This window comes from Streptomyces sp. ISL-96 (genome assembly GCF_018614035.1).
Taxonomy (GTDB): domain Bacteria; phylum Actinomycetota; class Actinomycetes; order Streptomycetales; family Streptomycetaceae; genus Streptomyces.
The window spans coordinates 1-47,934 of record NZ_JAGGPA010000030.1 but is presented as its reverse complement, the minus strand read 5'-3'; the positions used below and the strand labels follow the sequence as shown (position 1 = coordinate 47,934).

38 protein-coding genes are annotated in these 47,934 nt (G+C 67.7%); 13 read left to right on the top strand and 25 right to left on the bottom strand.

What is annotated here, in order from left to right; translation table 11 throughout:
- Positions 1 to 261: 261 nt before the first annotated feature.
- The 3 genes from J7E96_RS20875 to thyX all read right to left on the bottom strand — a co-directional run bounded on the left by J7E96_RS20875 (position 262) and on the right by thyX (position 3,924).
- Positions 262 to 1,947 carry a ribonuclease J gene (locus tag J7E96_RS20875; protein WP_214974694.1) on the bottom strand — a complete coding sequence of 562 codons (1,686 nt, stop codon included), beginning with the start codon at positions 1,945 to 1,947 and terminating at the stop codon, positions 262 to 264.
- Positions 1,948 to 2,064: 117 nt separating this feature from the next.
- Complete coding sequence (gene dapA, locus J7E96_RS20870) at positions 2,065 to 2,964, bottom strand: 4-hydroxy-tetrahydrodipicolinate synthase (protein WP_215133180.1); 900 nt, start codon at positions 2,962 to 2,964, stop codon at positions 2,065 to 2,067.
- 207 nt (positions 2,965 to 3,171) lie between these two features.
- Positions 3,172 to 3,924, bottom strand: a complete 753-nt coding sequence (gene thyX / locus J7E96_RS20865) for an FAD-dependent thymidylate synthase (RefSeq protein ID WP_215133179.1) — start codon at positions 3,922 to 3,924, stop codon at positions 3,172 to 3,174.
- A 192-nt stretch (positions 3,925 to 4,116) separates the two neighbouring features.
- Here thyX and J7E96_RS37560 point away from each other — a divergent pair, with 192 nt between their 5' ends.
- Both J7E96_RS37560 and J7E96_RS20860 read left to right on the top strand, forming a co-directional pair.
- Positions 4,117 to 4,356, top strand: a complete 240-nt coding sequence (locus J7E96_RS37560) for a hypothetical protein (RefSeq protein WP_251070205.1) — start codon at positions 4,117 to 4,119, stop codon at positions 4,354 to 4,356.
- 95 nt (positions 4,357 to 4,451) lie between these two features.
- Entirely contained in the window at positions 4,452 to 5,009 is a 558-nt protein-coding gene (locus tag J7E96_RS20860) for a hypothetical protein (protein WP_215133178.1), read from the top strand.
- A 57-nt stretch (positions 5,010 to 5,066) separates the two neighbouring features.
- Here the strand turns inward: J7E96_RS20860 and J7E96_RS20855 are convergent, their stop codons facing one another.
- The 9 genes from J7E96_RS20855 to eccD all read right to left on the bottom strand — a co-directional run bounded on the left by J7E96_RS20855 (position 5,067) and on the right by eccD (position 17,499).
- Complete coding sequence (locus J7E96_RS20855; RefSeq protein WP_214974703.1) at positions 5,067 to 5,507, bottom strand: hypothetical protein; 441 nt, start codon at positions 5,505 to 5,507, stop codon at positions 5,067 to 5,069.
- A 16-nt stretch (positions 5,508 to 5,523) separates the two neighbouring features.
- Positions 5,524 to 6,276 carry a 4-hydroxy-tetrahydrodipicolinate reductase gene (gene dapB / locus J7E96_RS20850; RefSeq protein WP_215133177.1) on the bottom strand — a complete coding sequence of 251 codons (753 nt, stop codon included), beginning with the start codon at positions 6,274 to 6,276 and terminating at the stop codon, positions 5,524 to 5,526.
- 26 nt (positions 6,277 to 6,302) lie between these two features.
- Positions 6,303 to 7,682, bottom strand: coding sequence for a pitrilysin family protein (locus J7E96_RS20845; RefSeq protein WP_215133176.1), 1,380 nt, complete (start codon positions 7,680 to 7,682; stop codon positions 6,303 to 6,305).
- A complete protein-coding gene (locus J7E96_RS20840) occupies positions 7,679 to 9,901 on the bottom strand; it encodes a polyribonucleotide nucleotidyltransferase (RefSeq protein WP_215133175.1) in 2,223 nt (740 codons plus the stop codon). The genes J7E96_RS20845 and J7E96_RS20840 overlap by 4 nt, the downstream gene beginning before the upstream one ends.
- Positions 9,902 to 10,186: 285 nt before the next feature.
- On the bottom strand, positions 10,187 to 10,477 hold the full coding sequence (rpsO, locus tag J7E96_RS20835) for a 30S ribosomal protein S15 (RefSeq protein WP_215133174.1): 291 nt from the start codon (positions 10,475 to 10,477) through the stop codon (positions 10,187 to 10,189).
- Between the two features lie 187 nt (positions 10,478 to 10,664).
- On the bottom strand, positions 10,665 to 12,761 hold the full coding sequence (locus J7E96_RS20830) for a PQQ-binding-like beta-propeller repeat protein (RefSeq protein ID WP_215133173.1): 2,097 nt from the start codon (positions 12,759 to 12,761) through the stop codon (positions 10,665 to 10,667).
- A gap of 24 nt (positions 12,762 to 12,785) precedes the next feature.
- Entirely contained in the window at positions 12,786 to 15,008 is a 2,223-nt protein-coding gene (locus J7E96_RS20825; protein WP_215133172.1) for a PQQ-binding-like beta-propeller repeat protein, read from the bottom strand.
- 6 nt (positions 15,009 to 15,014) lie between these two features.
- Entirely contained in the window at positions 15,015 to 15,935 is a 921-nt protein-coding gene (locus J7E96_RS20820; RefSeq protein ID WP_215133171.1) for a serine/threonine protein kinase, read from the bottom strand.
- A 106-nt stretch (positions 15,936 to 16,041) separates the two neighbouring features.
- The gene (eccD, locus tag J7E96_RS20815; protein WP_215133170.1) at positions 16,042 to 17,499 is read right to left on the bottom strand and encodes a type VII secretion integral membrane protein EccD; all 1,458 of its coding nucleotides are present in this window, start codon (positions 17,497 to 17,499) and stop codon (positions 16,042 to 16,044) included.
- 256 nt (positions 17,500 to 17,755) lie between these two features.
- On the opposite strand from eccD, the gene eccCa reads away from it, so the two are divergent.
- From eccCa to J7E96_RS38485, 9 genes are all read left to right on the top strand, one after another.
- Positions 17,756 to 21,700, top strand: coding sequence for a type VII secretion protein EccCa (eccCa, locus tag J7E96_RS20810; RefSeq protein ID WP_215133169.1), 3,945 nt, complete (start codon positions 17,756 to 17,758; stop codon positions 21,698 to 21,700).
- Between the two features lie 152 nt (positions 21,701 to 21,852).
- Positions 21,853 to 22,224 carry a hypothetical protein gene (locus tag J7E96_RS20805; protein WP_215133168.1) on the top strand — a complete coding sequence of 124 codons (372 nt, stop codon included), beginning with the start codon at positions 21,853 to 21,855 and terminating at the stop codon, positions 22,222 to 22,224.
- 171 nt (positions 22,225 to 22,395) lie between these two features.
- Positions 22,396 to 27,468, top strand: coding sequence for a toxin glutamine deamidase domain-containing protein (locus tag J7E96_RS20800; protein WP_251070208.1), 5,073 nt, complete (start codon positions 22,396 to 22,398; stop codon positions 27,466 to 27,468).
- The gene (locus J7E96_RS20795; RefSeq protein ID WP_214974714.1) at positions 27,449 to 28,300 is read left to right on the top strand and encodes an immunity 49 family protein; all 852 of its coding nucleotides are present in this window, start codon (positions 27,449 to 27,451) and stop codon (positions 28,298 to 28,300) included. The genes J7E96_RS20800 and J7E96_RS20795 overlap by 20 nt, the downstream gene beginning before the upstream one ends.
- A gap of 219 nt (positions 28,301 to 28,519) precedes the next feature.
- Positions 28,520 to 28,990: an immunity 49 family protein gene (locus J7E96_RS20790; protein ID WP_308296058.1), complete on the top strand. Its 471-nt coding sequence runs from the start codon at positions 28,520 to 28,522 to the stop codon at positions 28,988 to 28,990.
- Positions 28,991 to 29,037: 47 nt separating this feature from the next.
- Positions 29,038 to 29,343 carry a hypothetical protein gene (locus J7E96_RS20785; protein ID WP_215133166.1) on the top strand — a complete coding sequence of 102 codons (306 nt, stop codon included), beginning with the start codon at positions 29,038 to 29,040 and terminating at the stop codon, positions 29,341 to 29,343.
- A gap of 85 nt (positions 29,344 to 29,428) precedes the next feature.
- Positions 29,429 to 31,342 carry an ATP-binding protein gene (locus J7E96_RS20780; RefSeq protein WP_215133165.1) on the top strand — a complete coding sequence of 638 codons (1,914 nt, stop codon included), beginning with the start codon at positions 29,429 to 29,431 and terminating at the stop codon, positions 31,340 to 31,342.
- A 1,298-nt stretch (positions 31,343 to 32,640) separates the two neighbouring features.
- Entirely contained in the window at positions 32,641 to 33,750 is a 1,110-nt protein-coding gene (locus J7E96_RS38490) for a hypothetical protein (protein WP_308296060.1), read from the top strand.
- Positions 33,735 to 34,196, top strand: coding sequence for an SUKH-4 family immunity protein (locus tag J7E96_RS38485; protein WP_308296059.1), 462 nt, complete (start codon positions 33,735 to 33,737; stop codon positions 34,194 to 34,196). Before J7E96_RS38490 ends, J7E96_RS38485 begins: the two co-directional genes overlap by 16 nt.
- Positions 34,197 to 34,285: 89 nt before the next feature.
- Here the strand turns inward: J7E96_RS38485 and J7E96_RS20770 are convergent, their stop codons facing one another.
- Positions 34,286 to 34,519, bottom strand: a complete 234-nt coding sequence (locus tag J7E96_RS20770; RefSeq protein ID WP_214974724.1) for a hypothetical protein — start codon at positions 34,517 to 34,519, stop codon at positions 34,286 to 34,288.
- A gap of 162 nt (positions 34,520 to 34,681) precedes the next feature.
- Between J7E96_RS20770 and J7E96_RS20765 the strand changes: the two genes are divergently transcribed.
- Positions 34,682 to 35,995 (top strand): SUKH-4 family immunity protein, encoded by a 1,314-nt coding sequence (locus tag J7E96_RS20765; protein ID WP_215133163.1) that lies wholly within the window; start codon positions 34,682 to 34,684, stop codon positions 35,993 to 35,995.
- Positions 35,996 to 36,231: 236 nt separating this feature from the next.
- Here the strand turns inward: J7E96_RS20765 and J7E96_RS20760 are convergent, their stop codons facing one another.
- The 10 genes from J7E96_RS20760 to J7E96_RS37550 form a co-directional block, all read right to left on the bottom strand.
- Entirely contained in the window at positions 36,232 to 36,654 is a 423-nt protein-coding gene (locus J7E96_RS20760; protein WP_215133162.1) for a hypothetical protein, read from the bottom strand.
- A 304-nt stretch (positions 36,655 to 36,958) separates the two neighbouring features.
- Complete coding sequence (locus J7E96_RS20755) at positions 36,959 to 37,783, bottom strand: PE-PGRS family protein (protein WP_215133161.1); 825 nt, start codon at positions 37,781 to 37,783, stop codon at positions 36,959 to 36,961.
- Between the two features lie 55 nt (positions 37,784 to 37,838).
- Positions 37,839 to 38,153, bottom strand: coding sequence for a hypothetical protein (locus J7E96_RS20750; RefSeq protein ID WP_214974731.1), 315 nt, complete (start codon positions 38,151 to 38,153; stop codon positions 37,839 to 37,841).
- A gap of 624 nt (positions 38,154 to 38,777) precedes the next feature.
- Complete coding sequence (locus tag J7E96_RS20745) at positions 38,778 to 39,323, bottom strand: hypothetical protein (protein ID WP_214974733.1); 546 nt, start codon at positions 39,321 to 39,323, stop codon at positions 38,778 to 38,780.
- 273 nt (positions 39,324 to 39,596) lie between these two features.
- A complete protein-coding gene (locus J7E96_RS20740; RefSeq protein WP_214974735.1) occupies positions 39,597 to 40,217 on the bottom strand; it encodes a hypothetical protein in 621 nt (206 codons plus the stop codon).
- Positions 40,218 to 40,271: 54 nt separating this feature from the next.
- The gene (locus tag J7E96_RS20735; protein WP_215133160.1) at positions 40,272 to 40,853 is read right to left on the bottom strand and encodes a hypothetical protein; all 582 of its coding nucleotides are present in this window, start codon (positions 40,851 to 40,853) and stop codon (positions 40,272 to 40,274) included.
- 69 nt (positions 40,854 to 40,922) lie between these two features.
- Complete coding sequence (locus J7E96_RS20730) at positions 40,923 to 41,300, bottom strand: hypothetical protein (RefSeq protein ID WP_215133159.1); 378 nt, start codon at positions 41,298 to 41,300, stop codon at positions 40,923 to 40,925.
- 1,139 nt (positions 41,301 to 42,439) lie between these two features.
- Complete coding sequence (locus J7E96_RS20725; RefSeq protein ID WP_215133158.1) at positions 42,440 to 43,069, bottom strand: hypothetical protein; 630 nt, start codon at positions 43,067 to 43,069, stop codon at positions 42,440 to 42,442.
- Positions 43,066 to 43,278 (bottom strand): hypothetical protein, encoded by a 213-nt coding sequence (locus J7E96_RS37555; protein ID WP_251070202.1) that lies wholly within the window; start codon positions 43,276 to 43,278, stop codon positions 43,066 to 43,068. Before J7E96_RS37555 ends, J7E96_RS20725 begins: the two co-directional genes overlap by 4 nt.
- Before the next feature lie 40 nt (positions 43,279 to 43,318).
- Positions 43,319 to 43,774 (bottom strand): hypothetical protein, encoded by a 456-nt coding sequence (locus J7E96_RS37550; protein WP_251070201.1) that lies wholly within the window; start codon positions 43,772 to 43,774, stop codon positions 43,319 to 43,321.
- A gap of 396 nt (positions 43,775 to 44,170) precedes the next feature.
- Here J7E96_RS37550 and J7E96_RS20715 point away from each other — a divergent pair, with 396 nt between their 5' ends.
- A complete protein-coding gene (locus J7E96_RS20715; RefSeq protein ID WP_215133157.1) occupies positions 44,171 to 44,467 on the top strand; it encodes a hypothetical protein in 297 nt (98 codons plus the stop codon).
- 1,047 nt (positions 44,468 to 45,514) lie between these two features.
- Here the strand turns inward: J7E96_RS20715 and J7E96_RS20710 are convergent.
- Together J7E96_RS20710 and J7E96_RS20705 are read right to left on the bottom strand one after the other, a co-directional pair.
- Positions 45,515 to 47,038, bottom strand: coding sequence for a PQQ-binding-like beta-propeller repeat protein (locus J7E96_RS20710; RefSeq protein ID WP_215133156.1), 1,524 nt, complete (start codon positions 47,036 to 47,038; stop codon positions 45,515 to 45,517).
- Positions 47,039 to 47,052: 14 nt separating this feature from the next.
- On the bottom strand, positions 47,053 to 47,907 hold the full coding sequence (locus J7E96_RS20705; protein WP_215133155.1) for a hypothetical protein: 855 nt from the start codon (positions 47,905 to 47,907) through the stop codon (positions 47,053 to 47,055).
- Positions 47,908 to 47,934: the final 27 nt, after the last annotated feature.

Sequence of the window (47,934 nt, the reverse complement as noted above, 5' to 3'; positions counted from 1 at the left end):
TTTCGTTCGGTATTTCGTGTTTCCGACTCTATCAGACTCTTTCGTGTCCGACTTCCTCGGCGCTTTCCAGTTCTTCGCTTTCGCGTTTCCCTTTCCGGCGATTCCGACTTTATCAGAGGTTCCGAGTCGGAATTCCCGCCCCGTTCGGAGTGGTCCAGGCACACGAGGGTGCCGGGCGCTTCCCGTTGAGGAGGAGTCGTAAACGTACTGGAGCGGGGTGCCTCGATGCAAATCGAGGCACCCCGCTCGCAGTTGGGCCCGTCAGACCTCGACGACGACCGGCAGGATCATCGGACGACGGCGGTAGGTGTCGGAGACCCACTTGCCGACCGTACGGCGGATGAGCTGCTGGATCTGGTGTGTCTCCAGGACGCCGTCGGAAGCCGATTTGGCAATGGCTTCCTCCATGCGCGGGACGACAGCAGAGAAGGCCGAGTCCTCGATGCCGGAGCCTCGTGCGTGGATGTTCGGGCCGCCCACGATCTTGCCGGTGGCGGTGTCGACCACGACGAAGACCGAGATGAAGCCCTCTTCGCCGAGGATCCGGCGGTCCTTGAGGTGGGTTTCGGTGACATCGCCGACGGAGAGGCCGTCGACGTACACATAGCCCGCCTGGACCTTGCCGACGATCTTCGCGCGGCCGTCGATAAGGTCGACCACCACGCCGTCCTCGGCGATGACGATGTGGTCCTTGGGAACACCCGTCAGGGCGCCGAGCTCGGCGTTGGCGCGCAGGTGGCGCCATTCGCCGTGGACCGGCATCAGGTTCTTCGGCTTGCAGATGTTGTAGAAGTACAGCAGCTCGCCGGCCGAGGCGTGGCCCGAGACGTGGACCTTGGCGTTGCCCTTGTGGATGACGTTGGCGCCCCAGCGGGTCAGACCGTTGATGACCCGGTAGACCGCGTTCTCATTGCCCGGGATCAGCGACGACGCCAGGATCACCGTGTCGCCCTGGACGATGCGGATCTGGTGGTCGCGGTTGGCCATGCGGGAGAGCGCGGCCATCGGCTCGCCCTGGGAGCCGGTGCAGACGAGGACGACTTCGTGGTCGGGGAGGTCGTCGAGGGTCTTTACGTCGACGACCAGGCCGGCCGGGACTCTGAGGTAGCCCAGGTCGCGGGCAATGCCCATGTTCCTGACCATCGAGCGGCCTACGAAGGCGACGCGGCGCCCGTACTCGTGGGCCGCGTCGAGGATCTGCTGGATGCGGTGCACGTGGCTGGCGAAGCTGGCCACGATGATGCGCTTCTGGGCGTTCGCGAAGACCGTACGCAGGACGTTCGAGATATCGCGCTCGGGCGGGACGAAGCCCGGGACCTCGGCGTTCGTCGAGTCGGAGAGGAGGAGGTCGATGCCCTCTTCGCCGAGCTTGGCGAACTTCGGGAGGTCGGTGAGACGGCGGTCCAGCGGCAGCTGGTCCATCTTGAAGTCGCCGGTGTGGACGACCATGCCCGCCGGGGTGCGGATGGCGACGGCCAGCGCGTCCGGGATGGAGTGGTTGACCGCCACGAACTCGCAGTCGAAGGGACCGACGCGCTCGCGGTGGCCTTCCGTGACTTCGAGGGTGTACGGGCGGATGCGGTGCTCCTGGAGCTTCGCCTCGATCAGTGCGAGGGTCAGCTTGGAGCCGATCAGCGGGATGTCCTGCTTCAGGCGGAGCAGGAAGGGGACGCCACCGATGTGGTCCTCGTGGCCGTGCGTGAGCACGATGCCTTCGATGTCGTCGAGGCGGTCCTTGATGGACGTGAAGTCCGGCAGGATCAGGTCGATGCCGGGCTGCTCCTCCTCGGGGAAGAGCACGCCGCAGTCGACGATGAGCAGGCGACCGCCGTACTCGAAGACCGTCATGTTGCGGCCGATCTCGCCGAGACCGCCGAGCGGAGTTACGCGCAGGCCGCCCTTCGGGAGCTTCGGCGGCGTACCGAGTTCAGGATGCGGATGACTCAAAAGACTCTCCTCACCACACACGCCACGTACCGCTGAGGCACGTGGCGCGCATGACATTCGTGCACTTGCTGTTGTCTGTGGGATTCCTGCTTATTCAGTTGTGAAGTCTGTGGCCGGCTAGAGCTGGACTCCGCCGGCTGCCAGGTCCCGCTTCAGCTGTGCCTCTTCGTCGGGCGTGAGCTCGATCATGGGGAGGCGCAGCGGGCCCGCGGGCAGGCCCTGGAGGGTGAGGGCGGCCTTGGTGGTGATGACGCCCTGGGTGCGGAACATGCCGGTGTAGACCGGGAGGAGCCGCTGGTGGATCTCGGTCGCCTTGCGCACGTCGCCGGCGAGGTGGGCCTCCAGGAGAGCGCGCAGCTCGGGGGTGACCACGTGGCCGACGACCGAGACGAAGCCGACCGCGCCGACGGACAGAAGGGGAAGATTCAGCATGTCGTCGCCGGAGTACCAGGCGAGGCCGCTCTGGGCGATGGCCCAGCTGGCGCGGCCCAGGTCGCCCTTGGCGTCCTTGTTGGCGACGATCCGCGGGTGCTCGGCGAGCCGGACGAGCGTTTCGGTGTTGATCGGCACACCGCTGCGGCCCGGGATGTCGTAGAGCATCACGGGGAGCTCGGTGGCGTCGGCGATGGCCGTGAAGTGCCTGAGCAGGCCCTCTTGCGGGGGCTTGTTGTAGTACGGCGTCACGGCGAGGAGGCCGTGGGCGCCGGTCTGCTCGGCGGTGCGGGCCAGCTCAAGGCTGTGGCGGGTGTCGTTGGTGCCGACGCCCGCGACGACGTGGGCCCGGTCTCCGACGGCTTCGAGGACCGCCCTTACGAGGTCGTTTTTCTCCGCGTCGCTGGTGGTCGGGGACTCGCCGGTGGTCCCGTTGACGATCAGGCCGTCGTTGCCCGCGTCCACCAGGTGGGCGGCGAGACGCTGGGCGCCGTCGAGGTCGAGTGCGCCGTCCGCCGTGAACGGCGTGACCATGGCGGTGAGGACCCGCCCGAAGGGGGTCTGCGGAGTGGAGATCGGAGCCATGGGTAACACGCTACTCGCTGCTCAACGCGTGGTGTCCCCTCGGGGGAGGTCAGACGTACAGGAAGAGTAGAACCCGACACTGCCTGCTCGGGGGTTCAAGCAGTGCCGGGTCCGTTTGATCAGCCTAGATGAAATTCTCGAACTGCGGCAATACGGACACTTCGGACGGTGGGCCCGTACATCTGTACTCAAGCCGGTATTCAGGCCTTACGGCGCGACTCGGCCGTTGTTGTTGAAGGCCGCGTAGGTGAGGGGCATGAGCTTGGCCCAGTGGGCTTCCATCTGCTCCCCGACCATCTCGATCTCGCGCTGCGGGAAGGACGGCACCTTCGCGAGCTCGTGCTGCGTACGCAGGCCGAGGAAGTGCATGAGGGAGCGGGCATTGCACGTCGCGTACATCGAGGAGTACAGGCCGACGGGGAGCACCGCGCGGGCGACCTCGCGGGCCACTCCGGCGGCGAGCATCTCCTGGTAGGCGTCATACGCCTGGCGGTAGGAGTCCTCCATCGCGCGGGTCGTGAGCTCCTGCTGCTCCGGGGTGCCCTGGACGAACTCGTACTTGCCGGGGCGGCCCTGCTGGACGAGCTTGCGGGACTCACCGGGGACGTAGAAGACCGGCTCCAGCTCCCTGTAGCGGCCCGATTCCTCGTTGTACGACCATCCGACGCGGTGGCGCATGAACTCGCGGAAGACGAAGATCGGGGCGCTGATGAAGAACGTCATCGAGTTGTGCTCGAAGGGGCTGCCGTGGCGGTCCCGCATCAGGTAGTTGATGAGGCCCTTGGAGCGCTCCGGGTCCTTGCTCAGCTCCTCCAGGGACTGCTCGCCGGCGGTCGAGACACGGGCGGCCCACAGGACGTCGGAGTCGCTGGCGGTGTGCTTCACCAGTTCGACGGTCACTTCGCTGCGGAAGCTGGGCTTCGGGGTCTCTGTGGGGGTGCCATCAGGGGTAACAGTCACCGGCGGGGTCCTTCCATGTACATCGCTCGGGCGCCCCACACTCTACGGGCCGGGGTGACAGTGACGGCCCGCGGCGGTCGGGGGACATTGTTCGGCCGATTCGGGGAAATCGGGCACCAAGCGGCAGTTTTGTACGTCTGTCACTGTAGAAGCCCTAGTACCAGGTCAAAAAAAACAAAGGAGTGCCGCCCCATGTTGCGCCGGCGAGAGTCCGTCCCCTTCGCATTCGTTGCCGAGGCCGACCGATTCCGCAGTAACGTCACCCCTCCGCCCCCCGAACGTCCGAGTGCGTCCCAGATCGCGGGTCGTATGCTCATCGGTTTCACCGTCGTCGCCGGACTGGTGGGATCGCTGCTCTTCGGGGTTCCCGCCCTGGATCCCGCACAGGGCCCGGGTGCGACCCAGAAATCCGAAGCCGCTGAGGGTCGCTGACTCGTCCGGGCCCCCTGAGGTGGCCCGGCGAAGACCTCCTCGGTAGCCTCACCGGGCACAGCCCAATCGAGCGTGCTGGTGAGTGAGGATCAGTCGTGCCCCTGCCTTTCCTGACGGCCGACCGTGCTTTCGAAGTGGCCGGCGAGACTTCCGACGATGTCGCGCTGCCCTTCGACGACCACGATCAATGGCGCAGGCCCTACCGCCCCGGGCCGTGGCGCGTCGGAGCGGCAGCCCTGCTGCTGCTCATGGCGTCCTTCGTTCTGCTGGCGGCGATGATCATTTCCTTTGCCGGTGCGATGCCGGGAGCCGGGATCTGTCTGGGCCTCGGCGTGGTTTTCGTCGCCTGCGCCCTGCGGCTGCTGCGCGTCGGTGCCTGGGTCAGCCGGCACGGCCTGCGGCGCGTGGGCTTCTTCTCGACGACCACGGTGCCGTGGGCCCGGGCCACGGACGTACGCACGGTTCAGCAGCCGGTGCGGTGGCTCGGGCTGCCGCGCACGGTGCAGGGGCAGGCGCTCGTACTCGTGCACCAGAACGGTGAGCGGCTTCAGCTGCTCACCGACCACAACGCGGACTTCCTGTCGCGGGTGGAGGCCTTCGACCGGGCGGCCGACACGGTCGAGGCGTGGGGCGACGAGTACCGGCCCGTCTGAGACGCGGCAGCGCATGGGAAAGGGGGCGTCCGGTCGGACGCCCCCTTTCACATGGGTCTACTTGCCCTCGTGCAGCGCGATCGCCCGCTGCATCGCCTTGCGGGCTCGGGGGGTGTCCCGCGCGTCGTGATAGGCGATCGCGAGACGGAACCAGGAGCGCCAGTCGTCCGGCGCGTCCTCGGTCTCCGCGCGGCGCCGCGCGAAGACCTCGTCGGCCGAGTCGCGGTCGATGCGTCCGGCGGGCGTACGTACCAGCTCGTCCACGGGCAGGCCGCCCTCGGCCTCCAGCTTCGCCGACAGCGCGTCCGCCTTGCGGGCGAACTGCGTGGTGTGCCAGAGGAACCAGACACCGATGGCCGGGAGGATCAGCACGGCGACGCCGAAGGTGACGGTGAGGACGGTCCCTTCCCGGATGAGGAAGTAGCCGCGGCTGCCGGCCAGGACGAAGTAGACGACCAGGACGGCGGCGAGGACGAAGTACGTGATCTTTGCGCGCATGGCTGCTGTTCTGCCGTCAGTTCAGGTCGAGGAAGTTTTCCAGGCCGAAGGTGAGGCCGGGAGTGGTCACCACGCGGCGCGCGCCGAGCAGGATGCCCGGCATGAAGCTGCTGTGGTGCAGGGAGTCGTGACGGATCGTCAGCGTCTCGCCCTCGCCGCCCAGGAGGACTTCCTGGTGGGCGAGGAGACCGCGGAGGCGGATGGCGTGCACGGGTACGCCGTCCACGTTCGCGCCGCGCGCGCCGTCCAGCGCCGTGGTCGTGGCGTCGGGCTGGGGGGCGCTGCCGGCCTCGGCGCGGGCCGCCGCGATGAGCTGGGCGGTGCGGGTGGCCGTACCCGAGGGGGCATCGGCCTTGTTCGGGTGGTGCAGCTCGACGACCTCGACGGACTCGAAGTACGGGGCCGCCTGCTGGGCGAACTTCATGGTGAGGACGGCGCCGATGGAGAAGTTGGGCGCGATGAGCACGCCCGTCTCCGGGGAGGTGTCGAGCCAGGAGCGCAGCTGCGCGAGGCGCTCGTCGGTCCAGCCGGTGGTGCCGACGACCGCGTGGATGCCGTGGCGTACGCAGAAGTCGAGGTTGCCCATCACCGACGCGGGGGTGGTCAGCTCGACCACGACCTGGGCGTCGGCTTCGACGAGGGCTTCGAGCTTGTCGCTCCGGCTCAGCGCCGCGACCAGCTCCATGTCCTCCGCGGCCTCGACGGCCCGTACGGCCTCGGAGCCGATACGGCCCTTCGCACCGAGAACGGCCACGCGCAGCTTGCTCATTGCTTGCTTCTTTCTGTCTGACGTCTCTAGGCGACTGATTCGTGCAGGCGGTCTGCCTGCTTGTCCTTCAGCGGGCCGATGACCGACAGCGAGGGACGGTGGCCCAGGACTTCGGCGGCCACCTCCCGTACGTCATCGGGCGTCACTGCCGCCATCCGGGCGAGCATGTCGTCCACCGAGATGTGATCGCCCCAGGCCAGCTCGCTCTTGCCGATGCGGTTCATGAGCGCGCCGGTGTCCTCCAGGCCGAGGACCGTGGAGCCGGAGAGCTGGCCGACGGCGCGGTCGATCTCCTCGTCGGGCAGACCGTCCGCGGCGACCTTTTCGAGCTCGTCGCGGCAGATCTTGAGTACGTCGTGGACCTGGGCGGGCCGGCAGCCCGCGTACACGCCGAAGAGGCCGCAGTCGGCGAAGCTGGAGGTGTACGAGTACACGCTGTACGCCAGGCCGCGCTTCTCCCGTACCTCCTGGAAGAGGCGGGAGGACATGCCGCCGCCGAGAGCGGTGTTGAGTACGCCCATCGCCCAGCGGCGGTCGTCGGTGCGGGACAGGCCCGGCATGCCGAGGACGACGTGCGCCTGCTCGGTCTTGCGGTTCAGGTGCTCGACGCGGCCGGCGGTGCGGATGATGCGGGAGCCGTCGCGCGGGTCGAGCGGGACCGCGTCCGTACGGGACAGGGCGCCGGCGCGCTCGAAGGCCTTGCGGACCTGGCGTACGACCGTGGCGTGATCCACGTTGCCGGCGGCCGCGACGACCAGGTGCGTCGGGTCGTAGTGCTTCTTGTAGAAGCGGCGGATGCGGTCCGCGGACAGCGCCTCGACGGTGTCGACGGTGCCGAGGACCGGGCGGCCCAGCGGGGTGCCGCCGAACATCGTCCTGGCGAACAGGTCGTGGACGACGTCGCCCGGGTCGTCCTCGGTCATCGCGATCTCTTCGAGGATGACGCCGCGCTCGGCGTCGACGTCCTCGGTCCTGATCAGGGACCCCGTCAGCATGTCGCAGACGATGTCGATGGCGAGGGGGAGGTTGGTGTCCAGGACACGTGCGTAGTAGCACGTGTACTCCTTCGCCGTGAAGGCGTTCATCTCGCCGCCGACCGCGTCGATCGCGGAGGAGATGTCGAGGGCACTGCGCTTCTCGGTGCCCTTGAAGAGGAGGTGCTCCAGGTAGTGCGTGGCGCCGTTCAGGGTGGGCGTCTCGTCGCGCGAGCCGACGTGTGCCCAGATGCCGAAGGTGGCGGAGCGTACGGAGGGCAGGGTCTCGGTGACGATCCGCAGGCCGCCGGGGAGGGTGGTCCTGCGGACGGTGCCGATGCCGTTCTGGCCCTTGAGCAGTGTTTGGGTACGGGCGACGGCCCGCCCCTCCGAAGAGGTGCGGGCCGTCGTCACGGAACTACGGGATGTCACTGGTCGGCGTCGGCCTTCTGGTCGGCGTCGGTGCCCTCTTCGCCCTCGATCACGGGGACGAGGGAGAGCTTGCCGCGGGAGTCGATCTCGGCGATCTCGACCTGGACCTTCGCGCCCACACCGAGGACGTCCTCGACGTTCTCCACACGCTTGCCACCGGCGAGCTTGCGGATCTGCGAGATGTGCAGCAGACCGTCCTTGCCGGGCATCAGGGAGACGAACGCACCGAAGGTGGTGGTCTTGACGACCGTACCCAGGTAGCGCTCGCCGACCTCCGGCATGGTCGGGTTCGCGATCGCGTTGATCGTCGCGCGGGCCGCCTCGGCCTGCGAGCCGACCTGGGCACCGATGTAGATGGTGCCGTCGTCCTCGATCGTGATGTCCGCGCCGGTGTCCTCCTGGATCTGGTTGATCATCTTGCCCTTGGGGCCGATGACCTCACCGATCTTGTCCACGGGGATCTTGACGGTGATGATCCGCGGGGCGTTGGGGGACATCTCGTCCGGCGTGTCGATCGCTTCCATCATCACGTCGAGGATGTGGAGGCGGGCGTCGCGGGCCTGCTTGAGGGCCGCGGCCAGGACGGAGGCCGGGATGCCGTCCAGCTTGGTGTCGAGCTGGAGGGCGGTGACGAATTCCTTCGTACCGGCGACCTTGAAGTCCATGTCACCGAACGCGTCCTCGGCACCGAGGATGTCGGTGAGGGCGACGTAGTGCGTCTTGCCGTCGATCTCCTGCGAGATCAGGCCCATGGCGATACCGGCGACGGGGGCCTTGAGGGGCACACCGGCGTTCAGCAGCGACATGGTGGAGGCGCAGACCGAGCCCATGGACGTCGAGCCGTTGGAGCCGAGAGCCTCGGACACCTGACGGATCGCGTACGGGAACTCCTCGCGCGTCGGCAGCACCGGCACCATTGCACGCTCGGCGAGCGCGCCGTGGCCGATCTCGCGGCGCTTGGGCGAGCCCACGCGGCCGGTCTCACCGACGGAGTACGGCGGGAAGTTGTAGTTGTGCATGTAGCGCTTGCGGGTCACCGGGGAAAGGGTGTCCAGCTGCTGCTCCATGCGGAGCATGTTGAGGGTGGTGACGCCCAGGATCTGGGTCTCGCCACGCTCGAACAGCGCTGAGCCGTGCACGCGCGGGATGGCCTCGACCTCGGCGGCGAGCGTACGGATGTCCGTGACGCCACGGCCGTCGATGCGGACCTTGTCCTTGATGACGCGCTCGCGCACCAGGTGCTTGGTCAGCGCGCGGTACGCACCCGAGATCTCCTTCTCGCGGCCCTCGAAGGCCGGGAGCAGCTTCTCGGCCGCGATCTCCTTGATGCGGTCGAGCTCGTTCTCACGGTCCTGCTTGCCGGCGATGGTGAGCGCCTGCGTGAGCTCAGACTTGACGGCGGCGGTCAGCGCCTCCAGCACGTCGTCCTGGTACTCGAGGAAGACCGGGAACTCGCCGGTGGGCTTGGCAGCCTTGGCGGCGAGGTCCGACTGGGCCTTGCAGAGGACCTTGACGAACGGCTTCGCGGCCTCGAGACCGGCGGCGACGATCTCCTCGGTCGGAGCCTCGGCGCCGTCCGCGACGAGCTGGATCGTCTTCTCGGTGGCCTCGGCCTCGACCATCATGATCGCGACGTCGCCGTCCTCCAGGACGCGACCGGCGACGACCATGTCGAAGACGGCGTCCTCGAGCTCGGTGTGCGTCGGGAACGCGACCCACTGGCCCTTGATCAGGGCGACACGGGTGGCGCCGATCGGGCCGGAGAAGGGCAGGCCCGCCAGGATCGTGGAGCAGGAGGCGGCGTTGATCGCGACCACGTCGTACAGGTGGTCGGGGTTGAGCGCCATGATCGTCTCGACGATCTGGATCTCGTTGCGCAGGCCCTTCTTGAAGGAGGGGCGCAGCGGGCGGTCGATCAGGCGGCAGGTGAGGATCGCGTCCTCGGAGGGCCGGCCCTCACGACGGAAGAAGGAGCCGGGGATCTTGCCGGCTGCGTACATCCGCTCCTCGACGTCCACCGTCAGGGGGAAGAAGTCGAGCTGGTCCTTGGGCTTCTTCGAAGCGGTGGTGGCCGACAGCACCATGGTGTCGTCGTCCAGGTACGCCACGGCGGAGCCGGCGGCCTGCTTGGCCAGGCGGCCCGTCTCGAAGCGGATGGTGCGGGTGCCGAAGGAACCGTTGTCAATGACGGCCTCGGCGTAGTGGGTCTCGTTCTCCACTAGCGTTATCTCCGATACTTTTCGTCTTTCGTCCCATACGCCCGTGTGGCGGAGGGACGGTGGCGGAGAAGCGCTTCTGCTGCGGGGCCGGTCTTCGATCGAAGACCCCGGGGTCGTTGTGCTCCGGGGGCCACTACCGAGGACCGGCGGCGGGGAAGCCGCTTCTCGCTCGTGTTCTGTGTTTCGTTGTACGACCAGACTACTGAGCGTCCGGTACGTCTCGCACGTACAGCAAAGGGAGCGGTCCCCTAGAAGTGGGGTACCGCTCCCTTCACGACGTCCGTCTTACTTGGCGCCGCCGGCCGCGCCACGGCGGATGCCGAGGCGGTCGACCAGGGCACGGAAGCGCTGGATGTCCTTCTTGGCCAGGTACTGCAGCAGGCGGCGACGCTGGCCGACCAGGATCAGCAGACCACGACGGGAGTGGTGGTCGTGCTTGTGCAGCTTCAGGTGCTCGGTCAGGTCCGAGATCCGGCGCGAAAGCATGGCGACCTGGACCTCGGGGGAGCCGGTGTCGCCTTCCTTCTGGGCGAACTCGGTCATGATCTGCTTCTTCGTAGCGGCGTCGAGCGGCACGCGTACTCCTCTTGGTCTTCGTATGGCCATCGAGTGCCCCAGGTCGAATTCTCTGGGGAGCTTCCGTTACTCGGGAGGCGGGATCCGCTGGGCGCAGCCTCCGGGTGTCCGGAGGCGCATACACAAGCGGCCGTCATGCAGCTTACCAGCCCGGTCAGGAGGTCAGTGCACGGGCCGGGCGTCCTGGTTACGATCCCTGTGCGGATACCGGCAGCGCGAGCAGTGCATCGCCATGCGTGACGAAGACCCGGTTGCCGCTCCCGGCCATCCCGTAGGAGCCGGCGTCGGCGGGCAGGGGATACGTCCAGGACCGCCGGCGGCTGTCGTGGGCCATGGCCCACACGCCCATGTCGTCGCTGCTGGACCGGATTGTGTTGATGACACACACATCGTTGCCCTGAAAGGCTACCGGGCTGTGGATGAAGTACCCCTCGGCCGATTTCCACAGCTCGGTCCCGTCATCGGCGCTATAACCCATGACATGCGGCCCCGCAGTGGCATAGACCGTCTTCCCGCGGACAACGGGAGGGCCCGCGGGCTGGGTCTTTCCACCGGAGACCTCGGTCTTTGCCCACTGCTCCGTGCCGTCGGCGATACTACGAGCGGTCAGGGTCGTGCCGTTGATGTAAACGGTCCGTCCAGAGACCACCGGACGGAGCTTCTCCTCGTCGGCAGTGGCCTGGTTCGGGATATCCCATACATGGCGACCGTTGCCGGAGTCGACGGCGATGACGGCACCTGAGTCTGTGGTGACGACCAAACGGCCTTGTGCCGCGATGCCTATCGGCCGTCTCTCCTTTTCGAGATCCACCTTGGCGTGCGCCGTCCAGCGGGTCGTGCCGTCGGAACGGCTGATGCTGCGCAGGCGGCCGTCCTTGGTGGCGACGTACACGGCTGTGTCGTCCGCGGCGATGACGGTCCTGGCTCCTGCCGCTGGCGCTGTCCACCTGGGATCACCTGTGGAGGCGACGAACGTCATCAGTGCCCCCTTGGCATCAACGGCTGCGACAAGCGCGTCCGACAAGGAGAGGATCCCGGCGGCTGCGTCAGCCTCGGGCGCCGTCCAGCGAAGCTTTCCGTCCACGACGCTGTGAGCGGTGATACCCCCGTTCTTGGCGCCGAGGACTATGACGTCGCGTACGGGCCGAAAAATCGGCGATTCCTTGGAGAGCACCGCCAGCGGCCCCCACAAGGGGGTGGCCTTCCCGCCCGCGGCTGACAGAACCTGCGCCTCCGGGATCTTGGCGGCGGGCGGCAGGGCGAACGCGTCGGGCCGCTGACGTTCTCGCAGCCACCAAGCCGCTGAACCGCCGCCGGCCACGACTGCTGTGCCGCCGACCGCGAGCGTGGTGAGCAGGCGACGCCGCGACATGCGCCGAGCGGTGCCGGTTCCAGAAACGGCCGTGGTCAGCTGGTGAACCGTGCGCTCGCGCTGCTTGATGTCGGTGGCCACAGGGCCGTGGCGCCAGACGCGGTCCGCACCACGGGGCGGGGCGAAGGCTGTTGCCATCTGGCCCGGAGTGGGCCTGAAGGCAGGGTCCTTGGCGAGGCATGGCGCGATGAGCGGCTCAAGTCGCGCAGGTATGCGGCCCAGTTGAGGCTCGCCATGTACGACCTCGTACTGCACGGCCGCGACATGGCCGCCGTCGAATGCCGGGCATCCGCTGGCCGCGTACACCAGGACGGCTCCCAGTGAGAACACATCGGCGGGCGGGCCGACGCGCCGGCCCAGCGCCTGCTCGGGGGCGCCGTAGCCGGGCGTGACCGGTACCTGGCCGGTTGTGGTGAGGGTGAGGCCGTGCTCGGGGCGGGCGATGCCGAAGTCGATGATGCGGGGACCGACTGAAGTCAGCACGATGTTGGCAGGCTTGAGGTCACGGTGGACCAGGCCTGCCGCGTGAATGTCCACCAGCGTGCGGGCGAGTGCGGTGGCCAGAGCGCGCACGGCCGTCTCGTCGAAGGGCCCGTGGGCATCGACGGCCTGGTCAAGGGTCGGCCCGGTCAGGAACTCAGTGGCCATCCACGGCCGCCCGCCTTCGGTCTGGGCGACAAGGACGCGTGCCACACCTGTACTCGTGACGGCTTGTGCCATGTGGGCCTCACGGACGAAGCGCTGAGCGAGGTTCTGATCGTGGGCGAGCTCGGGTCTGAGGACCTTCACCGCGGCCGTGGCACCTGCGCGGTCCTGCCCGAAATACACCTTGCCCATGCCGCCTTCGCCCAGTACGCCGTGGAGACGGTAGGGGCCGAGCCGGAGGGGGTCGCCGGTACCGAGGGGGTCCATGGGGGAAGCTGCCTTCTCTGGGGGTCAGTCAAGGGGGTAGCAGGCGATGAACTCTTCGCCCATGCCGACGATCCTGCTGGCATCGTCGACGACGGACTCGTAGGCGAAGAAGCGGTCCTCTGTGGACTTGTACGACCGGCTGGTCCTGCCCGTCTTGATGTCGATGATCCTGAGATGCCCGGGGCCCTTGCTGTAGACGTTCCGATAACCGGCCAGGGGCGGAGCGGCGAGGTCCGCGTCCGCGCCCCGGCCGCCCTTCTCCTCCCACTGCAGCTCTCCGGTGCGCGAGTCGACAGCCACAACGCCGAGCCCCTCCTCGACGGCGTACACGGCACTGTCTGTGACCGTTGGGGGCCCTGTACGGCGGGATCGTCCGTTACCGAAGTTCCATACCTCTTTGCCGTCAATCAGGCTCAAGGCTCGCAGGGCTCCCGTAGGCGGATAGACGTGCATGCCACCATCGACCGCCAACTTGCCCCGGACGTCCTCCGGTTCGGAGACCGCCAGCGGCTGCTCCCAGCGGACGTTCCCGGTACGGCTGTCACGCACCGAAAGCCTGACCTTGCCGTCCGAGGTCTCCTGCAGCAGCACGAGGGCCTCGCCTTCGACCCGCGAGTCGAGGAAATGCAGTCGCAGCGTTGTGCCGGGCCGTCGCGGCAGAGGCCGACGCCAGATTATCTGGAGCGTGTGGGTGTCGACAGCCAGGAGGAACCAGGACTGGTCGCGACTGAAGCCGATGCCTTCCCCCGACTTCTTCCCCTGTCCGGCAGCGAGATAGACGACGCCATCCTCGGCGCACAGCAGCTGCGTTCCCGGGAGACTGCCGTTGAAGTCCTCGAACTTGACGAGGGCAGGGTCCAGGGATCCCCCGACGGGGTCGAAAGACTTGATCCTGAGGGCCCCGTCGGCGGACGGGGGCAGTTCGCACCAGTGCACCCGCTCCAGCTCGACGACGCACTGGTGCGACGGGGCCTTACTGAGGGAAGGAAACTCGACCCCACCGCGCTCGGCATCGATGAAACGCACGCCGTTGTCATCCGCTACGACAATCCATCCACCGTAGGTGAGAGGAACCGGCGGCACGATCGTGGCTTTCGAGGTGCTGATCGCGATTCGCCACAGCGAGTCTCCCTTCGCTGCCGCCGAAGCACTGGACGTAGCGCCGTCATTCGGCGTGCCCGTGCCGCCGCTCTTGGTACTCCGCCGCCCGAGCCAGGCCCAGGCGCCCGTGCCGGCCGCGGTTACCCCGAGAACTGAGCCTCCGCCCAGCGCCAGTAGCTTGCGGCGGGACAAGGAGGGTGGCACGGGGTCCGTCGACGGCTCCGGCAGCGTGTCCGCCGGAGGCAGGAGGCGGTGCGGCTGGACGTGCCAGACTTCTGCCGCTCGGCGGGTGATCTCGGTGAGCAGAATTTCCGGGAGGTGCTCGGCGAAGCCGGGGCCGGCTGTGCCGGTGGACAGCTGGGCCGCGAGTTCCGCTGTCGTAGGACGGTCCGCCGGGGCCTTGCTCAGGCCGCGAGCCAGTACCGCGGCCAGGGCTTCGAAGACACCTGTCAGATCCGGGTCGGCGTAGCGCACGCGATACAGCAGGTCCGCCGGCTGACCCGAGCCGAACGGACCGTGGCCCGTTGCCGCGTGGACCAGGACGCCCGCCAGGGCGAAAACATCGCCCGCCGAGGTGTGTTCCTGGCCCGTTGCCTGCTCCGGGGACATGAAGGCAGGGGTGCCCGCCGCTGCGCCGATACGGGTGAGACGGTCGTCGCCTGTCGCGCGGGCGATGCCGAAGTCGATGACCTTGGGGCCGTCGGCGGTGAGCATGATGTTGGACGGCTTGAGGTCGCGGTGGACCACCTCAGAGGCGTGAAGTTGGGCCAGCGCCTGGCACAGAGCGACGCCCAGGGCGCGTACCGCCGACTCGGGGAAGGACCCGGCGAGCACGACCGCGTCGTCCAGCGGTGGGCCCAGGATGTACTCCGTTGCCAGCCAGGGCGTATCGGACAGCGGATCCGCGTCGAATACCTGGGCGCCGTGTACGCCGCCGATAACGCGGGCCGCGTCGACTTCGAGCCGGAAGCGGGTGCGGAACGCGGGATCGGTGGCGATGCGGGCGTGCATGGTCTTGAGCGCGGCGGTGCGGCCGGATGACGACCGGGCGAGGTAGACAGTTCCCATGCCGCCGCTGCCCAGGCGGGCCATGAGGCGGTAGGCGCCGAGCTGGTGCGGGTCGTCGTGGGTGAGTGGGGAGAACATCGGCCGTCAGTCCAGGGCGCTAGGGGTGAGAGTGCGGGTGCGCGTGGGAAGTTCGGCGGCGAGGATCTCCGCCGACTGGCGGGCCAGGGCGGCGACGACGCGGGCGGGCAGGAGGACCGGGGCAGCGGTGTCCAGAACGGTGGCCTGAGGCGTCGCGGGATTCGCGGTCGTCGCGCCCGACGTCAGGTCGGTGAGGATCTGGTATGCCTGCGGGCGCGCTGCGGCATCGGGGGCCAGACACGCCGTGATCAACCCGCACAGGGAGGCGGGGAGTTGCTCGCGCTGGGGGGCAGTGTGACCAGTGCTCGCATACGAGAGCACTGCTCCCAGGGCGTATACGTCGCCGGGTGGGCGGGGACGACCCCCCTGGGCCTGCTCCTGGGCGAGACTGCCGGGGTCCAACCCCGGGAGGCCCGCGCGCTGTTCCCCGTCCGGGGCTGCCGAACGCACCGCTCCGAAGCAGCCCAGGCGCGGGCCTTCCGCGCTGAGCAGCACAGCGGAAGGGGACAACCCGGCGTGCACCACACCCTGCGCGTGCGCCGTGGTCAGCAATTCGGCCAGGGCCGTGCCCAAGGAACGTACGCAGGGCTCCGGAAGCGGACCGCCATGAGCTTCCAGGCCAGAGGTCAGCGGGAGCGCGGGGACGTACGGAGTCGTATGCCAGGGGAAGCCCGCCGTGCCGCCGACCTCCGAGACCGGCCACAGACCGGGGACGGAGATGCGGCGGGCACTCTCCGCCTCGATCGACCAGCGGGTCGGGTCAGTGCCGATGTGCGGGACGCAGGCCACGACCGTGCGGTCCCCGTCCAGGGTGCGCGCGATGTAGCGGCGCTCCGGGACGGCCCGTTCCGCGCTCTCCGCATCGAGCCGCGCCAGAGTGATGTACGGCCCGATCTGTGGCGGGTCGTCCTGGCGTAGGCGTTCCATGCGTGAATCCCCCTCGGACGACGAGTCCCCCTCGCCTCGCCGGAGAGCGAGGGGAGGGGGAACGTGTGCGTGCGCTGCTTGGTGAAGGTGCGGGCGCCGGTGCGGGTCAGACGCCGCCTCGGACCTGGGCGTACACGTCGAGGACCGCGAGGCAGATCGGGATCAGGGAGAGCAGGACCAGCGAGTCGGCGAGGTCGAGCATGCGGCCCCAGAAGGGGGACAGGCCCTTGTTCGGAACGATCAGGGCGATCGCGATCAGGAGCATCGCACCGACGGCGACCGAGGCACCGAGCCACAGGGTTCGTACGTCGATGCCCGCGGAGTTGCCTCCGGCCAGGTCCACGAGGATCTGGGTCGGGGGCGAGATCGCGAGGCCGAGGATCAGCAGGCCGGTCGTGAGGACGCCGGCCACCAGCAGGCAGGTGACCTGCGCGGTGTAGCGGAACAGGCGCGCCCGGAGCATCGCGGCCAGCGCGGTGACCAGGGCCATCAGCTGGGCCCAGCTGCTGTCGCTGAAGCCGAGTACCGCGCCGCCCGCGCCGAGGATGACGACGGCGCAGCCGCCGACGAGGCCGAGCAGCAGTTCGTGGCCGCGGCTGGTCTGGGCGACGATGCGCTGTACGTCGACGGCCTCGAGGTTGCCCTCCTGGCCCTCGCGGCGGGCCCTGGCCAGGTCCTCCGGGTTGCGGAAGCCGATCGGCAGCTTCGCGAAGCGGGCCGACCAGCCCGGCAGGAAGCCGACGACCGCCAGCCCGACGACCGAGGTGACGGCCGCGATCTCACGGGGCTGCGCCTCGGTGAGCACTCCGCCGAACGCGGCGAACGTACCGATGGCCGCCGCCAGCGCCGCGGCGACGAACGGGGCGTCTCCCTGCGGCAGCAGCATGATCAGTACGACGGAGAAGAGAAGGACGGCCACGCAGCCGACCAGGAACTGCAGCCTGCCCGGGCCTTCACCCGCGTCCTGCCCAATGACACCGGAGCCTGCGATGAGCGCGTGCGGCAGTGCGGCGATGCCCAGGGCCACGGCGGAAGCTCTGTCGTCGTACACCCGGCCGCGTACACCGGCGAGAGCCGTCAGAGCCAGCGCGACCACACCGGCGACGATGCCCTGGAGGCCGTGCATGTCGTGCCGCAGCGGGTCCGCGAACCAGAACACGAAGCCGAGCATCGTCAGGAGGAGTACTCCTGAGATCAGACCCGCGACCCGCATCAGGTTGTCGTTCCAGCCGCGGAGATCCTGCTTGACGGCGGTGGCTACCGCGTCGACCACGTCGTCGTGAACGGCCGGCGGCAGCGAATCGGCGAACGTGCGCAGCAGCAGCACCTCGCCGTCCCTGACGCGGTGCTCGAGCAACGAACGGCTCGCGTCGAGCACATGGCCGTCGCGGCGTACGAGGTGGTAGCCGGCAAGGGTGCCGTCGGACTGGACCATGCCCGAGAGCCTGATGATCTCCGGATAGATGTCCTGGATCGGCAGGTCCTCCGGCAGCGCCACATCGATACGACTGTCCGGAGCTGCGACGGTGACTCGGCAGAAACCCGTCGATGTGCCCGTGCTCACCTGGTAGTTCCCCCTGCTAGACAAGCTTCTTTACGTCGCTCGTACGACGCGGAGCGCCACCTTATCGTCCGGTGCGGGGGGCACAGGTCCCGCCTCCCTCATTCCTCCTCGCACTCCCCCGCATCTCCACGCTCCTGCCTCCCGGCGGTCTCATACGTGACAGTAGGATCAGCGGCTGTGCCTGCCTGCTCTTCGGGCCGGGGGCCCGGGGGTTGCACCCGGGAAGACACAGCAATCGCGAAGGATGAGTGCATCGGTGAGCGTCGTCATCATCAAACGGCAGCCGCGGATCCAGCCGCCTGCTGTCCCGGACGGCGAGGTGAAACTGGAGACGCCGCCCGAGATTCCGCGGGAGGGCGACGACGGTGTGCTGATGAGCCTGCTGCCGATGATGGGCATGCTGGGTTCTGTCGGCTTCTTCTTCATGCCCAACCTGCCGTCCTATATGCGGGTGGTGGGCGGGCTGATGCTCGCCTCGACCCTCGCCATGGGCATCGCCCAGTTCGCCAAGTCCCGCCAGGGCGGCGGTGCGGGCATGGCGCAGGACCGGCGTGACTACTTCCGCTATCTCGAGCAGGTCCGCAAGGACGTGCACAAGACCGCTGAACTCCAGCGGCGTACACAGCTTTTCCAGCACCCGGACCCGGACCAGCTGTGGGCCCTCGCCGCCGACGGCAAACGGCTGTGGGAACGGCGCCCGACCGACGCCGACTTCGCGTCCGTACGCATGGGTCTCGGCAACCAGCAGCTGGCAACTCCGCTCGCCGCACCGGAGACCGCGCCCAAGGAGGAGCTGGAGCCGCTGACCGCCGCGGCCATGAAGGCGTTCCTCGACGCGCACGGAAGTCTGGCCGACCTGCCGGTGTCGGTTTCGCTGCGCGCCTTCTACCACGTGGTGCTGGCCGGGGACAGTGACACGGTGTACGGCAATGCCCGCGCGGCCATTGCCCAGCTCGCGACGCTGCACTCGCCCGAGGACCTGATGGTCGCCGTGGTCGCGCACCCCTCCGCCGCGTCGGACTGGGACTGGATCAAGTGGCTGCCGCACAGCCAGCACCCGAAGGCCAAGGACGGGGCGGGCTCGGCCCGGCTCCTCTTCGACGACCTCGGTGAGCTGGAGGAGGCGCTGGAGGACCAGCTGGCCGACCGGCCGCGCTGGAACCGCGACGCGAACCCGGTGTACGACCAGCCGCACCTGATCGTGGTGCTCGACGGCGGCACCGTACCGCCGGACTCGGGACTCGCCGGCACGGAAGGGCTTCAGGGCGTCACGTTCCTGGAGATCTCGCCCGGGGAGCTGGAGGACGAGCTGCGGGGCAACCTGACGGCGTATCTGAAGCCGAACAAGCTTCAGCTGTACGTCGGGCACGAGTCGGCGTACAGCGGCAAGCCGGATGTGCTGAGCCAGGAGCAGGCCGATTCGCTGGCGAGGCAGCTCGCCGCCTTCCGGGTCGGTACGGCGGAGGAGGGCGAACCTCTGCTGTCGAACCTGGACTTCACGGATCTGATGGGCATCGGCGACGCCGGCTCCGTCGACGTCTCGCGCACCTGGCGTCCGCGCACGCTGCACGAGCGGCTGCGCGTACCGATCGGTGTCGGTGAGAACGGCGAGCCGGTCATGCTCGACCTCAAGGAGGCCTCGCAGGAGGGCATGGGCCCGCACGGCCTGTGTGTCGGAGCGACCGGTTCCGGTAAGTCCGAGGTGCTGCGTACGCTCGTACTCGGCCTCGCGGTGACGCACTCCTCGGAGACGCTGAACTTCATCCTCGCGGACTTCAAGGGTGGTGCCACCTTCGCCGGCATGGTGGACATGCCGCACACCGCGGCCGTCATCACCAACCTGGCGGACGACCTCACGCTCGTCGACCGTATGCGTGACTCGATCATGGGTGAGATGCAGCGCCGCCAGGAGCTGCTGCGTACGGCCGGCAACTACGCCAACATCCACGACTACGAGAAGGCGCGGGCGGCCGGTGCCGCACTTGAGCCGCTGGCTTCGCTGGTGATCGTGCTCGACGAGTTCTCCGAACTGCTCACGGCTAAGCCCGACTTCATCGACATGTTCATCCAGATCGGCCGCATCGGCCGTTCGCTGGGTGTGCACCTGCTGCTTGCCTCGCAGCGCCTGGAGGAGGGCAAGCTGCGCGGGCTCGACACCTATCTGTCGTACCGGATCGGTCTGCGTACGTTCTCCGCCGCCGAGTCGCGTACGGCGATCGGTGTGCCGGACGCCTACCACCTGCCGTCGATTCCCGGCTCCGGCTATCTGCGGTACGACACCGACACCATGGTCCGCTTCAAGGCGGCGTACGTGTCGGGGGCGTACCACGGTGAGGGTCCGTCGCGGGTGCACCGCTCGACTCAGCTGCGGCCCGCGCTCTTCACGGCGCAGCACGTGGCGCTGCCGCCGCAGCCGGTGATCGAGGAGCCGGAGGCCGACAACCGGATCGACGACGCGCTTGCCGACACCGTCCTGGACGTCATCGTCGCCAAGATGGAGAACCAGGGGCCGCCCGCCCACCAAGTGTGGCTGCCGCCGCTGGAGGAGGCGCCTTCGCTGGAGCAGCTCCTGCCGGCGCTGGCGGTCACGGCGGAGCGCGGTCTGACGGCGCCCGAGTACACCGCGCTCGGCCGGCTCAATGTGCCGGTCGGTCTGGTGGACAAGCCGTTCGAGCAGCGACGCGACGTGCTGTACCGGGACTTCGCGGGCGGTGCGGGCCACGGTCTGTTCATCGGTGGTCCGCAGTCCGGCAAGTCGACTCTGCTGCGCACGCTCATCTCGTCCTTCGCGTTTACTCACACGCCGAGCGAAGTGCAGTTCTACTGCCTGGACTTCGGCGGTGGCGGTCTGATCGCGATGGAGGATCTGGCGCACGTGGGTGGAGTGGCCAACCGGCTCGACGGCGAGAAGGTACGTCGTACGGTCAGCGAGGTCGAGGGCATCCTCAACGCGCGCGAGGAGTACTTCCGCGCGAACAACGTCGACTCCATCCAGACCTACCGTCAGCGGCGGGCGGCCGGGCAGCTGCCCGACCAGCCGTGGGGTGACGTCTTCCTCGTCATCGACGGGTGGGCGACCTTCAAGACGGACTACGAGATGCTCGAGGCGTCCATCACCGACATGGCGATGCGCGGGCTCGGCTTCGGCGTACACGTGATTCTGACGGCGAGCCGCTACACCGAGGTGCGGCCCGCGCTCAAGGACATGCTGCAGAACCGCATCGAGCTGCGGCTAGGTGACCCGACGGAGTCGGAGATCGACCGCAAGGTGGCACAGAACGTGCCCGCGTCCGTGCCGGGCCGTGGTGTGACCACGGACAAGCTGCACTTCATGACCGCGCTGCCGCGGGTCGACGGCTCTTCGGAGACGGAGGACCTGGCGGAGGCCACGGCCGTACTCATCCGGGGCATCAACGAGAACTGGCAGGGCAACCCGGCTCCGGCCGTGCGGCTGCTGCCGAGGATCATGGAGGCGGACCGGCTGCCGAAGGGCTTCGAGCACCCGGAGCGGGGTATCGCCTTCGGTATCGACGAGTCGGCGCTCGCGCCGGTCTTCATCGACTTCGAGACGGACCCGCACTTCATCGTGTTCGGTGAGAGCGAGTCCGGAAAGTCGTCGGTGCTGCGGCTGCTCATCAAGCAGATCACCGAGCGCTACACGCCCGACCAGGCGAAGATCGTCATGGGTGACTACCGCCGCGCACACCTGGAGGCCGTACCGGACTCGCACCTGTCCCGCTACTGCGCTTCGGCGCCCGCGCTGACGGAGACGCTGGAGGGTCTGGCGGGCTCGCTCAGCCGTCGGATGCCGGGTCCGGATGTCACGCCGGAGCAGCTGAGGAACCGGAGCTGGTACAACAGCCCGGACGCGTACGTCATCATCGACGACTACGACCTGGTGGCCACCGGCATGAACCCGCTGTCGCCGCTGGTGGAGTATCTGCCGTACGCCCGTGACGTGGGCCTGCACGTGATCATCGCGCGCTCGGCGGGCGGCGCGAGCCGGTCGCTGTACGAGCCGGTGATGCAGCGTCTGCGGGAGCTCGGGGCGCAGGGTCTGGTGATGTCCGGCGACCGGTCGGAGGGTGCGCTGCTCGGCAACATCACGCCGTCGCAGCTGCCGCCGGGGCGTGGGTACTTCCACACGCGGCGGCGCAGTGGGCAGATGGTGCAGACGGGTTGGCTGCCGCCGCGGTTCTGACCTGTTCGGTTGTACGCATGTGTGTGAGGGGCGGCGCCTGGTGGGCGCCGTCCCTCTCGCGTTTTTCTTGGAAGGAGTGTGGCGCGGGCGCTAGGCTGACGCTGCGACAGACGTGCGAGCGTGGGGGGTAGTTGCAGGTGGGGGACGACACGATGAGGACCGATGCGTCGGTGCTCAAGGGCGAGGGCTTCCACATGTTCGAGGTGGGCCAGGACTATGCCAAGGCCGCGAAGGCACTGTTCGAGGGACTGAACGCCATCGAGGGCAAGTCGGGCAAGACTCCGCCGTGGGGCGACGACGAGTTGGGCGAGCACTTTGGCGTCGTCTACGAAGGTCTGCGCGACGGTATGAAGGACTCGATGCCCAGCCTCGCGAAGCGGATCGCTGGTATGGGCCTGAAGTTCACCGCGATGGGCGTGCGGCACGAGAAGCACGAGATCGAAGAAGACGCGAAGTACGCGGCGCTCACCGCGCAGCACGATGCCGACGGCGGCGCGAAGGTGAACAACTTCAAGTCGGTCTGACGACGTTGCGGCCTTTAGGCACCCCTGCGACAGGGTTGTAACAGGAACCCTCTCGAGTTGCTCCGGTGATGGTCAGTAAGCTCTGGGGACGGCTGCACTGCGTGTGATTCCCCTTGTCGTTGGGGGGCGTTGTGCGGCGGTTGCCTATCGGGGGTGTGGCGCGCTGTGGCGATGATGTTGCCGGACGAGGTCGAGTGGGTCCTGGAGATGCTCGGCTACAGGTGGCCGACAGCGAATGAGGACTTGCTCAGAGACTCCGCCGCGTTGTGGCGCCAGTTCGGTGACGACGCCCAGAAGCTGCACATACGGGCGAATACCAGCGCTCAGACCGTGGTCGCGCACAACGCGGGCGAGTCCATCGACGCGTTCACCACGCACTACAAGAAGTTCTCCGACGGCGGCTCGGACGGCTACCTCGCCAACGCCGCGGAAGCCGCGTACGTCATCGCGGCCACCTTTGAGGCCGCGGCGTTTCTGGTGGAGTTCGCGAAGTGGGCGGTCATCGTCCAACTCATCGCGCTGGCCATCCAGATCGCCGCCGCCGCTGCCGCGTCCGTCGTCACCTTCGGCCTCTCCGCTGCCGCCGGCATGGCAGCCACGCAACTGACCCGCGTGGCCGTACGCCGTATCCTCGACGCACTCAAAGACGCGCTGATGCAGGCCATCATCGAGATGATGAAGGAACCCGCCGTATCGGCGGTCCAGGCCATGGTCACCGACCTGGTCAAGCAGTCCGTCAACGTCGGCTTCGGGACCCAGGAAGGCTTCGACCTCAGCAAGACCGTCTCGGCCGGCGCCCAGGGCGGATGGGAAGCCATCAAGCAGTCCCCGCAGACGTTCGCCGAGGGCGTGCGCGACGGCCTGGGCAGGAAGGCCGGCAGCAGCATCCGCGACGGCATCGACAGCGGCTACAACAGCAGCAGGGATGCCTACAACAACCGCAACAACCCTGCGGCGGGCAACAACAGCGGTGACGGCACCAATAGCAACAGCGGCGACGGAGACGACAGTTCGGGGGACACTGACTCGTCGAACACCTCGGACTCGTCAAACACCTCGGACTCCTCCAGCTCGGACTCGTCGACGACCTCACGTGCGAACGCCAACACGGGCAACACCAACATCGGCGGCAACATATCCGCCGACGGCGACGAACCCGCGAGCTACAACGCCCCCGACCTCGGAGGGCTACCCAGTACCGACACGCCAAGCGGCACCCCGGACTCGACGCCCAGCACCCCTGACTCCGGGCAGAATCCTTCCTCCTCCAATTCGCCCTCCCGGCCGACGCTGTCGGACTTCGACGACCCCGCACCCAGCAATACGTCGCCGTCCCCGTCCCCCGCCCCGGACACCAGCAGCAACACACCCAGTGCCGGCGACAACCGCAGTGGTTCCTCCCCCGGCGGCCTCTCCTCACCCTCCCCGCAATCGGCTCCCACACCGACAGCCGGCGCAACACCGTCCTCCACGAACAGCGGCGGCGGGATCAGTAGGTCGATCGACAGCCTCGCCGCCAGCATCCCCACCCAGTCCAACGCCGCCCCGACACCGACCACGGCCGACCCCTCAACCGCGGCCCCGCGCCCGGACGGCAACTCCTCGATGCCGACCTCGCCCACGCCGCCCTCAACGGCAGCGGACGGTGCGGCAGGCGCCCGTACAGGCACAAACACCACCCCAAGCGGCTCCCCGTCCGGTACGAGCCCCACCAGCCCCAACCCCTCACAGGGCCCGCCTAGGACCCCCTCCACCACCCCAGGCACCCCCAACCCCACCGGAACGGGCCCGGCCTCAACCCCTGGCCCGACACCGTCGACGCCACCACGCAGTACGCCGACACCATCGACGGACGGCCGCACCCCCGGGGCGGTGCCCGGACACGTATCCAGCCCGAACCAAAGCACGCCGGGCGGGGCAAGCACCCGTAGTCCAGGACCCCACCAGAACACACCCGGCACGAGTGACAGCCGCACCCCGAACCAGAACACCCCAGGCTCAACCGGCGGTCGGTCTCCCGGCCAAGGCCCCACCGGCCAGAGCGCGTCGGACGGCCGCAGCCCCCACACGAACCAGAGCCCAAGCCCGACTACCCCGAACCAGGACCCGCGGCAGCCGGCCCCGCCCAGGAACACACCGTCGCCCGCCAGTACTCCAACGCCGACGCCGAGCACGCCCAGTACGCCCAACTCCGGCACACCCGGCTCCGGCGCCCCCGGGCGTACACCCGATACGGCACCGACTCCGGCCGGCAACAAACCGCATACGTCGCAACCGGGCGCGGGCAACTCCCCCACACGGCCTCACCAGCCGTCGGGCAGTACGCCCAACGCTCCCCAGCAGCCCAGCAGCAACCCCGGCACGCCGTCGAGCACCCCGAACCAGCAGCAACAACAGCCTCTGACCGCGGTACCGATCCACACCCCGGTCCCCGGCCCTAACGCCCCGTCCCAGGCGTCGAACCCCAGCCGGTCCGGCCCGCAGGCACCGGGCTCGCCACAGGCAGACCCCGACACGTCCGACAAGCCGGAGCCGCAGACGCAGCCGCAGACGGACAGTCTCGACGACATCCGCGACGACCTGGATCAATACCCGGGAGGGCTGACGGAGCCCGACCCCCAGGACCAGCAGCTGCTGGCGAACGCCGTGCCGCGGAATCCCGACGGCACCCCCCAGCGGTTCCCCGATCCCTTCGGCCCCTGGAGCCAGCTCCAGAACGACGGCGGCAACGAAGTGCCCGGGCGCAGCAACAACTGCGCCGACTGCTCCCGGTCCTTCCTCGAGACCTGGCGCGGTAACCCGCAGGTCTCGGCCCCCCGCACCCTTGACACCGACGAGGACGGGAACCCGGACCCCTGGTCGCCGGAGAACGACGCGAACGAGAACCAGATCCGCTGGTCGGGTGCTCCGCACTCGTACGCCGGTGAAGGCAGCGACCCGGACACCGCCCAGCGCATCGCGGACGACCTCCTGCAGGCAGGGCACGGCGCGCACGCCATCGTCCAGGTCGACTGGCCCGGCGGCGGCGGCCACGCCTTCAATGCCGTCAACCACAACGGCAAAGTCGTCTGGATCGACACCCAGAGCGGCGAGGTCAGCCACGACCCGCTGCACATCGCCGATGCCGAGCACGTCTGGCACATCCCGATGGACCCGGACGGGAATCCGCTCCACCCCGCGGAGACGGAGGACACCGACGACTCCCAGGATCCGAACGACGAGTCTCAGTCGGAAAACTCCGAGAACTCCGAGAACGCGGAGAACTCCGACAGCAACGGGCAACCGGACAACAACACGCAGAACGACGCCACGCCCGAGGACCAGCAGGCGTCCCCCGAAACCGGCGACTCGACGCAACCCGGGCCCTCGGAGACACCGGAGTCGTCCGCCGAACAGGACCATCCGTCCCCGGCCGATACGTCCGAGACGTCCGAGACCGCCGAGACCCCTGAGACTCCCGACACCAAGGACCAGCAGACACGTCCCGACGCACAGGACGGGCCGCGCGACGGGGAGTCCTCGCCATCCACGGCGCACACCACTACTCCCGACGGCACCGACAAATCCACGTCGGACAACGAACCGGCGCCTACCCGGACTGCGACCGACACCCCGGCCCCCAGCCCTGAACGCGACGCTCCGAGCGACCCCACGCCCCAGCAGACCACCACCCCGCCCTCGGACCCTCGCATCCCCGACCCGCGAACCACGGAACCGCAAACCTCGGACCCCCGTACGACCGACCCGCGTCGGGAGAACCCCACGGAGGCGAAGCCGGAGGAGACCAGCGACCGGCCCGACGGTCAGCGGCCGAACACGCCGCCGCAAGCGGACGAGTCACGCCCGGACAACATCGAGGAATCACGGCCGGAGGACCCGGACAAGAACCGGCCCGAAGTCCCGGCCCAGTCGCCAGCCGACGACCAGCCCGACCGTTCGAGCAGCATGAACAACGACTCGGCCGTTCCGAAGCGGGAGAACCTCCCCGAGGGCAAGAACGCCGATGCGGCCAATTACGTCAAGGACTCCGTCAACGGCAAGAAACCGCTCTACGGCGACATCGCACCCGAGAACCCGGCGCAGACCTCCCGGTCGACGAACCCTGAGCGCCCCTCCGGTCCTGCGGAGCCTGCGGGCAATACCCCAAACGCAAACGACCAGGCAAGCCTTCGGCAGCGTGACCTGGACATGCTCGCGCGCGCCAATTCAAAGGACCCGAAGGACAGGGCCTGGTTCGAGAAGTACTACCACCCGAAGAGCGGCTACCGCCGGAGCGTGACAAACCCCGCAGAAGACGGCCGCCCCGTCCCTCAGTTGCATCCCACGAACGACCCCAATGCGCCGTGGATGCTGGCCAACGACGCACCGGACGCCGAACGGGAGTCGTACATCGACGAGGGCGAAGGTAAGGGCAAACGGGACGAAGAGATCTCCGAGGAGAACCTCAAGCGGCTCGACGAGGCCGCAAAGGCCCGCCAGGACGCGATCGACGCCGACGACCAGCCGCATAAAGACCGGCAGGCGGCCAAGGAAGCCTACGAGAAGAACAAAACCGACGAGAACCTGAAGAAGTTCCAGGAAGCAGACGAGAAGCACAGCCCGCTGCACGGAAAAATGACCAGGGCCAGCGAGGACTACGGCGAGCAGGTCGCCGAGTTCCACGCCATGCCCCGACACTTCCCCGACTACACGCGGATCGACGACCGGGCAACAGGAAACAACCGGTTCGACCAGATATGGGTGGACCCGAGCACCGACCCGCCCGAATTCGTCGTCGTAGAGGCCAAGGGTTCACTGAAGGCCGGACTCGGCGAGCGGCGTGGACTCCCCGAGCACAACGGTTCCGGCCCCTCTGCCGAGCCGGACAACGGCTCCCGCCAGGATCAGGTCGACAGCGATCAGAACGACCAGACCGGCGAGAGCGGGCAGGACGCACCGACCCCAGGCGTCCCGAAAGTACGGCAGGGCACTCGCGCGTACTTTGAGACGATCCTCCATGAGATGGAGGAGCGCGCACGCCGGAACGACCTCAAGGCCGAGACCGACGCCGAGCGGGAGGCCGCCGAGGCGGAACGGCAACTAGCACGCGACCTCAGAAAGGCCCTGAACGCGAACCCGTCACGAGTCACGTACATACTCGTCAAGGGAAAGTCTTCCGGGGGGCAGCACCAGGGCTACGAGATGCAGCAGTTCGACATCAGAACGGAAGCAGAGAAGCAAAACGATGCAGATTCCGCGACATGATTTCCCAACGCGAAATGTCCCGAGGATCCTCGAGTCTTATACCAAGGACTTCTGGGACGACGTCGACGACCTCCAGACCGAACCCTCATGGTTCTCGAACGTTCTGGCTGACGCCATCAAGCTCCTCGGCCTGCGCTGCGTCGTGGACCCGGACGCCGACAAGCTCGAGACGTGGGAGGTCTGCGTCACCGCCATGCAGGTCGGCTCCGCCCTCTTCGCGTCGGCTCAGGCCACGACCGACAGCATCGAGTGCCGCATCGGTCACACGATGCACGCCATCCGCGCCGGCGCCCTGCCCCGCGCTCATGCCGGCAACTGGCTCAACGCCTTCTGGCTCGCCTGTGTCTGCCGCGAGAAGAAGCGAATGACCGAACTGAGCCAGTTCCCGGTCTCACGGCTTCGGCAAGCCGAAGGAGAGTTCGACGAGTACATCTACGACTGGGTGGAAGCGCTGCAGGCCTACTGGCTCAAGCGCCCAGAGTTCGGCGACAAACTGGTGGCCGCGGTGGACGGGACCGATCCCGCCGTCCTGCGACACGCGCCGCGCGACAGCGTCCTCCAGATCATGTATCCCCCGATGAACCTCCTGACCCAGCTGGCACGCGGCGACCAGGACAAGTTCAACGCCGAACTGGCCAAGGCCCTGGAGTGGCACAAGGACTATTGGACCCGCGACGAAGACCGCGAGCTGAACCCCCAAAGCCTCATCGCCCTGGGCCCGCTGGCCGTCACCTGTCTCGCCGTCCAGGCCGGGTTCACCATCAGCGTCGAGTCCGAGTACCTCCCCAAGCACCTCATCGTCGGCGCGTGGATCAACGAATTCCCCACGTAGCCCCCAGCCAGACACCCCAAGCAACAGAACAAGGTCCGTCCACCACTCCGGACCAGCTTCTGGTTGGTGCTGGCGGCGGTAGATGGAACGGAGGTGGAGAAGGACGAAGATGATCAAGATCCCACGTCATGAATTTCTGACTGGGGCTCTCCCTCAGGTACTTCGAGAGCTGGAGACAGATCTTGAGGAGGAGCTCGAGGACCTCGAGGAGAACCCCGAGTGGTTCTCCATGGCCCTGAGTTCTGGGACCACGCTCCTCGCCAGTCGCTGCTCGGGGGGGGATCCCAAGGCCGACAAGCTCGAGACCTGGGAAGCCTGTGTCACCGCGATGCACGTGGGTTCCGCCCTCTTCGCCTCGGCCCGCGCGACGACACCGCCCCCGAGGCAGTCCGGCCCGCCTTGCGAAGCGCTGTACTCAACCTCATGTATCCCCCCATGACCCTCTTGACTCAACTGGTTCGCGGTGATCAGGACAGGTTCACCACCAAGCTGGCCAAGACCGTCGAATGGCACAAGGACTTCTGGACCCGCGACGAGGAGCGGGAGCGCGATTCCGACGGAATCATCGCCCTCGGCCACCTGGCCCTCGCGTGCCTTGCCCTCGACTCAGGGTTCAGCGTGGAAGTCGAGTCGGAGTACCTACCCAAGTACCTGCTCGACGGTGGCTGGGTGGGCGAGTTCCCCACATAGTCAACGCGCTGCCCCCCAGCACACTCCAACCGACGAACAGGACCCGCATGACCCCCGAGGCCCCACCCACAACCCCCACCCAAGCCGTGGAAATCGTCCGCAGCCGCTACGCCCAGCCCAAGCTTCCCGACGGCACTCCCGCCGAACTCAAGGTCCACGAGTTCGACATCGGCTACCTGGTGTTCGCGGTCTTCCCGCCCCGCACCGACGCAGCCGGCCGCCCACAGCCCTCCCCGCCAGGCGGCGCCAAGATCGTGGTCTCCAAGGAGACCGGCGAAACCGTCACCGTCCCCAACTACCCGACCGAGAAGGCCATCGCGCTCTACCGCAAGAACGTCGAACGCAACGCCTAGCTGTCGCCCGACATCTGAGCCCGGTGCCTGACGCCTGGCGACCAGCCTTCACCCCTACCCCGGCACACCCGCGAGGACTACACCCATGACCGCCCCGACCACCGGCTACGTGCCACATCCCCACATAGGCGGCCGCGTCACCGTGCTGCGCGCTCTCGCCGCCTGGCGGATGGAGTGGCCGGGTGCGCCGCGCGTCATCGTGCTCACCGGCAACCCGGGCAGCGGGCGTTCGCACCTGCTCACCGGGTTCCTCATGCTGTGCGACCCGGAGTTCCGCAAGCGGCTTCCGCTGGCCGACCTGGACCCGTCGACCGTGCCGCCCGAGCTCCCCGCCCCGGCGGTGCCGAGTGCGGCCGGGCTGACCGCTGCACAGGTCGGGTGGCTGCTGGCGGAGCATTACGGCTTGCAGGCCACGCGTATCGAGGACGTGTACGCCGAACTGGCCGCCCTCGACCGGACCGTCACCGTCGTGGTACCGGACGTCGATCGCGCAGGCCCGGTACGGACGACCGGCGAACCGGCCCGGGTCGTACGGGAAGTACTCAAGCCGCTCGCCACCACGGCCAACGTCCGGCTTCTGGCCGACGTACCGCGTGAGCTCGCCGCGCGTCTGGTTGAGGGGTTGCCGCCCGGCACCGCGCAGGTGATCGACTTGGACGAGTCCCAGTGGGCCGACCCGCAGGGTCTGTCGCTGCAGGCTGAGGCCTTGCTCAGCCCCGAGCACGGGGCGCCGGAGCTGCCGTTCACCACCGACCCTGCCACCCGACGGGCCCTCGCCGAGGCGATCGGGCGTCGCGCCGGGACCGGCCCGCTCACGGTGCAGCTCGCCGTCCGGAGCATCCTGGCGAGTCCAGCAGGTTTCATACCGGGAGACGAAAGCCAACTGCCCGCCTCCCCGGGCGAGGCACTCGACCTGCACGCACGCCGCCTCGGAGCCGATCCGCAGACGCTGCGCCAACTGCTCGCGCCCCTGGCCTTTGCCGAGGGGGACAGTCTGCCGGTCGAGCTGTGGGAACGGCTCGTCAGCACCCTGGCCGACAAGGACATGACCACGGCGATAGCGGGCACCGCAGCGCTGACCGGACCATTCGTACAGTCCCTCCAGACGGGCGCGAACAGCGAGCGCGCGCTGCTTCAGCTACTTCACCCGGCCATCGCCGACGAGATCCGCTCCGGGCTTCCCAACGTCCGGGCCGCACAATCGCAGATCGCGATGGCACTCCTGGAATCCGTGCCCGGGCAGGACTGGAGCAAGGCCGATCCCTACGTACGTGACTACATCGCAGCTCACACCTTGGAGGCCGGGCTGCTGCCCCAACTCCTCACCGACCCCGGTTTGTTCGTGTACGCCGCCCCAGTGCCGCTGCGCGCAGCAGTCGAGGCCGTCCCAGCGCAAGCACTCGGCGCTCCGGGGCGTACGTACCTGCGTATCGCCCCTCTACTGACCCGTACGCAGGCACCCACCCTGGCCCGCGCTGCGCTGCTGGAGAGCGCGTTCGTCGAGGACGAGCTTCCGGACTTCGCCGCGGCGGTGCACCGGCTCGGCCTCGACCTGCCTTGGCAGACCCTGTGGAGCGTCCGCCTGCGCAACATCAGCGAAGTCACGATCGGCACGCTCCCACGCCCAGCGGAAGCGCCTACTCCTGTCGCCGCTCTCACGGTACCCACCGGCACGCCCGGCGCGTTCCCCGTGGCCGGGAACAGTGATTCCGCGCTGCTCATGCATAGCCTCGTACAGCCGACTCTCTTCAACGAGCCCGGACCGGAACAGCTGCTGCGGCTGTCCGAACAGGACCGGGCAGCCGCCCAGCTCACGCTCCTCCGAGGCACAGATCAGCTCCGTGTATGGGACCAGTCACGCCAGACAGTCGTGGCTTCCCTGATCTCGGACTCCCCCTTCACCGGCGCCGACCTCTCCCCCGACGGCATCCTGGTCGCCGCGACCGAGCATGGGGCGAAGGCGCTGCGGATCCGGCAATCGGCGTCGGCCACCTCGTAGCTCCGCGAACATCACAGCGCAGGAATGACCGTGCGAGTACCCGTCACAGGGTGCCTTCCGACTGTGTTCGGCTCCGCTCTGTGTGTGATTCCCGGCAAGGTACGCAGGGTTGATCACCGCCGCCGCTTCCGCATCGGACCACCCCGAGCGACTCCCCGTCCGGCCCGAACGCCACCAGCCCCCACGCCACCCCGCCGCCCCAGCAGCAGGGCCAGGACAACAACACCAAGCCCACCCCCACCACCGGCGTCCGCGACCCGCAACGCCACACCTCCCGGCGCGTCACCAACCCCACCCGCGCCGAGCAGGACGGCCTGGACAACTCGGTCCCCGAGACGAGAACGGCGACCCGACTCGGCAGGCCGACCCCACGAAGGGCCCCTGGGGCCAGAACATCAACGGCGATGGACCCAATTCCCCCGGCAACAACAACTGTGTCGACGTGGCCCTCTCCATGGTGGCCCCGTACGCAGGCAGGCCCACGGCCGCCGCCCAAGCCGGAAGACCCGGCGGAGGAGCACATTGACCTCTCTCCGGACTCGCCGCAACAGGCGGTGCGCAACTACCCAAGCGACGACCAGCACGAGCACAAGGACATGGATAACCACCTCACGGCCATCGGCTCGGCCTTTGCGAAGGCTACGCTGCAACGTCGTTCCGTCGAAGTAGGGAGTCCCCATGTCCGAGTCCTCTCCCGACCCCCAACGCTTCGCTCCTGCCCAGGCAGTCGCACAGGTACGTGACTGGTGGGGCGACGGCTCCCCCAAGAAGAAGAACCTGGACGTCATCAGCCTCACCGGCACCTCGGGCGTCCTCGAAGAGGTGCACCGGCACATCCCCCAAAGTGTCCTGCTCGATGCCACGGAAGCGGATGCGGAGGACGTTTTCCGAAGGGCTTTGAGGCTCATCGGGGTGCCCGATGACAAGGCGAGTCCCTACACCTGGCGCAGGGCTGCCCGCCAGCAAGGCGGTGGCAAGCTGGTTCTGATCACGCACGCGGGACGGGCCGGGCTCACCCGCAGGTCCGCCCAGCCCGCTCTTGTTGGTAACCAGGCGGCGGAGTGCCTCTCCCTCGCCGGACCAAGCGTTGTGGTCGATACGCCGCCCCCGGATCCTGGGACGGCGCGGCGCGGTACGCCCTCACTCTGGCTGGACGACACATCGCTCGACACCCGCAGAACGCACTCGGGGCCGCCGTCGCGGCTGCCTCGCAGTCGCCGCAACTGCGCGCACTGGCCCTGTCCGAGCCGCGGCGCGTGCCGTGGGAGGCATGGAGAGAGTTGGCTCGGGCTGTCGGTGTGGCAGATTCCGACGTGGCAGCCCTGCACCAGCTTGCCGACCGTTTCTCCGGCCTCATCACGGTGTCCGACGCGGAGGTCGCATTCGCCGACGATTCCGTGGCCGACGCCCTGCGTCATGAGACATCTGCCGAGTTGAGCACGCACGTCAATGACCACATGGTCCAGTGGCTGCGAGGAGTCGCCCCCCAGCTGCGGCATCCTGACGGCTGGGCCGCCTCCGGTCCCCTGGGCCGTTACGCCGCCCATGGTCTGGCCATGCACGCGGCGCAGGCGGGAAAGTTCGACGAGCTGCTGCGGGACGGCAGTGTCCTTGCCAATCTTCCCCAGAACGCGCTCCTGGACGCTGCCCACTGCGCGCACAGCGGTTCGCTGCCCGGCTCGAACGCGGCCGCCGATGCTGTGTACTTGTGGATGTACGGGGTGGCCCCGCCAGATCAGGGCGAATGGGCTTCATGGCTGCACTTGATGGCCATGGCGCGAAAGGACACCGAGCTGTGCGCCGCCATCGAGCACTCCGGCGTACGTCTTCCCTGGAAGGCCCGGTGGACACACTGGCGCCCACCGGGCGGATTCGACCCGGGCTACCTCGAACCCGGTCCGGTCTACCAGCTGTTCCGGGTGTGCTGGCGAGATCGCCTGGCCGTGGCCGCGAGCGCTGAGGACGGCGGCGTACGCGTGTGGGACGCCGAGACCTCGGAGCTCGTGGCGGGCCCGTGGTTCGACAAGAACTTTCCGGACGAGGCAGCGGATGCGCTGGCTTGGCCGCAGGGAACTGGGGAAACCGGCCCGACCCGTCGCAGCGAACTCCTTGCGCACGAGGACCTCGACGAGGGTATCGACGACGAGTTCCTTCCTGTTTCAGTGCGTCTTGGCAACCTCACGGTGTTCGCCGGCCCCGGAGGTGTCTTCGCCGTGGAAGCCGCCCACGCGGAAGCGGAGCACGTGCTCACGCCACTGCGCGGGGCACCGCTGCTCGGCACCAGGACCGCAGCAGGCCTCACACGGCCCGTCAATGCCTCGACCACCACTGCGGCCGACCTGGGAACGCTCTTCCCCCGCGCCCCCGTTCTGCGCACCACGGCCCGGACCGTCTGCCGGCCGGCCTGACCGATAAAACCGCCCGCCGTGTACTCACCGATACCGGCCTTCCCGTCATGGATGAAAAGGCAATCAGGCTGGAGCCCGAGTACGAGAGATTCCTGTGGGAAGTGCCCTGGCCGAAGGAGGTCGAGCAGCCCGCAGAGGACGGACCGTTCTTCCAGATCGGCTTGTGGATGGGCGCCGAGATCGTGATCGACGGACCCTCCGGGCACGTCCTGCGCATGCCGCGTACCGCCGAGGAGAGCGGACTGGACGGCCTCCTCGTCGCAACGTCCCTCGACCGCTTCCTGGCCATGGTCGCCCAGTGGCTCACTGGGCGTCGCATTCTCGGGACGCTGGAGAACCAGGACGAGGACCATCTGCTCCGGCAGCACATCGAAGACGCCATCTGGGATATCGACGCGGATGGCTCCCGCGCAGAGGCGTGGACCTACGCACTGCACAACGACTGACGCACCATCCGCAAGGGTGGACGACAAGGGACCATGACCGGCGCAACGAACGACTACGCACGGCAGCCGTACCTGGTAGCCGGCCTGTGTCACGCGATGCAGATCGGCCAGGCGCTCTTCGTATCGGCCCGCGCAACGACCGAGACCTCCCGTGGCAGACCCTGTGGAGCCTGCCGGTCCCTGGCATCCACGCCGTGACCGTGGGCAGCATCCCGGCGTCCGGCGAGGAACAGCCGGGCCCCGTCGCAGCACTCGCTGTCCCAGGGGACACACCTGGCGCGTACCTGGTCGGCGACGGCGGCGCGTCCGTGCTGCTCGTCCACGGCCTGGTCCAGCGGGTCCCTCGATCCCCCGGTGCAGATCTTTCCCGCAGGGAGTCCTCTTCCTCGCCGACGAGCGCGGCGCGAAGACCCTGCGGGTCCCGGCGCCGACCACACCGATAGCCTCGTAGCACCATGTCCCCGACGCCCTCGAAGGAGCCCCGCGTGATCAGCCAGGAGCGGGCATTCGCCACCGCCGACCGGTGGCTCAACCCCGACGGTTCGGGGGCTCCGCGGCGCGAGGTCCGCATGCGGGAGTTCGACCTCGGGTGGGTCGTGTGGGCCGCACCCGCGCCGATGGAGCGCGACCCGGAGACCGGGGAGCGGCGGCCGCCCGCGGAGATCGGGGACGCGTGCGGGGTCGTGGACCGGCGTACCGGTGAGCTGACGGTCTGGCCTTCGGTTCCGGTCGACGAGGCCGTACGGATGTACAAGCAGAAGCACGGCGGCGGTTCGTCGGAAAGTGGTCGTCCGGTCACCGGGCCCGGCAACACCGCCGTCTTCACGTACGTCGACCCGGCCAGCGGCGAGGAGACGACCCTCTTCCGCAACTCGGGCCCCGGCCTGCCTCCGGTCGAGTACCAGGCGTGGGCCGAGCTGCAGCGTATGAACGTACCCATCGACAACGTCGTGGCAGTCCACACCGACCTGCGCCCCAGCCTGCTCCCCGGCGGCTACACCGCCGAGCTCCTCAACGCGTTCCCCAACGCCAAGCTGTCCTGCGCCCACAGCTACGGCGCCCGACCGGAAACGCGCGAAGAAGGCATCGCCTCGCTGCTTCAGCACGTCGAGATGATGCACCAGATCGCCGGCCAGCAGCCGCCGCCGCGCCCCTACCGGACCCCGGTCCCCGCGAGCGTGACTCCCGCCGAGCCGATGCGCGACGTAGCCCTGGGCCGGCACCTCGTCGAGATCTTCGGTCAGGACGGCGTACGCCGCTACGACGCCGACGACGTCGCCGGCAGCCAACTGCCCGAGACCACCGGCTCGACGCTCACCTGGGCTGGAGTCCCCGCCGACATCCCCCTCTTCTTCACCGCCGACCGGCCCGACAGCCCGCCCGCCGGCGGCCTGTTCAGCGACATAGCCACGAACCTGCGCGAGCGCCGCAGCCCGGCCGGCGAAGAGAAGATCAGCGCGCTGGCGCATCTGGTCCGTATCGGCTGGGACGGGGTAGCCGTCATCGCGGTGCAGTGCCTGCCCGGCACGACGGAGCCCAACGGCCTCGGCGCCCTCTGGGCGATCGACCCCGTCAACGCGGCGACCTGCTACGTCAACGTCTCAGCCGCCGCCTTCGCGCGCGCCCTCGCGCTCCTGGTCACCACACGGCAGCAGATGCAGGGCATGGACCCGGTTGCGGCCGGTACGGCGGTGGCGGCGTTCCAGGCTCAGTTGCTTGCCATCGACGCCTCGGCGCTGGCAGATCCGGGCTCGTGGTGGTCGTTGATCGTCGAGCAGATGTGGCACGGGCTGTTCTGAGTGAAGGCCAGTGAACTCAGAGAGTCCTACGCCGCCCGGTCCACTTCCCGTACTACCGAGCGATAGAGCGGTCAGCGAAGCGTGAGCCCGACGAGAACCAGCAGTCGTGAACGTCCGGAAAGCGCTGCTCGATGGCGGGCGGGCCCTCGGTTTAGAAGGGCACGACAACGCGATCGGGCCGTACGCCGCGGGGGCCCGCCGGCGTACGGCCTGAAAATGGCAGGTGAGCGGGTGGCTCAGTAGAGCGAGAATCCGCCGCTGTGGCGCCCCTGGCTCTTTTTCGGAGCCGGCGAGGGCTCGCCCTGGGAGCGCCTCGGCTCGGACGGGTCCGAGGACGGGTCGCTGCTCGCCGGTACCTCACCCTGCCTGATCTGCTCGCGCTCCTCGTCGGAGAGCGCCTCCCACTCGCCGCGCAGCGATGCCATGCCGCCACCGAGGGCTCGTGCCGTCGAAGGGTCGTCCATGGCGTCGCGCAGGGTGACGCGGCCCGAGAGCAACTTCTTTGCGGCGTCCTGGAGTTCTTTGCTGGCGCCGCCGCCGTCGGCGAGTTTGCGCAGCGCGGAGTTCAGTGAGCGGACCTGCTCCGGTTCGAGCGCTTCGTCCCACACGCCGCGGTCGGGGGAAGGCCCCTGGGGGTTACGGGGTTGCTGCTGAGCCATCTCGCTTCTCCTCACCTCTCGTCACCCGAAGTATCTCTCGTCGTATCTCTCGTCACCCGAAGTCGGTACGGATTCGGTCGGCTGTTGACGGTTGTCCGGGCAACGCCCCTCTCGCGGGCGCGGGCGCGGATGCGGAGGCCCTGGGGGCGGCGGGCGGCGTGTCCGGGGCGGTCGCGGCCCGGCTGTCGGCTGGTGCGGCCGGCTGCGAGTCCGCTGCCGCGGGCACTGCCGCCGCTCCCGGCTCTCCGTTCTCTCCGACCGCTTCCGCCGCCGCCGACCCTCGTCCGGTGGCATGGTTCAGGCCCTAGTCCGCGGCTGCCTCCGCGCGCTGGGCAGCCCGTTGCGTTACGGCATCCACGTACGTACCGGGGTCGGCGAGCCCGACGATGTTGTCCTTGACACCCATGAGACCGTCCTTGAGCCCCTTCGTGGCCGACTCCTTGAAGGCGCCGAGGCCCTTTCCCGCGGCGTCCTTGAGGTCGATACCGTCCTGCGCGCCGAAGTTGGCCTTGACCCCCTGCTCGATAAGGTCCTGCCCCATCGCCGTCGCGCCTTCCTTTGCCGCTGCGGTGACGACTTCCTGAACCATGTCCCTGAGCGCCCGGACTGATGCTTCCTTCAGGGTGTCCGCGATCGTTGTGACGATGACCTGCTTGAGCTCGTCGAGCAGCCTTCGTACGACGACACGGGTGATCTGAACGGCGCCCACCGCGCCCAGCTCCGAGAGCCCGAAGGTAAGCGGAGCCGCTGCCTGTGCTGCGGCGATCTCAAAGGCCAGCGCGATGAGTTGGGCAATGACGGCGAGTTTGCTTGTGAGTACGCACATGGCGACCGTGTCGAGAGCAAAGGCAATGGCGTTGGCGGCCTCGACTGCGTCGTTCAGATAGCCGTCCCCGCCGGATTCGAACTTGCGCCATTTCTCCTCGAAAGCTTCAACAGCTTCACCCGCATTCGACGACCGAATCGCGGATGCCGCAGCAACTCCACGCGATCCCAACCGGGCTGCCGTCAAGGCAAACTGCCGCCACGCCGTGGCGGCACTGTGAATCTCGTCTTCGTTCGCATCGGGCCACTCGCAACCGAGCAGCCCGAGAACCCAGTCGACCTCGCGAGGCAGCATCAGTGCCATGTGGGTCACAACCCCCGTGTCGTCGTTCCACAGGCCCCGCACATGGGGCCCGCCCTCAGATGGCCTTGTACGCCTCGTACGTACGCTTTTCGACGCCCCCGTACGCATCACCCATGTGCCGCAGGTTCGTGCCCATCTTCTTGAGCCGGCCACCGAGGCTCTCCATGGAGTCGAGCATCCCGTCCTTCACCGGCTGGTAGACGACATCGAACGGTCCGCCGATGACATCCTCACCCCAGGGCGTCCCGATGCCTTCCAGGGTCTTCTTGAGCTCACCAGTCGCGGTCACAAATTCTCTACCGATCTCCCTGAATTCCTCGCCTTGGATCTTCAGCGTCCGGTGATCGACGTCGAAACCGCCAACAGCCATGCCCACTCCCCCGATTACCTTGCGCTTCGCACGCACGAGCAACTTGATGCAGTCAAAAACCTAGCGCACTGAAGTGATAGAAAAGTCATTCGAATGGCGCTTGAACTGACGTGCAGACGCCCTGAGTCAGCAATGATCCGCACAGACGAACGAAGCAGAAGGCCAGAATCGCCATGGCTCGATCGCAGCAGCGCGCAGGGAACGAACCGCTCACTGTCCCGGCTCGCGGGAAGTGCGTCGGCGCGTACCAAGGGGCGTACGCAGCAGGGTGGGTCGGCACGCAGTGCACCGTGAAGGTGGAGGGATGCGAGGTGAACTACCTCGTCGCCGGCTTCTTCACGGGTTGGGTCCTCATCGACCTCGGCGTCTTCTGCGTCGCCACGGGCTACGCACCCTCCGGCCGGAGCCGGATCTCGTACAACGAGGCATGGGAAGCGGCGGGACGGAACGTGACGCGGGCGGCCGTGGTCGGGATGATCGGCGCGGGGATCGTGGGGGCCGGGCTTGGGCTTTCGTACCTGGTCAGCCTCTTCTTCCGAGGGACTCTCGTTCGCATCATGAGGTGCCCTGCTCGGCGCCCACGGCTCCTGTCGAGCGGATACGGGGGTGTCGCCGCACCGCCGATCAGGTGGGAGGGCCGAGACTCAGGGCCCCGACACCGGCCCTCCTGGCCCGCGCCATACGGTTCTTGTCACGTACGATCTCCCGGTACTCCTCCAGGGGCGTCCGGCTGCCACGCTCCAGGGTCATGAACTCACTGCCGCCCGGCACGGCGATCACTCCACCGAATTCGGGGTCACCGGCGAACCAGGCACTCTCCTCCATCTCCCCCGTCCAGCGCTTCCTCCGCAGCGGGTTGACCGCGCGCATGGTCTTGGACCAGGCGCCGTCCGCGTCGGCCTTGAGCCGCACAGGCAGTGCCATGACATCCTTGACGTCATTGCACGGACGCACGGAAGCGCGGTGCTCCCAGGGATACTCGCGGAGCACCTTCCGGATCTTGCGCAGGCGGAGGACCGGCCCCCACGAGTACAGAGCCATGGCGAAGGCGAACGGTGCCGCGATCAGACACAGGACGGCCGCGATGCGCATCCACATCGGCTGGGTTCTGGGCTGATCCGCCAGTATTCCCGTCACCGCCAAGGTCGCCAGCAGCAGAATTATGGTCACCGGCAAAACCGCCACCGCGCGCAGTCGTGCTCGCTGCCAATTCCGCCGCGTCTGAGGATGATCGAAGGCGCACTTGTACGGGGGGACTTGGGCTGTGGGGTACATCTGGCTGGCTCCTGTTCGGGTTCCGAGAGTTGGGGCAGGCACCCGTCACCGCGACATCACGGTCGGCCTTGCCGACCGTGATGTCGCGGCTCAGGGCGCTGGTCAGGGCCTTGCCCGCGAGCGTACTGCCGTGCGGAGCCAGGGCAGCGGGCGAGCGGCGCCGGAGCGTCACGCTCGGCCCCGGCCGGGCTCCTTGCTCAAGCGATCCCGGCTGCGATCGTGCTCGCTCCGACGGCGACCGGACGCCGAGCCCCAGTAGTCCCGCTCCAGGGTCATCAGCCCACGACCTCCCGGCAGCGCGATGACTGCCCCAGTGGTGGCAACACCGGCCAGCCAGATGCCCTGCTCCATCGCCGGGTCCCAGCGATACCACCGCAGCGGGTTACGGGCAGCCATGACTTGCCCCCACTCCTCCCCTTCCTTGGCCTTGAGCTGCACGGCAACGCCCTTGGCTTCCCTGGCGTGCGGGTGCTTGCGGGCAGCTGCCCGGAACTTCCATGGGTTGGACTGCAGAACCTTGCGCATGCGGCCAAGGCGGCGAAGCGACCCGATGTAGGCGTACAGGCCGGCGGGAAGGACGATGCCGAAGAAGAGAGCGGGCAGAAGACCCGCACCGGCCAGGCGGATCTGTGTCTCGTACGTGCCCACAAGGCCAAACGCCACCAAGGTCACCATGATGAGGACGACAAGTCCACCGGCCACGCGCAGTCGCGCCCGCCGCCACGCCTGCCGTGTCGGGGCATGGTCGAAGGCCCGCTGGTCCGGCGGGATTTGGGCGTCTGGCGTCATGTTGCCGGCTCCATACATTCGCAATTCCGATTCATTACGTTTCGCGACCCTTCGTCATGGTCGGTTCAGGTGCAGGGTCATGAGTCGGTGCCCGCCCGGCAGAGCAAGTACGCCACCGCGGCCAGGGTTGCCCGCGAACCAGGCCCCGTACTCCAGCTCTTTCGACCAGCGCTTACGCAGACGCCATGTACCCGCGGCCAGCACCGGCGTCCAGCCCTCGTCGCCAACCCCGTTACGCCCGTCACCCGCGTCACCGCCGTCACCGCCGTCACCGAACCTGAGCTGTACGGCCGTGCCTGCACTGACTTTGGCGTCCGGCCTGCGGACCGCGGAGCAGTACCTCCAGGGGTGGGACTTCAGAACTTTCTCGACGGCACGCAGCCACAACAGCGCCCTGCCCGGAGCCGGCAGCAGGAACGCAGTCGGTATCAGCAGGAAGGATGCGGCGCCCGAGACGAGCTGCGTCTCCTCTTCCTTGAACGCCGTTGCCACGATGAGCAGGCCCAGCCACACCGCGACCCTGATCAGGAGGCTGATGCGAGCCCTGCGTCGGACCTTCTCAAAGCCCTGCCGAGTGGCGGGGTCGTCGAAGGCGCACTCGGCCAAGGGAAGGGGGACAGAGAGACTGGACTTCACGTGTACGACTCCTCGTCATGGGGTTCAGCAAAGATGATCACCTGCGGAGACCCGCACTCAAATTCCCCATCACCGGCGACCCTGGCACCCTGCTCCATCGCCGTCGTCCAGCCCTTCCTCTGCAGCGGATCCCGCCGGAGTGGCGACGGACGTCAGGAGGAGGCTGTCCAGGTACTCCTTACGGACGCCCGCAGCGTTGACCCACGCGAGACCGGGTGACAGGAACGCCACGACGGCCAGGATGATGGTCATGACGGTGCCTACGCCGATCATGGCAATCCCCAAGGCCAGCAGGCTGAGCAGCAGGGCCCAGAAACCGCCGGCGTACAGCGCCGGGTCCCAGACTGGGTACGGACTGATCGCACGCAACTCGCGTCCCTCGACAAGGCGCTTGGCCGCCGGGACCGGCGAGCCTTCGGGCAGATCCGAGCCATCACTGGCCTCCACCCAGCCCGGACGTAATGCTCGCCGTCCACGACGAGCACCGCTTGGGCGGCCGGGGCGCCCTGAGGTTCTGCTCTGGCTCCTTCCCCCCAGTAGACCTTCGCCGGACTGCCGCTGACGTGCCGGGCGAGAGTATCGGGCTCGAATGCCGCGTCCATGAAGAGGCCGAGCCGCTCCCCGTTTCCTTCAAGCCCCAGGCAAGGTTTCGGCTCCCTCGCAGCCACTCCCTTCGGCGTTCTCCTGGGCACGGCCACTCTTCCGCCGACCGGGGTGACCACCAGAGAGCGGAAGCGTCCCGCCCGCAAACCGGGCGTGCCAACCGACCTGCCGCCCACCACAGCGAAGAACAGACACCCTGTCGTCCAGACCAGCACAAAGAGCAACAGCCCCCACGCTGGGCCGCCGACCTTACGCTCCAGGGAATCCCTGCCAGCGTCGAGGAATACACCGACGTGCGGCGAGGACGGAGCGTAGAGAGACCAGACGTGGTCACCAGGTTCAGCGGGTGTCTTTGAGGAGACGGTACCTTCCTCCGATTGGCTCCCGCCGTCGAAGGGCACGGAATCTTGGACCCCGGTACGGTAGTAGTCGGCCCCCTTGAGCTTCTCGACGAACTCCGATGACAGCACCTTGTGGACTTCCACCTGGCGATTACGGGCCCGCATCGACGATCCTCTACGCTGCGGCCGGCTTTCAGGCTCTGCGCCCTTCAGGCCACCAGCGTCGACGCGTAGCCACTCCGCCCGGCTCCGGCGAGGGCCCTCGCCGAACAACCGTGAGGCAGCCGACGATGCCAACTGCTGCCACCACAAGGCAGGCGAGAGCGTCCCACCGGGGTGGCGGCAAGGACGGCTTCAGCAGCAGTCGCACCACTGCCGCAAGCAGCCCGAGGCCTCCGACTGCCAGCCAGGCCGACACCGCTCGGAGCTTCCCGCTCATTCCAACCTCTCCTTGATCGTTTGCCCGCCTCAGGCGAGCATGCCCTGGCCAGTGAAAGGGACGGCCTCCCGGAGAAGTGCCCTGCTCCATGGGTGCCTCTGAGTTAGCGGGCGGCGACCCGTAGGCGTGCCCATACGCAGAGCAGGCGCGCCTACCGGGCGAGCGAACCTGATCCGGGACCTCCAGGGGCGCGGCCCGGTGACCTACCGGATCGGCGCCCGCCGCTTGAGGCCGGCCTGCATCGCCCTCTTGAGGCGCTCCGCTCCGGCTTCCTCTCGCTGCCCGGACATCAGCTCCCAATCGCGGGGCTGCATGAACAACAGCTGACCGGACCCCGGTACTAGCGCCGCACCCCCGAAGACCTCGTCACCGGCGAACCAAACGCCGCCCTCCATGCCCTTCAGCCAGCCCGGACGCGAAAGGGGGTCCACGGCCGCCAGCACCGGCGAGCGGTCGGCGCCCTTCTCTCCGATGGTCAGAACCCGCACCCTGTTCCCCTTCATTTGCAGCGTCTCGACCGGACCGCGGAATTCAAGGGGGTACCTACGGAGGACCCGCGAGCACCTCCAGGTCCAGGACAGAGCCGCCCAAAAGAATATCAACGCGATCAACAGACCGACGAACCCCACGATGGCCAGCGGCAACAGATAATCAATCCCCGTCACGAAAACCAGAATGAACATGGGCGCGAAAATGACGAAGTACCTCGCGAACCGCTTCAGGGCCGTGACGTAGTGATACTTCACCGCTGACTTGAAGTCGGTTCCATCGGTTGCGTACGGAGCTTGGGAAGTCTCCGGCATGGCATTGTCCTCTTGCTCTTCTGCGTTCATCCGAAATCGCTCTTCATCGCTTCTGCGACGGAGCCTGAAGCTACCGACTCGAAGGCGTGTTCCCCTTCAGCCCGCGCCGGATCGGTGAACGTCACTGTACGGGCGGTGCCGAGCAGGACGCCGCGGTAGTCATCGGCGAACTCCACCGACGCGGTCACCATCTGTACTGCGATGACTGACGAGGATCGCGTGTCCGGAATCGCCACCATCCCCTGCCAGACCTCTTCCTGTCTGGGCTCCTCTTGTCCCTCAGGAGGTACGCCCGGGGCCACCGTGGTCTGCACCGACTCCGACAAGAACCCAGTACCAATGGGCAGTTCGACGGGTCGCATACCGTCGCCGGAACCGCTCCCCGCGCCGCCGGCCAGCATCTTGGTGAGTACGCGTTTGGGGTTCATTCCTGGCGTCGGAACGCTGAAAAACCGTGAGGACAGAAAGCGCGGAACCGCCGCTGTCGTCGGGATGCATACCCAGCGCACATCCCTGCACCTGCTGCTTCTGCAGCATCATCACAACGATGGCGTACAGCCGGAACACCTGGTCTGCGCGGTCGCGGACCTCGCTGGGAAGGTCGTTGATCTGCCGCGCCACCTCTGCGAGTCCGGCGGGTGACGGTTGGAGATCCACCTGGCGGTAGCCGAGGGGAAGTCCGTACCAGAAGGCCGGCTTCTGCTCAACAGCCGCGATATCGAAAAGGTCGTTCACAGCCGGATGCCCCTTGCGAGTTCGCCCAGATCGGTACACTTGGACATACCTGGTGGATTCCACTCCCTGGGCCTGGACTTGGACGAAGAGGGGCGTCTCGAGCAACTCTGGTCCATCGCGGAGGAAGTCTGGCCGCACGGCACCGGCTCCAACGCGAAGTCACCTTCCACACTTACCGTGAGATTGGCGATCACGCCCTCACAGAGGACTCCTTCTACGCGGGCTTCTGCCTGGACGAGGCACCGAACGGCCGCCTCACCACCGCCTCGCTGCTGGCCCGCCTCGACCCTCTGGACGAGGCCGATGCCGAGTTGTCCGCGCACGGCCTTTTCGAGGCGCTCTCCGCGAACGAGAACAAACACGGTCGAGGACATCCGCGTTCCAGCAGGGCCGGGCGTGCTCGTGCTGTGCGGCCTGGAATGGCAGTCCGACCCGGACGATGACACGGCGCCGTCCCTGCCCCTCGCGCGGGCCGATGTCTACCTCCCCCTCCCCCGCATGCGTCGGCTCCTCGTCATGAGCCTGACCACTCCGTCGCTGCCGGATCTTCCGTTCTACGTCTCACTGTTGTCGAAGTCGGCCCACGACCTCACGATCTCCAGCGGCGTGGAGCCACCGCCTGCCTCTGGCCCGGAGAACGGCGGTGAAAGGAGAGCCCGTACCTCCGACCAGGTCAGGGCGGACGTCGGGTAGTAGACAGGCAGGCACCGCTCACACGGCGAACAGTTGGATCGTGAAGCTTCAGGACAACGGACGTCACTCCGGTGGTCATAAACCTCTATCCGCCCCAGCTCAAGGAGATGCGGCGCGCTGTACGGTCACGGCCGGAGCGGCGATCAGGCTGGTCGCCGCTACCGGAGGCACCCGGGGAGACGAACTGGTGAACCAGCTCCGGTTCGCCGCCGGCCACTGGGCGCCCCTTCTGCGTCAGACGACTGCGCACACTGCCCTCGGCATCTCCCGCTTTATGCAAGGTTCACCGGTATCGGACGGCACCTTCCGGATCGCAACCCGGACTCCGCGAGGACGGTGAGCACGTCACTCACAAGCGACTCACCACCCGGGATCATGCGAAGTCTCGGCCTGACCGGGCTTCGGCTGTGCCGCAGGCACAGCGCCTGCGGCACATGCTGCTGAATGGCATGGATACAACACCCGGGAGAGACTAACCTCTCGGCCCTGGTGGAACGCGGCGTTGTTCGCCGGCATCCTCAGCGCGATGGTGGCCCTGGGTGGCCTTGCAGCGGCTTGCCTGCCGGGCTTCGGCGTCGCCATGCGTGTGATGAACGGCGCGCGTTGGCTGTCGTCGGCGTCACTGGATTCTGAGCAGCTGTCGCAGCCACAGCGGCAAGCTGTTGGTGCTGGCTCTGACGACAATGGCAACTGGAATATTCGAGAGCGCAGCGAGGAGACCGACGATGCCGACTCGCCTGCAGCCTCATCTGCTGGCGACGCCTCAAGAGACACGCCTCGTGATCGTGTTACGAGCTCTTTGGCTCGGGAGCTGCGTGACGGAAGAAACCGCGGCGCGCCATGGGGCAGCGCAATCTCCCGCTCCGGACAGGACGTTGATCGTGTTCTACGACCCTAGCTGACGCCCGGGCAAGCGTTCCCCGGGAGGGCTACCGGGGCCCATCGGGCCAAGTGCACTCGCCAGCAGGAAAGTTACGACGAACGAACGATGTCCCACGGCACGAGGCGAGACAGACAGCGATGGCTGCCTCGCCTCGTCGGAGATCGCTAGGAATCCGTCGTCGGCAACGCGATAAGTGAGTACGACGAACTACCTGCGAGGCCGGAGGCTCCGCCGTTGTCGGACAGGTAGAGCGTGCCCTTGTTCCAATACGGCCGCCCGAAGACGCTGCTGCCCTTGTCGACCTCTTCGGGGTACTCGGCGACTGTCTCCATCGCGCCGTCCTTGGGGGCGAACTCCACCAGCTTCGGCTCATGCGAGGCCTGGGTGACGTACACCAGCGGTCGCTCGCTACCGGTGTCCGTCAGCGGAATGTAATGAATCGTGTCCACAGGATCCGTCTTCCACAATTCCTTCCCGCTGTCCAGGTCGTAGGCAATCAGCACATTCTGCTCACCCTTGGGGTTGTTCCGCGGGGAAACCTCCATGACGAAGATATTGCCGAACCCAGCCGCCTCATGCGTCGGGTCACCGCCGTCCCCGAAGTGGACGTAGTACTTCTCCTCCAACTCCGGCACCTTCCCACGCATTTCACCGGTCTTCTCATCGAGCGCGAAGGCACCTTCGTATCCGCTGATGACAAGCGGCGAGGTGGTGAGGATGCCCGAGACCGCATCCTCACCAAATTTCTTCGTCCACTCAGGCTCACCGGTGGCGGGATCGATCAGCGATACCTCGGTCCACTTCTTCTCGTTGCCCTCAAGTGGATCGCCCTTGCTGCACGATGCCCGGCGTATCAGGTTCTTGCCGCCGGTGAATTGGCCTGTTCCGCAGTAGGGCGTAGCCGTCTTCTTCAAGTCCCAGGCCACGGAGCCGTCCGCCGCCTTCAGTACCTTCCCGCCGAGCACCACGGTCTCACCGGTGCGGGCCACGCTCAGCCCCTTGCCGGAGAAGCCTCGATGCCACAACTCCTTGCCGGACTTGAGGTCGAACGCGGCGACGTTGTTGCATTCGCCCTCGCCTCCCTCCACACCTCCCGAGGCGCCATACGCAACGATCCCGATTCCGCCATCAGAAGCAGAAGGAGCGACGCATGCTGTGTTACCCGCGCCGGGCAGCGGTGTGGCCCACAGTTTCTTTCCTGTGTCGCGAGCGTAGGCCTTCACCCCACCGGGCGCGGTCTGGATCACGGCCTTGTCGGTGAACCAGGTGCCGGCTCCGTCCAACTCGCTCGAGCCCTCTCCCGACTTCGCCTCCACAGTCCACAACGGCTCGACGGCGCCACTCGCCAGCACGTACCACGCGGCGCCGCCCGCCCCACCGAGCACGATCAACGCGAGAACCAGCAGCACGATCAGGCCGGTCTTCTTCTTACGCGGCGGCGCTGCCGGAACGGGAGCCCCGGGGAACTGCTGCTGATAGCCATAGCCCTGCTGGGGCTGGGGCGCCATCGGCTGCCGCTGATAGCCGTATCCCTGCTGCGGTGCGGGCGTGGGCTGTTGCTGCGGGTAGCCGTATCCGGGCTGTGGCACGGGAGCCTGCTGAGGCGGCATAGACGGCTGCTGCTGAGGCGGCACGGGAGCCTGCGGCGGCATCGGCGGCTGCTGCCCATAAGGGCTGGTGCCCGGCACGGGTCCGTTGGTGCTCATCGGCTGTTGCTCCTGACGTACTGGGCCCACGCGGCCTGGAATTCGCTCTCGCCCATACCCACGGCACTCTGCAGCTGCTGGTCGAGTTCCGTGGGCTTCTTGTAGTGGTCGACCACGAACTTGAAGACCGCCTCCTCGCCGCCCTCCTCGGCGATGAACCGGATGGCGAGGTAGCTGAGGGCGTAGTTCATGCTGACCGGGTTGGCGTCACTGTCGAAGTCGCTGCTGGGCAACTCACCGTCGAATTCCTGGCCTGCCAGGGCGTTTCGAACGCCCTGATCCCCCAGCTCCCGGTCGAATCGGTTCGTGACGTATTCCGCGAACCCTTCGACAACCCAAGAACGGAGACTCTTCTCGTCGTCGAAGGAGTAGGAGCCGCTGTCTTGTGGCTGCACGAGAGCATGCGCGATTTCATGACGCGAGATATCCGCAACGCCGCGCCTCCACGCAGACGAAGTGAAGCGCTCTGACGAGGCATCCATCTTGATGCGCGCGCCGCCGAATTCGAGCCGGTCCTCCTTGCCGCCGTATCCCTCATTGAAGGTCGGCATCGGCACGCTCTGCCCGGCATCCCAGCCAACGTCCAGGCCACCATTGTTGTAGAGCTTCGTGTACGTCTTCCGGTCCGGTTCGACGACGACGAGGAAGCCCTTGGGAGTGTTGGGAACCGACGGGGCCTTTGACTTCCACAGGTCCAGATCGGTCTTCGCGCTCTGCTCGATGATCGGCGCGTAGCGACTCGCAGCGGCGGCGTTCTTCTTCGCCGCGATCGTGACCGTGTGCCGTTGACGCTTCACGTACATGTCGTCGTAAAGGTCCCAGGGAGCCGGGTAGTAGACCGCGGTGGCCATCCCATACGGAAGATTTCAAGTCCAGTG

Bases quoted from the DNA above. Each gene is read 5' to 3' on its own strand.
- J7E96_RS20725 (WP_215133158.1), bottom strand. From the start codon at position 43,069: ATGAACGCAGAAGAGCAAGAGGACAATGCCATGCCGGAGACTTCCCAA.
- J7E96_RS20825 (WP_215133172.1), bottom strand. From the start codon at position 15,008: ATGTTCTCCCCACTCACCCACGACGACCCGCACCAGCTCGGCGCCTAC.
- J7E96_RS20785 (WP_215133166.1), top strand. From the start codon at position 29,038: ATGACCCCCGAGGCCCCACCCACAACCCCCACCCAAGCCGTGGAAATC.
- J7E96_RS37555 (WP_251070202.1), bottom strand. From the start codon at position 43,278: ATGGTGGCGATTCCGGACACGCGATCCTCGTCAGTCATCGCAGTACAG.
- dapA (WP_215133180.1), bottom strand. From the start codon at position 2,964: ATGGCTCCGATCTCCACTCCGCAGACCCCCTTCGGGCGGGTCCTCACC.
- J7E96_RS20740 (WP_214974735.1), bottom strand. From the start codon at position 40,217: ATGACGCCAGACGCCCAAATCCCGCCGGACCAGCGGGCCTTCGACCAT.
- dapB (WP_215133177.1), bottom strand. From the start codon at position 6,276: ATGAGCAAGCTGCGCGTGGCCGTTCTCGGTGCGAAGGGCCGTATCGGC.
- J7E96_RS20705 (WP_215133155.1), bottom strand. From the start codon at position 47,907: ATGGCCACCGCGGTCTACTACCCGGCTCCCTGGGACCTTTACGACGAC.
- J7E96_RS20830 (WP_215133173.1), bottom strand. From the start codon at position 12,761: ATGGACCCCCTCGGTACCGGCGACCCCCTCCGGCTCGGCCCCTACCGT.
- J7E96_RS20795 (WP_214974714.1), top strand. From the start codon at position 27,449: ATGCAGATTCCGCGACATGATTTCCCAACGCGAAATGTCCCGAGGATC.
- J7E96_RS20780 (WP_215133165.1), top strand. From the start codon at position 29,429: ATGACCGCCCCGACCACCGGCTACGTGCCACATCCCCACATAGGCGGC.
- J7E96_RS20800 (WP_251070208.1), top strand. From the start codon at position 22,396: ATGATGTTGCCGGACGAGGTCGAGTGGGTCCTGGAGATGCTCGGCTAC.
- J7E96_RS20760 (WP_215133162.1), bottom strand. From the start codon at position 36,654: ATGGCTCAGCAGCAACCCCGTAACCCCCAGGGGCCTTCCCCCGACCGC.
- J7E96_RS20750 (WP_214974731.1), bottom strand. From the start codon at position 38,153: ATGGCTGTTGGCGGTTTCGACGTCGATCACCGGACGCTGAAGATCCAA.
- J7E96_RS20820 (WP_215133171.1), bottom strand. From the start codon at position 15,935: ATGGAACGCCTACGCCAGGACGACCCGCCACAGATCGGGCCGTACATC.
- J7E96_RS20755 (WP_215133161.1), bottom strand. From the start codon at position 37,783: ATGGCACTGATGCTGCCTCGCGAGGTCGACTGGGTTCTCGGGCTGCTC.
- J7E96_RS37560 (WP_251070205.1), top strand. From the start codon at position 4,117: ATGTTGCGCCGGCGAGAGTCCGTCCCCTTCGCATTCGTTGCCGAGGCC.
- J7E96_RS20805 (WP_215133168.1), top strand. From the start codon at position 21,853: ATGAGGACCGATGCGTCGGTGCTCAAGGGCGAGGGCTTCCACATGTTC.
- J7E96_RS20855 (WP_214974703.1), bottom strand. From the start codon at position 5,507: ATGCGCGCAAAGATCACGTACTTCGTCCTCGCCGCCGTCCTGGTCGTC.